Origin of the sequence: Megasphaera sp. SC8-1 (assembly GCF_024436295.1) — a bacterium.
GTDB lineage: Bacteria > Bacillota > Negativicutes > Veillonellales > Megasphaeraceae > Megasphaera > Megasphaera elsdenii.
Genome location: NZ_JANFQH010000031.1, coordinates 57,672 through 115,342, shown reverse-complemented (window position 1 = coordinate 115,342; position 57,671 = coordinate 57,672). Strand labels below are relative to the sequence as shown.

The window sequence follows — 57,671 nt, the reverse complement described above, 5'->3', positions numbered from 1 at the left end:
GATGACGGGACCTGCTGTCACCGTTTCCATGACATACATGCCGAACCTCCTGTCCGCCGGTTGTTTGTATATTTAATACCTTTAAGCAAGTGTAAAATAGGGCTGTGCCCTATCCTTGAAACCCTGCTCTATGTTATACTGATTGTGTACCGACGATCTCTTTTGCAACACAAGGTAGAAAGCGTCTCATTCTTCATGAGTGAGGCGCTTTTCTATTGCCCTCATATTTTGCCGGAACTTTTCCACGGCCCGGCCGCCGCGTGTATCTGGCAAAGCCTGTTCCTCCGCCTTCGGTTTTCCCTTCGGCGCTTCTTGCTTTATGCCATACCAGCAGGACCACAACATAGTCCCTGCAAAATATTTGCAGGCCTTGCAATGGTCCTGGCAAATATCCTGCGCCCTGGCCTTGCAGTAAATCCAGCTGTTCGCCGTTTTGCCGCATAGTGGGCATGTCATCGACTGCCTCATCAAAACTTGATAATCAGCCGTTGGCCGGGATGCAGGTCCTCTGTGCCGGAAATGTTGTTGACTGTCTGTAGTTCATATACGACCTGCCGAATATCATCACTATCGCCGGCAATGCCGGATGCAATGTCCCAAAGGGTTTCCCCCTCTTGGACGTAATGGATGCGCTGTTCTTCTAATTGTTTAGCTTCTTCGCCGGCCGTATGCCCGATGTAGATACCAATGCCACAGGCCATCGCCAGCCCCAAGCAGAAGGTTATCCCTTCACGGATCCGCGACCGCTTCGACTGCATCTCCGTAGTATGATGGCCACGTACTTCTGTCACCTTCATTTTTCTTCACCTACCTTGTATTCCCTCGAATCAAAAATCGTAAAAAATTTCGTCTGGTATTCCGGATGTGCCTTCATCCAGGCCAAAAAGCATGTTTCGATAGCGTTGTCCAGTTCGTCTTGATGGGCTTTTGTGACATTATCCAACCAGCCTAGGCTATAGTCCCCTGCTTCTTCGTATGCCTGGTCCTGTAGCTGATATAATAATTCGTCTGCAATGCTGATGACCGGCTGGAATCGTTGTACTTGTCCAACCCATACGGTCTGCACATCTTCCAGTCTGGCTTCGTGTATGGCTTCATCCAAAGCTTCTTCCTTGCTGTCATAGAAGATATCGTTATAGTCTTCTTCGTCGCCTAATGCGTAAGCCCATTTATCCGTTACTTCCATCATAGCAACCACCTTTCAATCCCTTTTAGGACATCTACGAGTAATGCTCCCGGGCTGTCGTAAGCAACCCGGATGGTAATATGTTCGTAGCTTCTCAAGTTAGTAACTTCGACTTCGCTTTCGTCTTCTGTCAAAATGAAGCTCAAATCTTTTCCGGCATATTCTGCTGCCCGTTGAAGACAGGCCAGTACATCCCGTTTCTGTTCCCATTGACCACTCATGTTTTATCCTCCTTCCCCTGGTCTTCTTCCTTTGCCTTTCGGTATTCTTCCAAAGCCTGGACATTGGCCGGGTCCATATAAAACTCTAAAATGTCTCTATAGAATTCATCCAACATCGTCTTCACCGCCTTTTTTCATTAATTCTTTTATAAAAAACGTTCCATGTCGTCGGCATCGTAAGCGTCTATCGCGCTTATCTTGTCCACGCGTTCCCCTGAGTTGGCGTTGATGACGGCCAAATATACGCCGCCACCAAACTTTTCAACCAGGTAATTATGGATGTCTGCAAACGTAATATTCCCGCCTTTAGGCTTTCTGAATACTTGTACCAACGTTCCAGTACAATCCCTATATGAATCCATGATTAGTTTTTCCATGTTCACGTCCTTATAATACTTTCGAAGTAATTCGCTCAATTATATATCTAGTATACTAGATTTTTAGCTTATAAGTTCAGTCCAATTAATATCCAATGCATTAGAAATTGCTTCTATTGTAGACAATTTAACTTCTACAGTCTCACCATTTTCAATTTTAGATATAGTAGCTCTAGACACACCGGACTTTTTTGACAGTTCTTTTTGGGTCATTTTCTTTGATTTTCTAATTTCAGCAATATTGTATGCCATATCTAGTTTCCCCCTTTCTTATGTCTAGTTTACTGGATTTATATTTTTATGTCAAGTCTATTTGACATATAGTAGGGATGTACTGTAAAATGTAATTGACATTATTATGTTTTGCGGGGGTATTGAAATGAAAATTGGTGAATGGGTAAAAACTTATAGAAAAGAACACGGACTATCAATGCAAGCTTTTGGTGATATGTGTGGGTTAAGTCGAGCGTATATCTCTATCTTAGAAAAGGGAATTAACCCTACTACTAAGAAATCATTTTCTCCAACAATTCAAACCTTACAAAAAATCGCCGAAGTCACTGGCCTAGATTTAAATATATTAGATAAAGATCAATCCGTAATTATTAATGCAGAAAAGAAATCTAACAAATCTATTTCATTAACTGCTGATGAAACAGAACTTCTTGCATTGTATAAACAACTTGATCCCTGTGATAAAGCTGAAATTCGTGGAGAAATAAAAGGCATGTTACGTGCTGAAAAATATCAATCGAAAATTGAAGAAGGAAAGGTAATCTGATATTTATTAAATTTAGAAAAGGGTGAATTATTAAGCTAAAGGAGTAACACTCATAAGCATATGCACTGATTGTAGCACAACAATTTTTAGAACAGCGCTGTAATTTAATCATTGTCAATTTCAAAAGAGGGTGTCATTATGCGTAAATTCTTAATTTCAGTAATGCTTATTTTATCTATGAGCGCCTCGGTATTTGCTATGGACATTAAATTGAATTGTATGAAAATCACTTTACCTCAATCCATAGTTAATAATATTACTATTCTCAATTCTAATTCTATTAGTATCTTGACCCCAAATCATTTGCTTATATATACTACCAATCCTCTGACCTCTACATCAGCTAATAAATATATATCATTCTCTGCTATTCCTCATTTATATCCTAAATCGGGGGAAGATTTTTTAAATACTTGGAGAACCAATCTCATGAACAAAAATTCTGATATTATTTTCTCTGAAATTATTCCCGAAAAGAATGGTGTATTGTCCATTTTAAAAGCAGATAAAGGGCATTACTATATATGGTGTAATTTCATTAGCAATAACTATTGTTATTCTATTACATGTTCAAGTAATTCAGATTTTGATGACACTAAAGAATTGGGAATGAAATTATTTAATACAGTTTCATATTGGCAATTATTTGGAGAATAAACGCCTTTGATTATTATTTAACTTTAATTTATCGAGGGGATGATTTTCTTGAATACAAATACCCTTCCTCAAATTGCTCCACGTTGTCCACATTGCGGTATTACTATGCAAAAGCGTCATGGTACTTTTGGATTCTTTTGGGGTTGCCCTAATTATCCTAAATGTCCTTTTACGCTAAATTATCCTAGTGGTAAATTATCCGCATCACAACAAAAATTTTTAACCGGACTCCGTGATATTGAAAATCTCTGTAAATCTTACTCATCAAAACTAGCTAAAGAATCTGATACAGCAACTATCCAGTCTCTACTGCTTTCATTTGAAGACGAGTTTTCCATATCAAAAAAAGCGCTGACCTCTTATCTTCAAAAGCAAAAATATTTCTACATGAGAGAATATATCAGCACATTAGCTGGCTTAGTATATTATTCTGGAGCAAAAGCCTTATGCTCCAGAGGCGAGTTTACGGAAGCATTGAGAATTAACGGTATTGCCCAGGGGTTAATTCACTCCACTGATGCAAATACAGAAAAGCTCCATACTTTAGATGCTTATATTCGTAACAAAATGAAACACCCTGATTTTATTTTACCTCCACTCAATAAACCAGTTTCTGATGCTCAATCTATTCCTCCGCGCGCCTCTGGTAATGGATACATCAAAGTAGCTGCTACCCCACATTCACGTTCCTTTTCAAAATTCAAATATATTTCACTATGCATAGTAATTTTATTGGCCTTCTTTACACATGGCTTTGGCCTGTTAAGTCCTTCAACATCTAAACAGAAAGCCTCACCGCCAACAAAACAATCCATTCCGCTAAAAAAGGCTCCATCTTCTAAGAAGGATACTTCCCCCATTGTACTTCCTGCAACAACGGGTCCAGGTTCATCTACCAAATCTTTTCAACCAACATTACCTACAAATCAAGATATTCAAAATCCAATTTCCACCACTTATGTAGGAAATGCACGCACAGGAGTTTTTCATCGTTCTGGGTGTCGTGCTGAAAGGCGGATGAGCGAAAGCAACCGCATCTACTTTGATAATCGGGACGAACTTATAAATCGTGGATTTAGGCCTTGCCTAATCTGTAAACCATAAAAAAATCCCGTATCCTTCGAACCAGGATACGGGACGCGCCGGCGGTATCACTAGTACCGTATCGGCATTTGTAAATAACCAAGTAATAGGCTGATTTACGGTATCATTATATCATGAATCAGCCCCATTCGCCTACGAAAGGACTGATTTTTATGTCAACAAATGCTGTTATCTACGCCCGCTTCTCGTCGGACAAACAAAGAGAAGAATCCATCGACGGCCAGATCCGCGAATGTAAAGCCTTCGCCCAGGCCAATCAGTTAAACGTCATCGCTATTTATATTGACCGGGCCATGTCGGCCCGCACGGATCACCGGCCGGACTTTCTGCGGATGATTAAAGATAGCCGGTCCGGTTCCTTCGATTATGTCCTCGTGTATCAGCTCGACCGCTTCTCCCGCAGCCGGTACGACAGTGCTATTTATAAGCATGAGCTGAAGAAAAATGGCGTCAAAGTATTATCAGCCAAAGAAAATATCACCGATTCGCCGACGGGTATCATGCTAGAAGCCATGCTCGAAGGTTATGCTGAATACTATAGCGCCGAGCTGTCGCAGAAGGTCCGCCGCGGCATGACGGAAAACCTGCTGGAACATAAGTGGAACGGTAGCCCTGTCCCCCTGGGATACGCCTTAGACGCAAACCATCGGCTTGTCATAGATCCGGATATGGCACCTCATGTAAAGACCCTTTTCGATATGTTTCTGGCCGGTAAAAGTTACGCCGAACTTGCGCGGTATCTCGATGAAAAGCATATACGGACCGTCACAGGCCGAAAGTATACCGGCCCAACGGTCCATAACTTGATGAGTCGACAACTCTATACTGGCACTTATACCTGGGGTGGCCAGGTAATTGAGGATTTTTGCCCGGCCATCATATCAAAAAGCGATTTTTCCCGCGCCGCCTTGCGCATGGCCAACCGGAAAAGGACTGCCAAAGACGGTATCCCTATGAGCGTGCGCCGCAGTCCAGAGTACGCATTAACAGGCATCATCTACTGTGGCGAGTGCGGCCGTACCATGACCGGTTATTCCGGCCGGGGACAGAATGGTGATCGTTATTACTATTACCGCTGCAACAGCAACAACAACCGCTGTCGTCAGACGGAAAAAATCAAATGTAAGAATCACCCTATTCGCCGCAATCGCCTAGAAGATTTGGTATTACAGACGACGGTCAATATCTTGTCCGACAAAGAAGCTGTGGCGGCCATTGCCGAGCAAGTATCCCGCATCAAATTGGAAAACCCCTATGCCTCTGAGCTGTCCAATATCAAGTCACGGCTTGCGGATCTGAAAAAACGACACGACAATTCTGTAAAAGCCATCGAAGCCGGCGTCATGTCTCAAGCCATCATGGACAATGTCTGCAAGTATGAGGCCGAAATGGACAACTTAAAAGCACGGCAGGAAAAAATCAAGCTTGCCACCCCGTCCCTACAAATCGACCCGGTCGCCGTTGAATATTTTCTGAAAAGCCTATTGCTAAATAAAAAACAACACGATAAATACCGCCTCGATCTCTTCGAAGCTTTCATTCATCGTGTTGTCGTCTATCAGAATAAAGTTGAAATCCAGTACAACTACTTACCTGGACATAAACTCGAAAACCCGATAACGACGCCGCTACCGGGTTGTTCGAATTTGAATAAAGTGGTGGGCCCACTTGGGTTCGAACCAAGGACCAACCGGTTATGAGCCGGTGGCTCTACCACTGAGCTATAGGCCCAAAGGATAAGGCACAAGGCCTTACCAAGTCATTATACGCTAATTGACATATGACGTCAAGGACGGATTTCGGCTTAGAGGAAATCTTTGATTTTTTCCCGTTTGCCCCAGTTGCGGAGTTTGCTCAGGGCTTTGCCTTCGATCTGGCGGATACGTTCACGGGTGACGTTGAAGTGCTGGCCGACTTCTTCCAGGGTACGGGGACGGCCGTCTTTGAGGCCGAAGCGCAGGTAGAGGACCTTGCGTTCCCGGTCAGTCAGACAGGAAAAGACGTCTTCGATCTGTTCTTTCAGCAAGATGAAGGAGGCAGCGTCGTCAGGGGCGACGGCTTCCGAGTCTTCGATGAAGTCGCCGAGGTGGGAATCTTCTTCTTCGCCGATCGGCGTTTCCAGGGATACCGGTTCCTGGGCAATCTTCATGATTTCCCGGACACGTTCTACGGGAATGTCCATCTTTTCGGCGATTTCTTCCGGCAACGGTTCGCGGCCTTTATCCTGCAGGAGCTGACGGGAAATGCGGATCAGCTTGTTGATGGTTTCGACCATATGGACCGGGATGCGGATGGTCCGGGCCTGGTCGGCAATGGCGCGGGTAATGGCCTGGCGGATCCACCATGTCGCATAGGTACTGAATTTATAGCCTTTGCTGTAGTCGAATTTATCGACGGCTTTCAACAGGCCCAGGTTCCCTTCCTGGATGAGGTCCAGGAACAACATGCCCCGGCCGACATAGCGTTTGGCAATGCTGACGACGAGGCGCAGGTTGGCATCGGTCAGTTTTTTCTTGGCAATCGTGCCGGCTTTGATGTCTTCTTCTGTCGCATCGGGAGCATTGCCCTTTTCAATGGCCTTGGCCAGGGTAATTTCTTCTGTCGCCGACAGCAGGGGGACGCGGCCGATTTCTTTCAGGTACATGCGGACCGGGTCATCGATATTGATGCCTTCCGGTACGCTGAGGTCGACATTGTGCAGATCCGGCACTTTTTCTGCATCTTCATCATCTATATCATCGTGTTCATTCATGGAATCATCTTCGCCGATGATGTCGATGCCCTTGTCGGCAAAGACTTCGTACATCTTATCGATCTGGTCCGGCGTCAGTTCGTCTTCTTCCATGAGGTTCATGATTTCTGTATAGGTCAGGCTGCCTTTCTTCTGCCCCATTTGCAAGAGCTGCTTGATGTGCTGCAGGGCCAGGGCCTGGCGTTCTTTTTCACTCAACGGTTTCTTTACGGCTGCATCCTTTTTCTTGGACGTCTTACGGCGCGTCGTTTTCTTCGTCGTTTTTTTCGTTACTTTCGTATCATCTGTCGTTTTATTCACCATGGTGTACAGGCTCCTTTCTGCTCCTCAAGACCATTGTTTCATTTCATCGTTAATTTTTTTACAGGCTGCAAGCTCTTCAGCCAACCTTGCATCGCCATTCCGGCTATAAGTGGCAGCCAGGCGGCTGTGCGCCAGGTACTGCTTTTGTAAATCGGCCAGGCGAAAGCGCTTGACATAATCCATCAGTACATTTTCGTCCATTGGGACATCTTGTAGAACCATAATTCGTGCTACTTCTTCGGCCTCCTCAGGAGTTAATTTTTGCTGGATGTCATGTGGTGTGTACATCCCTTGGTGTGCATACGTATCCAAAATGAGCTGGTAAATATGGCGCCGCCGCTCATCGGCAAAGAGGTCCGGCGAGACTTTGGCCTGGACCCGCCCGCAGGCAGCCGGTTTTTCCAGGAGGAAACGCAGGATATTCTCTTCAGCCACGGCCATGGAGCCGTTCCCGCGGGCTGCGGCATTTTCCTGGGATACGGACTGGGAGATGACGACCTGCTGCTGGCCCGCTTCCGGGTGGGCAGCGACGTATTTATTGAACTCGCTGCGCACGGCGTTTTCCCCGATTTGGAGCTGGCCTGCCAGTTTCTTCAGAAAGGCTTCCAGGAGGACCCGGTTATCGACGGCGGCGACGACGGGAAGGACCATGGCCGTAATGGCCGATTTCCCTTCGAGGGTCGTCACATCGAACTGCTGCAGCGCCCGCATGAGCATGTAATCGAGCACATTCGGCGCTTCATCGACGGCCTGGCGGAATTTTTCCGGTCCGGCGGCGTTGATGTATTCATCAGGATCCTTCCCCTGCGGCAGGGACAAGACGCGGATGCGCATGCCCAGGCCGCGGACGATTTCCATGGCCCGCCGTGTCGCCTGCCGGCCGGCGCCGTCCATATCGTACCCCAGGACGAGTTCTTTGGCCTGGCGCTGCAAGAGCCGCGCCTGTTCCGGCGTAAAAGACGTCCCCAGGGACGCGACGACATTACGGATGCCCCGGTTATGAGCGGATACGACATCCATATAGCCTTCGACCAGGATAGCCTTGCCCTGCTCATAAATCGCTTTATGGGCCAGGTCCATGGCGAAGAGAAGGCGTCGCTTATTGAAAATCGGCGTTTCCGGCGAATTGAGGTACTTCGGCTTGCTGTCGTCGAGGACGCGGCCGCCGAAACCGACGATGCGGCTGCGGCCATCGCGGATGGGAAACATGACCCGCCCGCGGAAGGCATCGTAAAAGTGGCCGTTCTTTTCCTTGGCCAGCCCCAGGAGGACTAATTCCCTGCCGGTGACGCCTTTTTTCATAAAGGCTGTCGTCAGCTTATCCCAGCTTTCCGGGGCAAAGCCCAGTTTGAAAACTTCGATGGTATCGTCCGATACGTGGCGTTTGTGAAAATAAGCCAGCCCGGGCTGGCCGTAATGGGTCCGGGTCAGGCAGTTATGGAAAAAGTTACCTGCCATTTCGTTGATCTGATACAAGCGGTCCCGCTGTTTATCGCGGGCGATTTCTTCGGCCGACCGTTCGACGACAGGCAGGGCGAGGTGTGCCCGTTCGGCCAGTCGTTCGACGGCATCGGAAAAGGAAAGGTTTTCTTTTTTCATAATGAATTGGAAGACATCGCCATGAGCATGGCAGCCGAAACAATAGAAAAAGCCTTTGTCGGCAGCGACGCTGAAGGAGGCGGTCTTTTCATTATGGAAAGGGCAGCAGGCCCAAAAGTTCCGGCCCTGCCGTTTCAGCGACACGTAATCGGAGATGACGCTGACAATGTCATTGGCCTGTCGGACCTGTTCGATAAATTCGCTGGAAAACCGTTTCACTCATATCACCTGTTTCATTTCAATAACGCTGACGTATATATTATTCTCTATCCACCTGTGAAATTCCTTCTTTAGGGAACACTCTTTTCTCGCAAATCATAAAAAATGGATACATAACATTCCTATGATATACTATTTCGACGCGGAGCGTCAAGTTTCCTTTTCCAGAAGATGATTTTTTCTGAAAAACCGCACGCTCAGGCCCTTGCGGGCTAAAATATAGCCCACATGATTTCACGAAATGTATGGATTTATTTATTTTCATTTTGTATAATAGATGTAGACAAAGCCAATATAGGGGAAATGCATATGATTCATTTTACCGTCGGGACGATTACCCGGCCCACATCCTTAGGCGGCGCCTTGAAACACTTCGGCGTCTCATCGACGCTGCGGCGCCGGATCAAACACAACGGCATCTGCACCATCAATGGACAGGCGGCGTCGACGCGCGACTTCGTCCAGGAAGGGGATGAAATCTGTGTCACCCTTCCGGAAAAGAATCCCTTTCCGCCAGAGGATATACCCATTGGCATCGTCTACGAAGACGACTACCTCATGGTCATCGACAAGCCGGCAGGTATCCTGATGCACCCGACATCCGCCGTCCGGGACGGGACCCTGGCCAATGCCGTCGCCTATCACTATGAAAAGACGGGCCAGCACTGTTCGTACCACCCAATGCACCGCCTGGACAAGAATACGTCCGGTCTCTGTATGGTCGCCAAGGAGCCGCAGATCCAATATGCTTTCGATAAGCAGGACCTGGGGTATAAGCGTTTGTACTTAGCCATCTGTGAGGGACGATACCCATCGCGGGTCACAACTGTACACGCCCCCATCGGAAGATGTCCCGATAGCATCATTACCCGCTGTGTCCGCCTCGACGGAAAGCCGGCCTGGTCCGATTTCACCTGCCTCGCAGCTGGTAGGGACTACAGCCTGCTCCAGGTCGTCCTGCACACGGGACGGACCCATCAGATTCGGGTCCACAGCAGTTACCTGGGCTATCCCCTGGCCGGCGACGACCTCTACGGCGGTTCGCGCCGCTTCATCGGCCGCCAGGCCCTGCACGCCTACTGCCTCCAGTTCACCCACCCCATGAGCCATCGCTTCATCACCGTTAATTCCCGGCTGCCTGAAGATATGGACGCCCTCGTCCAACGGGCCGGCTGGAATTATATATACTAAAACATCTTTACGTATTATGTAGGAGGAATGTAAACATGCCATTAATTGGAACTACAGAAATGTTTAAAAAAGCCTATGAAGGCCACTATGCTATCGGCGCATTCAACATCAACAACATGGAAATCGTCCAGGGCGTCACCCAGGCCGCTGCTGAATTGAACTCGCCGATCATCCTTCAGGCTTCGGCCGGTGCCCGCAAATACGCTAAACCGCCGTATTTGAAACATCTCGTAGAAGCAGCTTTGGAAGATCATGATCTCCCCATCGCCCTTCACCTCGACCACGGCGCTGACTTTGAAACCTGCAAAGACTGCATCGACGGCGGTTTCACTTCCGTCATGATCGACGGCTCGAAACATTCTTTCGAAGACAATATCGCCCTCACGAAAAAAGTCGTTGAATATGCACACGCTCACGGCGTCGTCGTCGAAGGCGAACTGGGCCAGCTGGCCGGCATCGAAGATGATGTCAAAGTCGCTGCTCATGAAGCTCACTATACCCGTCCGGAAGAAGTCGAAGAATTTGTATCCCGCACGGGCGTCGATTCCCTGGCCATCGCTATCGGCACCAGCCACGGCGCATTCAAATTCACACCGGAACAGTGCACGCGCAACGCAGACGGCGTCCTCGTACCGCCGACACTTCGCTTCGACATCCTCGAAGAAGTCTCCAAACGCCTGCCGGGCTTCCCGATCGTCCTCCACGGCGCATCTTCGGTCGTACCGGAATATGTCAAGATCATCAATGAAAACGGCGGCAACCTGGCTGACGCTATCGGCATCCCGGAAGATCAGCTCCGCAAAGCGGCTTCCATGGCTGTCTGCAAGATCAATATCGACTCCGACCTCCGTCTCGGCCTGACTGCCGGCATCCGTCAGCACATGGCACAGCACCCGGAACATTTCGACCCGCGCCAGTACCTCGCCGACGGCCGTCAGTTCGTTCATGACATCGTCGCTCACAAGATTAAATGCGTCCTCGGCTCGGAAGGCAAAGCTTAATCGTATGTCTTGTAAAAAAGGTATTGATTTTTTCTGCGCCATATGGTAAAATTTCTTCTAGTGTTCTTGTAAATTAGGGAGGTGAATCCATTGCCGCAGATTAAATCCAATATCAAAACGATGGAAAAAGACGCAGCTCGTCACGCAGCTAACTCTCAGGTTAAATCTTCTGTTCATACCGCTATCCGCCGTACGACCGAAGCTATCGCCGCTGGTGACGCTGAAGCTGTTAAAAAAGCATTCGATAAAGCTAGCAGCGTAATCGACAGCGCCGCACAGAAAGGCGTTCTCCATAAAAACACTGCAGCTCGTAAAAAATCCCGTTTGGCTTCCAAAGTCAATGCTATGGGTAAATAAGCTTGACTGAAAAGGGGGACTGGCGCATGAAGGTTTCGACCATCATGCACGGTCCCTTTTTCGTTTATGTTTGAGGTTTGAAGCTTGAAGAAGGCCTTTAAATTTAAAGCCATCCGCTAACAACTAACTGCTAGCCACTAACAACTTTAAAGGGCTTGTCGTTGTGCGACAAGCCCTTTTTCATACAAGGAGGATGCTATGTTCCCCCATTTATTTCAATTGCGCCATTTCTTGGTCCTGTTCTTTCCCCTGCTCCTGACGCAGATGGCCCAGGTCGGGACGGCCGTTTTCAGTTCGATTTTCAGCGGCCGCGCCGGGACGATCGACCTGGCCGGAGTCGCCGTGGCCGTCAATATCTGGTATCCCGTCTTTGCCGGCCTGTGCGGTATTTTCTTCGGCATCTCGCCGATCATCGCCCAGCTCCGGGGTGCGAAAAGGACCGAAGAAATCCCGCCGTACATCATGCAGAGCCTGTACCTGAGCCTGGGCTTTACAGTCGTCATTTTCCTGGCCGGTGCCGTTCTCATGCCGCCCTTCCTCGACTTCATGGGCCTCGACGCGCCGGTCCGCTACATCGCCTGGGAATACCTCAAGGCCCTGGCCCTGGGGCTGGTCCCCATCTGCCTGCAGGCGACGATGCGCTATATCGTCGACGCCCACGGCAAGACCCACGTTTCCATGACAATCTTAGTCATCAACCTGGTCCTGACGATTCTCCTCTTCCGCCTGCTCATCTTCGGCGCCGGTCCCATTCCGGCCATGGGCGGCATCGGCACGGGCTATGCCATCACCATCGCGTCGTGGCTGTCTTTCCTGCTCTTTGCAGCTGTCCTGCAGTGGATGGAACCGTTCCGGTCCTATCACCTGTGGAGCCGCCTGCGGCCCGTCAGCTGGCATCACATCCATCACCAGCTGGAATTGGGCATTCCCATCTTTATCGCCGTCTTCTGCGAAACGAGCCTGTTCTCCATCGTCGGCCTGTTCATGGCCGAGTTCGGCACGCTGTACCTGGCCGCCAACCAGGCCGCCATCAGTTATTCGACCCTGACGTACACCCTGCCCTGGAGCATCAGCCTGACGGCGACCATCGTCATCGGCTATGAAGTCGGCGCCCGCAATTACGCCGCAGCCCGGCAATACGCCGTGCTCTGCCAGATGACGGCTTTTGTCATCGCCCTCGGGCTCATCGCCATGACCTATCATTTCATCGACCCCATCGCCAGGGTCTTTACCAGCGATGCCGAGACATTCTGGGCCATCCGCATGTTCATCTTCTATGCCGTCGCCTTTTCCTTCTTCGATGCCGCCGGTACGCCGGTCCAGGGCATCCTGCGCGGCTATAAGGACGTCAAGATCATCACTTATGTCGCCTTCGTGACGTACTGGCTCATCAGCATCCCCATGGGCTATGCCATGGCCCACGCTACGTCTTACGGCCCCTATGGCTACTGGATCAGCCTCATCATCGGCCTGGCCATCAATGCCAGCGCCCTGAACTGGCGCCTGTGGAAACATACGGCCTGGAAAGTTCCCATCTCATACCCATCTACTAAGGAGTGATTTTATGCCAACTACTCAGCAATTAACGGCTTATGCCCGCGTCCTCTTACAGAAGGGCCTGAACCTGCAGCAAGGCCAGACCCTGGTCATCAACGCCCCTGTCGAATCGCACGACTTCGTCGCCCTCTTGACAAAAGAGGCCTATACGGCCGGCGCCGCCCAGGTCGTCTGCAACTGGCGATCTGACGCCATGGCCCGCCTGCGCTACGAACACGAAGACCAGCAGTACTTCGAGTCCCTGCCGGACTGGCGCCGCGATTTCAGTCTCTATTATTACCATAAGAAAGCGGCCTTCCTCAGCCTCATCTCGGCCAACCCGTATCTCATGGACGGCATCGACACTAAGAAGATCTTCGCCCAGCAGAAGGCCCAGAACGAAGCCCTCAAGGAATACATCGACGGCATGATGGCTTCGAAGACGACGTGGCTCGTCGCCGCTGTCCCCAGTGCCATCTGGGCCAAGCTCCTCTATCCGGACCTCGACGCCGACGCCGCTTATGAAGCCTTGTGGAAGCAAATCCTCCAGTCATCCCGCGCCGACGGTGCCGATGCCCTGGCCGACTGGGACGCCCATCTGGCAGAGCTGAAGAAGCGCCGGACCTGGATGACGGATCAGCACTTCACCAGCCTCCATTATACCAACAGCCTGGGGACGGACCTGACCCTCGGCCTGCCGGACGGCCATATCTGGCAGGGCGGCATGGAAGAGACGGCAGACCACCTGCTGTTCAACGCCAACATCCCGACGGAAGAAATCTATTCCGCGCCTAAGGCCGACGCCGTCAACGGCACGGTCTACAGCACCAAGCCCCTGGTCTATAACGGCAACCTCATCGACAAGTTCCACCTGACCTTCAAAGACGGCAAAGTCGTCGCCGCAGCCGCCGAAACGGGTGAAGACGTCCTGAAGAAGCTCATCGCCATCGACGAAGGCGCCTGCCGCCTCGGCGAAGTGGCCCTCATCCCCTACCATTCCCCCATTTCCCTGTCGGGCATCCTCTTCTATGAAACGCTCTTCGACGAAAACGCCTCGTGCCACCTGGCCCTGGGCGCATCGTATCCGACCTGCCTGGCTGGCGGCGCCGATATGGACAAAGACGCCATCGCCGCAGCCGGTCTCAACGATTCCATGATCCACGTCGATTTCATGGTCGGTTCGCCGGACCTGACCATTACCGGGACCAAGGCAGACGGCACGACGGTGCCGGTCTTTACCCATGGCGACTGGGCACAATAACGATTTTCCATTGACAAGCCCGGCCATCCGTGCTATTATAAGACGCAACAACCATATACCCTTCATCCAGAGCAGCTGAGGGACTGGCCCGATGACGCTGCGGCAACCCCCTATCGGGAAGGTGCCAATTCCAACGGAACATTCCGACAGATGAAATGAAACCGTATATACGGCCGTCATCTGTATGACGGCCTTTTTTGTTGTTGTTTTTCCCTAGTTACGCCTATTTTAAGGAGTTGATATTGTGATTACACTGAAAAATATTACCAAGACCTACGGCGGCTCGGCTCAGGTCCAGGCCCTGAAAGGCATCAACCTGACCATCGAAGACGGCGAAATCTTCGGTATCATCGGCAAGAGCGGCGCCGGCAAATCGACGCTGGTACGCTGCATCAATATGTTAGAGAAGCCGACGAGCGGCCAGGTCATCATCGACGACAAGGACCTGACCAAGATGAGTGAATCCCAGTTGCGGGCAGAACGCAAGAACATCGGCATGATTTTCCAGCATTTCAATCTGTTATCATCCCGTACGGTTGCCGAAAACATTGCCTTCCCGCTGGAACTGATTGGGGCCTCGAAAGACGTCATCGAAAAGAAAGTCGCATCTCTTCTGGACCTGGTCGGCCTCAGCGACCGGGCCGGCAATTACCCGTCCCAGCTCTCGGGCGGCCAGAAACAGCGTGTCGGCATTGCCCGCGCCCTGGCCAGCGACCCGAAAATCCTGCTCTGCGACGAAGCGACGTCCGCCCTGGACCCGCAGACGACGAAATCCATCCTGGAACTGCTCCAGGACATCAACAAGCGCCTGGGCATCACCATCGTCGTCATCACCCATGAAATGGCCGTCGTCAAGGAAATCTGCCATCGCGTCGCCGTCATCGAAAGCGGCGTCATCAAGGAAATGGGCCGCGTCGTCGACATCTTCACCAATCCTCAGTCCCAGACGATGAAAGACTTCGTCACGTCCATCATCAACATGGAACTGCCGGCAGGCATCAAGAACCTGGGCGTCACCAATCAGCCTGCACCGGACCGCAACATGCTCGTCCGCCTGCGCTTCAAAGGTGCTGCCACCAACGATCCCGTCGTCGCCGACGTCGTCCGCAAGTTCAACGTCGAAGTCAGCGTCCTCTATGGCAACATCGACTATATCCAGGATGAACCCTTCGGCTACCTCATCGTCGTCATCATGGGCGATATGGAAACACAGGCCAAGGCATTCTCGTATATCAAAACATTACCGATTGGAAGTGAGGTTTTAGGTTATGTCCCAAGAAATAATTAAGTTAATGCTCCAAGGCATTCAAGAAACATTCTATATGGTCGCTGTCGCCACGATCATCGGCGGCATCATCGGTATTCCCCTGGGTATCACCCTGGTCACGACCAGCAAAGGCCATATTCTGGAAAACCGCTTCATCAATCAGATTCTTGGAACCATCGTCAACATCATCCGTTCCATTCCGTTCATCATCCTCATGGTCGCCATCATCCCGCTGACGCGCCTCATTGCCGGCACGTCCATCGGTACGACGGCAGCCTGCGTCCCCTTGACCATCGTCGCCATCCCCTTCCTGAGCCGTCTCGTCGAAACGTCCATCCGCGACGTCGATTTCGGCCTCGTCGAAGCGGCCGAATCCATGGGGGCTACGCCCTTCCAGATCATCCGCAAGGTCCTTATCCCGGAAGCCCTGCCGACGATCATCAATAACATCACCGTCCTCATCGTCAACCTCATCGGGGCATCGGCCATGGCCGGCGCCATCGGCGGTGGCGGCCTCGGGGATATCGCCATCCGCTACGGTTACCAGCGATTCCGTCCCGACGTCATGCTGGCGACGATCATCATCCTCATCGTCGTCGTCAACGTCATCCAGGCCGGCGGCGACTTCGCATCGAGAAAAAAGAATAAGAAATGATAGAAAAAGGGCTTGTCGCGTATGCGACAAGCCCTTTTTCTGTAGGGGCCGTCCCGGAGGGCGGCCCGCTCATGCCAATGGGTCACGGGAGTCTTACATATACCCGACGGGTTCGTGAATGGGATTCCCACAACGGGCCGCCCTTTGGGACGGCCCCTACGAACCACGAACCACTAACTACGAATCTCCAATGCCCCTACAATATCCTGGATGTGTTCGATGCCTTCGTCCTTACAATACTGGTCCAGGCCTTCGGCGATGGTTTCTACGGCTCTGGGGTCCACGAAGTTATGGGCCCCGACGGCGACGGCGCTGGCACCGGCCAGCATAAATTCGACGGCGTCCTGCCAGGTCGTGATGCCGCCCAGGCCGAGGATGGGGATGGATACGGCCTGAGCCGTCTGCCATACCATGCGCAGGGCAATGGGTTTCACAGCCGGGCCGGACAGGCCGCCTGTGATGTTGCCCAACAGGGGGCGGCGGCTCTTGATGTCGATGGCCATGCCCGTCAGGGTATTGATGAGCGATACGGCGTCGGCACCAGCCGCTTCGACGGCTTTAGCCATGACCGTAATATCCGTGACGTTCGGCGACAACTTGACGATGACCGGTTTCTTCGTATGGTCCTTGACGCTGCGCGTGACTGCAGCGGCCGCTTCCGGCTGGGTCCCGAAGACGATGCCCCCTTCTTTGACATTGGGGCAGGAAATATTGACTTCCAGGGCGGCCACACCATCGACGTCGAGCTGGGCTGCCAATTCGCCGTACTCTTCGGCAGTACCGGCCGAAATATTGACGATGAGCGGTGTCTGGCAGGCTTCATGGACCTTGGGCAGGATATCCCGCTTGAAAACTTCGACGCCCGGGTTTTCCAGGCCGATGCAGTTGAGCATCCCTGCCGGTGTTTCGGCTACGCGGACGCCAGGATTGCCCGGCCGCGGCAGCGGCGTGATGCCTTTGGAAATGATGGCCCCGACGTGGTCGAGGTCGAGAAAATCACTGTATTCTACGCCGAACCCAAAGGTTCCCGAGGCTCCCATGACCGGTGTCTTCATGGAAATCCCGGCGAATTGGACGGCAATCCGTTCGCTGATCATGCAAAGACCTCCTTCGCGTCAAAAACAGGACCGTCGGCACAGACTTTATAGCGCTTGCCGTCGAGCTGGCTTTCAAAGGTGCAGCCCAGGCAGACGCCGATGCCGCAGGCCATCCGTTTTTCCATAGATACTTCACAGGCGATGCCGGCCTTGGCCGAAGCCTGGGCAATGGTCTTCATCATGACCGTCGGGCCGCAGACCGATACGCGGTCGATGGGCTGATCGGCAAAAATCTGCGGCAGCGCATCGACGGCAAACCCTTTGATGCCCTGCGAGCCGTCGTCAGTCGTCACGTAGATCCGGCCGGCATAGGGTTCAAAGAACTTCGTCCAGAACGTTTCGGCTGCCGTCTTTCCGGCGACGAGCACGATGGGATGGTCCAGGCGCTTGGCCAAGAAGATGAGCGGTGCCAGGCCGACGCCGCCGCCAGCCAGCAGGACCTTGCCCGGTGTCGTCGTAAAGACGCCTTCCCCTAACGGGCCTTCGACGCTGAGTGCATCGCCCTGGCGCAAGGTCTTCATTTCGGCCGTACCGACGCCGACCAGGCGGTAAATAATAGTCACATTGCCCGATTCCGTATCGGCATCGACGATGCCGAAAGGACGGCGTAAAAAGGTCTGTCCCCCATCGCGGTGGACATTGACAAACTGACCGGGCCGCGCTTCTCTTGCGATTTGCGGCGCATGGAATACCATTTTCCAGACTTCGGGAATAATGGCTTCATTCTCGACGATAGTCGCCATTTCCAAGAATTTTTTCACCCTCTGATCATCCTTCCTCTGTTTGCAATAAGTCGTCTTTATTGTACCACAGAACTGCCGATTTTCGTAGCCGCGATTATAACTGCCGCTTCTTGCCGATTTCCTGGCGCATCTTCTTTATATTGTCCCGGAAAAGGCCTTCTTCCTGCATGGCAATCCGCGTATAGAGGACGTCGCCGATGGCCATGTGGATCAGGCGCGATGCCCCGGCTTCCGACGTATACTGGACTTCACGGCCCATGCCGCACAGGCAGACATCGGCTTCCCCGGCCAAAGGCGACTGGCCGTGGCTGGTGATGACGATGACCTTGCCGCCGGCCGCCTTGGCAGCCCGGACGGACTGGAGCAGTTCCTTCGTCGCCCCGCTGTGGGACACGGCCAGGACGACATCTGCTGGCGTCATGAGTGCCGCTGCCGTCACCTGCATATGGGAATCGGCATATTCCCGGATGGCCAGGCCCAGGCGCAGGAACCGCGTGGCCATATCCATGCAGACCGTCGCCGAATTGCCGAAGCCAAAGACATAAATCCGCCGGGCCTTCAAGATGAGCCGGGCCGCTTCATCGACGGCATCATAATCGAGGAGGCTCAGCGTATCCTGCAAACCTTCGGCGATATTGGCAAAAACCTTGGACGCCACCTGGCGGCCCGTATCGCCGGCCTGGATATCGTGGAAGTCCTTCTGCGGCGCTGCCGACAAATCGGCAGCCAGCATGAGCTTCAATTCCTTCAACCCGCTGCAGCCCAATTTCTTGCAAAACCGGGAAATGGTGATTTCCGAACTCTGCGCATGAACGGCCAGGTCCGCTACGGTCTCTTCCATGACCTCGCCGGGATGATCGACAATATAATCGGCAATACGGCGCTCTGACTTGGTCAGACCGCCGTATGCACTGCGCAGGACAGGAAATACCTGGAGCTTCATTTCTTCCATCGTCTTCCCTCCTACTTTCATATTCACTTTTATTTTAGCCTACAAAGAGATTCAAAACAAGTACACCAGCTAAACCCATGACGGCAATGATTGTTTCCAGGGCGCACCACGTGCGGACGGTCTGTTTGACCGTCAGGCCGAAAAATTCCTTGAACAGCCAGAAACCAGGGTCATTCGGCGGGCTGAAGATGAGCGAACCGGCGCCCGTAGCCAGGACCATCAGTTCCGGATTGGCACCGGTGACGGCGCAGATAGGGGCAGCAATACCGCCAGCCGTCAGGGCTGCTACCGTAGCCGAACCGCAGGCCGTGCGGATGACGGCAGCGACCAGCCAGGCCAGGAGCAGCGGCGACAAATCCGAACCGGCGACGAGGTTGCCGATGTACGTGCCGACACCGCTGTCGATGAGGACCTGTTTCAAGGCACCGCCACCGCCGACGATGAGCAAGATCATGGCAATGGTCAGGACGGCATCCTGGACGGTCTTCATGACATCTTCCATGGATTTGCCCCGGCCCAGGCCGAAGGTATAGATAGCGATGGCGACGGAAATGGTCAGGGCAATGTCCGGCTGACCGAAGAAGGTCAGGATATGGCGGGCCGGGACATCGGCACCCATGGTCAATTTGGCAATAGCCGAAGCAGCCATGAGGATGACCGGGACCAGCGCCGTGAAGACGGAAATACCAAAGCCAGGCATTTCGTCGTCCTTAAAGATTTTCGGGTTGTACATGCCCTTGGGGATTTCCGGATTGATGTCCCGCGTCAGCGTGCAGTACAGCGGGCCGGCGACGATGGCCGTCGGGATGGCGATGATGGCACCATAGACCAGGGTCGTGCCGATATCGGCATTATAAATGATGGAAATCGCTGTCGGGCCCGGATGAGGCGGCAGGAAGCCGTGCGTGACCGACAAGGCCGCAGCCATGGGGATACCGACTTCCAGCAGGGGAATCTTGGCTTCCGCCGCAATGGTGAAGACCAAGGGGATGAGCAGGACGAAGCCGATTTCATAGAACAAGGCGATACCGACGATGAAGCCCGTCAGGCAGACGGCCCATTTGACCTTTTCCCGGCCGAAGACGTTGATCAGTGTCGTCGCAATGCGCTGGGCACCGCCGCTTTCAGCCATGAGCTTGCCCAGCATAGCACCGAAGGAAACGACGATGGCCAGGCCGCCGAGGGTCCCGCCCAGCCCTTTTTCAATGGTCGGGATGAGCTTGTCGATAGGCATGCCTTCGGCCAGGCCGACGGCACCGGCGACGAGGAGCAAGGCCAGGAAACTGTTGAGCTTGACTTTGACGATGAGGAAAAATAAGACGAGAATGCCAATAGCGAGTATGACGAGTGGCATAATGAGAAACCTCCTTTATTTTGTATAATGTTCATGCCAATGGTGATGGAAGGTACCGGCTTTATCGACGCGCTGGAACGTATGGGCGCCGAAATAGTCGCGCAGGGCCTGGATGAGGTTGGCTCCGACCTGAGGGCTGCTGTAGGCGTCGAGGTATTGGAGCGAAGCCGAGAAGGCCGGAATGGGAAGGCCGTTGGCAATGGCCAGGCCGATGATCTGCCGCAGGGCGCCCTGGTTGGCATTGATTTTAGCCAGGAAGAAATCGTCGAACAAGAGATTGTCCAGCTCCGGATTCTTGTCATAGGCTTCGGTGATCTTGGTCAGAAATTCGGCCTGGATGATGCAGCCGGCCCGGAAAATGGAAGCGATGGCGCCGTAATCGAGGTGCCAGTCATACGTTTCCGAAGCGCTCTTGTAGAGGGAAAAGCCCTGGGCATAGGCGACGATTTTGGCCGCATACAGGCTCTGGCGGACAGCTTCGACGAAGTCCGGGCCGCTCTGGGTCGTCAGGGCCGGCTTGGCAATGACATCCTGTGCTTTGGCACGGCCTGGTGCGTTGGACATGACGCGGGCATTGCAGGCTGCCGTAATCATGGAAATATCAACACCCTGTTTCATCGATTCGATGCTCGTCCAGCGGCCGGTCCCCTTCTGACCGGCGGCGTCGACGATCTTATCCAGGACCTGTCCGCCTGCTTCGTCGTCTTCGGCGAAAATATCCGCGGCGATACCGATGAGGAAGCTCTTCAGTTCGCCCTGGTTCCATTCATGGAAAATCTTAGAAATGGCGGCGTTATCGTAACCGCCGACGTGTTTGAGCAATAAATAAGCTTCGGCGATGAGCTGCATATCGGCGTATTCGATGCCGTTGTGGACCATCTTGACGTAATGGCCGGCGCCGTCTTCGCCGATGTAAGTGCAGCACGGCTTGCCATCAGCCGCTTTGGCCGCAATGGCTTCGTAAATGGGCTGGATTTCAGGATACGTTTCCTTATTGCCGCCCGGCATGATGGCCGGACCGCGGCGGGCGCCCGTTTCCCCGCCCGAAATGCCCATGCCATAGAAATGGATGCCGTCTTCTTTGCAGCGGTCGTAGCGGCGGCGCGTATCGCCGAAATAGGAGTTGCCGCCGTCGATGATGATGTCACCTGTATCCAGGAGGGGCAGCAGCTGGTCGAGCATGCTGTCCACAGGCGCACCGGCCATGATCATGAGCATGATTTTGCGCGGCCGCTTCAGGGAAGCCAGGAAATCCTTCAGCTCGAAGTAGCCCGTAATCTTGTCATGGGGCCGTTCCTTGAGGAACTGTTCCGTCAGATCCGGCGTATAGTTGTAGACCGAAACGTCGTAGCCGTGGTCGGCCATGTTCAGGGCCAGGTTACTGCCCATGACGGCCATGCCGACGACGCCAATATCGTGAAGTGCCATAGGTATCTCTCCTTTTCACTGGAAATTATAATTTCTGCTGGTATGCCGTAATGTCGGCAAATTCTCCCTGCAAGTTATGGTAGAGCCGGACGAAGATGTCGTAGAGCTGCTGGTAGACGGCTACGTTTTCTTCGATAGGCGTATAGATTTTCTTGGCGTGGACCAAGTCGGCCGTATCGGCGATGCTCTTCAATTTGCCGCTGGAAATGAATCCCAGCACGGCCGCCCCGAAAGCAGCGCCTTCACTGTTGTCCGGCAGGGTGATGGGCTGATTGAGGACGTCCGATAAAATCTGGAGCCACAGTTTCGACTTGGTGAAGCTGCCGCTGACGCGGATGTCCTTGATGTCGCCAAATTCCTTGAGAGCTGCCATGACGCTGTTCAGGCTGTAGCAGATGCCTTCCATGACGGCGCGGATCATGTGGGACCGGCTGTGATTGAGGGAAAAGCCGAAGAACATGCCCCGCAGTTCCGAGTTCCAGTACGGCGCCCGTTCGCCCGTAAAATACGGCAGGCAGATGAGACCATCGGCGCCGGCATCGACGTGTTCTGCCTTCATGGTCATCAAGTCATAGGGGTCGATGTCCAGCGTTTCCAGAGCACTGCCGCCGTAATGGCAGATTTTGTCGCGGACCCAGCGCAGGATCATGCCGCCGTTGTTGATGGCTCCGCCGGCGACCCACATGTCGTCGGTCAGGTTATAGCACCACGTGCGCATCTGCGGGTCCGTCTTGGGCTGGCGGGTCAGCATGCGCAGGGCGCCGCTGGTCCCGATGGTCCCGCTGAGCTGGCCCGGTTCGACGGCACCGATGCCGACGTTGACCAGGACGCCATCCGTAGCGCCGATGACGACGGGAAGGCCGGCCGGCAGGCGCAAAATCTTGGCAGCGTCTTCACACAAACCCTGGCTGTACGTCGTCGATACGACAGGCGGCAGCTGGTCTTTAGTGACACCGGCATAGGCCAGGATTTCATCATCCCAATCCAAGGTCCGTTCGTTGTACATGCCGCTCGTGCTGGCTGCGGACTTGTCGATGACCCATTGGCCCGTCAAGTGATAGAACAAATAATCTTTCAATGATCCGACATAGCGCATCTGGCGGAAGAGTTCCGGCTGGTTCTGGCGCAGCCAGATGATCTTGGCCAGGGGATAGCAGGCGTGGATGGGGCAGCCCGTCCGTTCATAGAAAGACCGGCACAAGCCTTCGTCTTTCTTCATTTCCCGGACAATAGACGCGCTGCGGCTGTCAGCCCAGGTCTGCATGTCCATGAGGGGGTCTTTGCCTTCGTCGAGGCCGGCGAAACTGTGCATGACCGTGCTCAGGGCGATGCCGGCCAGCTCCTTGTTCTTATAGCGAAGCTGAGCGGCCGTCTTGCTGATGACTTCCTGGACGGCTTCCAGGATCTGGAGCGGGCTTTCTTCGGCCCAGTCCGGATGGGGTGTCAACAAAGGATAAAAAGCTTCCGACGAGCAGACATTGGTCCCGTCTTCCGTATAAGCAATGGCCCGGACGCCAGTCGTACCGACGTCGACGCCGATCCACACTTCCTGGTTCGCCGAATCCATAGGCGTAATGGTATTCATGAGTCATACTCCCTTTCACGTATTTGGCTAAGGAATCTTCTTGATGACTTTATGATACCATTTCCATGGACTATATGCAATAAAAATATCATTTTAAATTTTATATTTTGATACTTTTATGTCATAAAAATAGGCTACGCTATGCGTATAAGGAAAAATCAGCCGTTAGCGGTTAGCGGCTGGTTTTGCGAACCACGAACAGCGGCCTGCGTATTTGCTTTTTTGCCCTTTCTGTGCTATAGTATTTTTGCAAAAGATTATTGTATGAAGGCTTCTGTCATCATACATTTTTCTTTATTTTTAGTGTTTGAAGTTTGACGTAAGGGCCTTTAAATTCCATCTACATCAAACATCAAACTTTTAACTTCAAACTGATAATAGCTGTCTTATTAGTTATGACAACCATTATCATGTAATCATGATATTTACAGGAGGGATTCCCATGAAAGTTATCTTATTGAATGGCAGCCGCCGCGAAAAAGGCTGCACCTATACAGCACTGTCTGTCGTCGCCGATACGCTCAAAGAAAACGGCATCGATGCAGAAATCGTCCATGCCCTTCCCGATGACGCCATCGTCGACGCTGTCGCCGAAAAAATGAAGACCGCCGACGGCCTGGTCATCGGCTCGCCGGTCTACTGGGCTTCGCCGTCTGGTGAAATCATCTCCTTCATGGATAAACTGGCTGGTAAAGCCGGTGCTGCCCTGACCCATAAAGTCGGCGCTACCGTCACCTCGGCCCGCCGTGCCGGAACGACAGCCACGCTGGACGTCCTCAACAAATACTTGTCCTACCATCAGATGGTCAGCGTCGCTTCCAACTACTGGCCCATGGTCCACGGCAATACGCCGGAGGACGTCAAGAAAGATGAAGAAGGCCTGCAGATCATGCGGACCCTCGGCCGCAACATGGCCTGGATCCTGAAATGCATCGAAGCCGGCAAAAAAGCAGGCATCGAAGCCCCGGCAACAGAAGCGAAGATCATGACCAACTTCATCCGCTAAGGACTCGTAGGGATAAGAAATCGTAGGGGCCGTCCCAAAGGGCGGCCTGCTCTCGTAACCCACTGGCTCTCCTCATAGGAGAGCTGTCAGCGATGCTGACTGAGAGGTTGCTTTTCATAGTTGTTGGCATGAAGTTACTACAAACTGCAAACTTAATACTCGAAAAAGAGGCTGTCACACAAAGACAGCCTCTTTTTCACTCAGAAATTTGTTGTATTTACTACAGCTTTTTCCTCTTATAATGGTATAATAGAAGGCGTACAACTTTGAAAGGGAGTTCCGTTTATGTATCCTATTAACCTCGATCTTACCGGTCAGGCCTGTCTGGTCCTCGGCGGCGGCAGCGTCGCCGAACGCAAGGTCCGGCGTCTCCTCGATGAAGGGGCCGTCGTAACGGTCATTGCACCGGCCTTGACACCAGCTTTGCAGATTCTGGCCGAAGAACATCAACTGTCCTGGCAAAGGCGGACCTATCAGCCTGGCGATGAAACCACCTTCTTCCTCATCATCTGCGCCACCGATGACGAGGCCGTCAGCCAAGCCGTTTCAGCTGCTGCCAAAGCCCAGGGGAAACTGCTCAATGTCTGTGACGTCCCGGACCTGTGCAACTTCACCCTGCCCTCCATCGTCCGCCAGGGCGACCTGCAGCTCACCATCTCCACCAACGGCAAGGCGCCGGCCTTTTCGCGCTGGCTCCGGAAGCACTTGGAACAGCACTTCGACGAACGCTATGGCCGCTGGATGGCTGAACTGGCCGCTATCCGCAAAGAGGGCCAGGCCCTCCTCGCGACCAGCCGGGACCGCCAGGCCTTCTGGCGCCAGGCCCTGACCGATGACGTCATGGACCTGGTAGAAAACAACGAAATCGACGCCGCCAGCTCCCTCCTCCGGAAGCGGCTGGCCGCCTGGGAAAGGAAAAACCATGAAACGTAATCTGACTATCGGTACGCGGCGCAGCCAGCTGGCCCTGTGGCAGGCCAACTACGTCGCCGAAGCCCTGCGCCGGCACGACCCGGAACTGACCGTCCAGCTCCAGCACATCGTCACGCAAGGCGACAAAATCCTCGATGTCCCTTTGGCCCGCATCGGCGGCAAAGGTCTGTTCACGACAGAACTGGAACAACGCCTCCTGGACGGCACCATCGACCTGGCCGTCCACAGTCTGAAGGACCTGCCGGCGGACGTCCCGGACGGCCTCTGCCTGGCAGCCATTACGGCCCGCCACCATGTCCACGACGCCTTCGTTTCCAATACCTATGCGTCCCTGGAAGCCCTGCCGGCCGGTGCCCGTATCGGCACGTCGAGCCTGCGCCGCAAGGCCCAGCTCCTCCACACCCGGCCTGACCTGTTCGTCGCCGATCTGCGGGGCAACGTCGACACGCGCCTGAAGAAGCTCGACGACGGCCAATACGACGCCATCATCCTGGCCGAAGCCGGTCTGCAGCGCCTGGGCCGGGCCGACCGCATCACACAGCTCCTGCCCGTCGATACGATGATTCCCGCCGTCGGCCAGGGCGCCCTGGCCATCGAAACCCGCGCAGACGACGAATCGTTGAAACAGGCCCTGGCCTTCCTCAATGACGAAGGCACCGCCGCTGCGACGACGGCCGAACGGACCTTTCTGGCCGCCATCAACGGCAGCTGCCAGGTCCCGGTCGGCGTCTACGGCACCGTCCAGGACGGCATCCTGACGCTGCAGAGCATCATCGCCGCTCCCGACGGCAGCCAGGTCTGCCGCACGACGACACGCGGCTCCGCGGCGGACAGCGCCGCCATCGGCCACGAGGCCGCCTGCACACTCCTCGACGACGGCGGCCGCCGCATCCTCACTGATTTGGGCATCATCCCGACCTATTAAGGAGGTTCTCTCTATGAACGGTATCGTTTATCTCACTGGCGCCGGTCCCGGCGACTACCGCCTGCTCACCCTGCGGGGCCGGGAGGTCCTGGAACGGGCCGATGTCGTCATCTACGACTATCTGGCCGATCCGCGCCTTCTAGAATTTGCTCCGCCAACAGCGGAAAAAATATATGTCGGCAAAAAAGCGGCCGACCACACCTTGTCCCAAGACAAAATCATCGACCTGCTCATTGCCAAAGCCAAAGAAGGCAAGATTGTCGTCCGTCTCAAAGGCGGCGACCCCTTCGTCTTCGGCCGCGGCGGCGAAGAAAGCCGGGCGCTCCACGACGCGGGCCTGCCCTTTGAAATCATCCCAGGCGTCACGTCGGCCATCGGCGCCCCGGCCTATGCCGGTATCCCCGTGACCGACCGGACGGCGGCTTCGTCCTTTGCCGTCGTCACAGGTCACGAAGACCCGACCAAAGGCCAGTCATCGATTCACTGGGACAAACTGGCAACGGCCGTCGATACGCTGGTCTTCCTCATGGGCGTCCACAACCTGCCATCCATCACCCAGCAGCTCGTCGCCCACGGCCGTCCTGCGACGACGCCGGCAGCCCTGGTCCGCTGGGGCACCAAGGCCGACCAGGAAACGCTGGTGGCTACGGTCGGAGATATCGCCGAAAAAGCGGCGGCCTGCCATTTCAAGGCACCGGCCGTCTTCATCGTCGGCGACGTCGTCGCCCTGCGGCCGTCCATGCAGTGGTTCGACACGAAGCCCCTCTTCGGCCTGACCATCGCCGTCACCCGGACCCACGCCCAGGCGCCGGACCTGACACATCGCCTGGAAGAACTGGGTGCCCGCTGCCTGGAAGTGCCGACCATCCGCATCACGCCGCCGACAGACGGCTACCAGGCGCTGGATACTGCCATAGCGGACCTGGAACATTACGACTGGGTCATCTTCACCAGCACCAACGGCGTCGATGCCTTTTTCCGCCGTCTCCAGCATCACGGCCGCGACAGCCGTGCCCTGGGCCGGGCCAAACTGGCCGCTATCGGCAGTGCCACGGCCAAGGCCCTGACAGCTTACGGCCTCCAGGCTGACGTCGTCCCCGGCGCCTACTGTGCCGAAGACCTGGCCGCCGCCCTGGAGCCGCACCTTTCCGGCAAAGAACGCATCCTCATCCCCAGGGCCAAAGAAGCCCGGTCGGTCCTGCCCGACACACTGCGCCGCTGGGGCGCCGTCGTCGATGTCTGCCAGGCCTATTGCACCGTCGAAGCCAGCGAAAACGGCGCCGTCCTGAAAGACCTCCTGGCCCGCCAGACCATCGACGTCGTGACCGTCACCAGCTCGTCAGCCGTCCGCAGTTTCCTCTCCCTGAGCCAGGCCCAGGCCAGCGACCTGGATGATATCACCTTCGCCTGCATCGGCCCCATCACGGCCCGTACCTGTCAGGAAGCGGGCCTGAAAAAAATAGTGACAGCCCAGACCTACACCATTGCCGGCCTGGCTGAATGTATTACAGATTGGAGAATCAAACAGTCATGAAATTGAATACCTTACGCCCCCGCCGCCTGCGCCTTTCCGCTCCCCTGCGCGCTATGGTCCGGGAAAACCATGTATGCCTCAACGATTTGATTTACCCTATCTTCGTCGTCCCCGGCACGAATGTCAAAGAAGAAATCCCCAGCATGCCCGGCTGTTATCACCTGTCCGTAGACAACGCCGTCCGCCTGGCCGAAGACATCTATGCCTTAGGGCTGCGGGCCATCGAAGTCTTCGGCCTGCCGGCTTACAAAGACGAAATCGGTTCCAGCGCCTGGGACCCGCAAAGCCCGGTCCAGTGCGCCATCCGGGCCATCAAGAAAGCCCTGCCGGACATGGTCATCGTCGGTGACGTCTGCCTCTGCCAGTACACCGACCACGGTCACTGCGGCCAGATCAAAGACCACTACGTCGATAACGACGCCACGCTGAAACTGCTCAACAAAGTCGCCGTCAGTCAGGCCGAAGCCGGTGCCGACATCGTCGCCCCGTCGGACATGATGGACGGCCGCATCGCCTCCATCCGCCAGGCCTTGGATGAAGAAGGCTTCATCAACACCATCATCATGTCCTATGCCGCCAAATATGCCTCCGGCTTCTACGGTCCCTTCCGCGACGCCGCCGATTCGGCACCGCACTTCGGCGACCGCCGCCAGTATCAGATGGACCCGGCCAACGGCCGCGAAGCCATGAAGGAAATCGACCTCGACCTGGAAGAAGGCGCCGACATCATCATGGTCAAGCCGGCCCTGTCCTACCTGGACATCGTCTACCAGGCCCGCCAGCGCTGCCAGCGGCCCATTGCCACGTACAACGTCAGCGGCGAATACGCCATGGTCAAAGCGGCTGCCCGCAATGGCTGGATCGACGAAAAGCGCATCGTCATGGAAGAATTGACCAGCATGAAGCGCGCCGGTGCGGACATCATCATCACCTACCACGCCGTCGACGTCGCTAAGTGGCTGAAGAACGACGAAGTCGAGGCCTAACGATGGACCTCGTCATCCTTGGCCTCAACCATAAGACCGTCCCCGTCGCCATCCGGGAACGCTTCACTATGACGCCGGACGCCATCCACCAGGGCCTGCAGCACCTCGACGATTACGGCGGCCTGCGCGAAGCCGTCGTCCTGTCGACATGTAACCGGTCCGAAGTCTACGCTGTCGTCGACGACATCCGGGACAACGAACAGGCCCTGCGCGACTTCTTCCTCGACCTGGCCGGCCGCCCGGCTTATGACCCGGCGTATTTCTACAGCTATACGGGGAAAGCCTGCATCCACCACCTGTTCACCGTCGCCGCCAGCCTGGACTCACTGGTCCTCGGCGAAGGTCAGATACTCAGTCAGGTCAAACAGGCCTACGTCATGGCCCATGAAAACGGTGCGACCAGTGCCATCCTCAACATGCTCTTCCAGCAGGCCATCGCCACAGGCAAACGGGTCCGGACGGAAACGCACATTGCCTACAATGCCGTATCCGTCAGCTATACCGCTGTCCAGATGGCCGAAAAAAGCCTGGGCTCCCTCTCTGGCCGGAACCTCCTGCTCTACGGCGCCGGCCAGATGGCCCGCCTGACAGCCCAGAATTTCTTAGGCAAAGGTGCCGGGAAACTGTACATCGTCAACCGCCATCTGGATCGGGCCCAGGAACTGGCGGCGGACGTCGGCGGCCAGGCCGTCCACTATAAAGAAGTCCAGTCCGTCGTTTCCGATGTCGACATCATCATCGCCTCGACTGGCGCACCGCACTATGTCATCACCGTCCCGCGGCTGCAGCGTTTCCAGGAACTGCGCCAAGGGCGGCCCCTGCTGATCATCGACATCGCCGTCCCGCGCGACGCCGACCCGGCAATCACCCAGATTCCCGGCGTGACCTTATATAACATCGACGACCTGCAGGAAGTCGTCCACGATAACGAAGCGACGCGTCAGCGCGAAGCCATTGCCGCCAGCTATATCGTCGACGAAGCCGTGGACACCATGATTGAACGCTATCAATACCTGTCCGTCCGCCCCGTCGTCCTTAGCCTGTCCCAGCAGGCCGAACGGACGCGGCGCCATTTCGTCAAGCGGGCGCGCAACAAACTGCCCGAACTGACAGACGACCAGTTCCGCGTCGTCGAGAACTTATCCCACATCCTGGTCCGCAAAATCCTGCGCGCTCCCCTGCGGCGCACCGTCGAAGCGGCCAACACGCCCGATGAAGACCGGGTCGTCCGTGAACTGCGGAATGTATTCAACTTAGACATCAAAGAATGAGGAGGCCTTCCCATGCTCCATTTAGAAAAATCAGCTGCGGCTTTTGCCGAAGCGCAGACCCTCATGCCGGGCGGCGTCAACAGCCCGGTCCGCTCGTATAACCGTATCGGCTGTCCGCCGCCGTTCATCGCCTGGGCCAAAGGCAGTACCATCTGTGACATCGACGGCAATCAGTACATCGACTACGTCGGTTCCTGGGGTCCCATAATCGTCGGCCATGCCCACCCCCGCGTCGTCAAGGCCCTGCAGGAAGCGGCCACGCGCGGCACGAGCTATGGCGCCCCGACGCTGATTGAATCGCAGCTGGCCAAACTGGTCAAAGAAATCTACCCGTCCATCGAAAAACTGCGCATGGTCAATTCCGGCACGGAAGCGACGATGAGCGCCATCCGCGCCGCCCGCGGCTATACGGGACGCGATAAAATCGTGAAATTCATCGGCTGCTATCACGGCCACGGCGACAGCCTGCTGGTCAAAGCCGGTTCCGGTGCCGCCACCTTCGGCCAGCCCGACAGCCCAGGCGTCACAGCCGGCACGGCCAAAGACACGCTGACCGTCGCCTATAATGATGCCGACGCCTTCCGGGAACTCATGGACCGCTGCGGCGACGACATTGCCGCCGTCATCGTCGAACCCATTGCCGGCAACATGGGCCTGGTCCTGCCGGAAGAAGGCTATTTACAGCTCTTGCGTGACGAAACACAGAAGCATGGCACGGTCCTCATCTTCGACGAAGTCATGTGCGGCTTCCGCACGGCCCTGCACGGCGCCCAGAGTATCTATCACATCGTCCCGGACATGACGACCCTGGGCAAGATCATTGGCGGCGGCCTGCCCGTCGCAGCCTATGGCGGCCGTAAAGACATCATGGACTGCGTCTCGCCGGCCGGCCAGGTCTACCAGGCCGGTACCCTCAGCGGCAACCCCCTGGCCATGGCAGCCGGACTGGAAACGCTGCGCCTCATCACAGAAGACCCGGATTACATCGAAAAAGCCTGTGCCAAAACGAAAATCCTGACAGACGGCCTCAAAGACGCCGCTGCCCAGGCCGGTGCTGCCGTCCAGGTCCATCGGGCCGGCACCATGTTCAGCGTCTTCTTCAGCGCCGTCCCGGTCACCAACTACGCCACGTCCGAAGCCAGCGACCAGGACGCCTTCCGCCGCTACTTCCTGTCCATGCTGGAACAAGGCATCTACCTGGCACCGTCCCAATTTGAAACCAACTTCGTCTCCGGCGCCCACAGCGATGAGGATATCGCACGCACCGTCAAAGCCGCGGAAACAGCATTCCGGGCGGCCCGGGGATAAGGCCCTGCGGGCCGTGGTTCGTGGTTCGTGAGTCGTAGACCGTGGATTGCTGGAGATTGTGCAGACACCCTTTCGGTGTAGGGGCGCCCGAGCGAATCCTGTGCACAGCCTCAGCCTGCATTTCTACGAATTTTCGGCAAACGAATCACGCCAAACGAACCACAAAAAAAGCTGCCGCTTATGCGACAGCTTTTTTTTACGCTTTTTACAATATCTTCGACAGGAAGAGTTTCGTCCGTTCTTCTTTCGGGTGGAAGAAGATGTCGTCCGGTTTGCCCTGTTCGAGGATTTTCCCTTCATCGATGAACAGGACGCGATCGGCGACTTCCCGGGCAAAGCCCATTTCATGAGTAACGATGGCCATGGACATGCCGTCTTTGGCCAAATCCTTGATGACGTCCAATACTTCGCGGACCATTTCCGGATCCAGTGCCGATGTCGGTTCATCGAAAAGCATGAACTTCGGTTTCATAGCCAACGCGCGGGCAATGGCCACACGCTGCTGCTGGCCGCCGGACAAGGTTTCCGGATAGGCATCTTTCTTATCGGCCAAGCCGACTTTTTCCAACAGCTGGATAGCCGTCTTTGTCGCTTCTTCCTTGCTTTCGCCGCGGGTCTTCATAGGCGACAAGATGATGTTCTGCAAGACCGTCATGTGCGGGAAGAGATTGAAGCGCTGGAAGACCATGCCGACTTCCTTGCGGATATTGTTGATGCTCTTGGCATCGCTCATGCTGATGCCGTCGACGATGATTTCCCCAGCCGTCGGCTGTTCCAGATAATTGATGCAGCGCAGGATCGTACTCTTACCAGAACCGGACGGGCCGATGATGACGACGACTTCTTTATCCTGAATGGTCAAGTCGATGCCCTTGAGGACGTCGTGCTTGCCAAAACTTTTTTTCAAACCTTTAATTTCTATCATCCGTTGCGAACCTCCGTTCCAAATAGCTTACGAGACGGGCAATGGTCAAGGTCATGACCAGGTAAATGGCAGCGACCGTAAGCCAGATTTCAAAAGAACCATAGGTCTTGGCGATGATGAGCTGGCCGCGGCGGGTCAATTCTTCAAAGCCAATGACCGAAACCAGGGACGTTTCCTTGGTCATGGAAATAAATTCGTTGCCTAACGGCGGGATGACGTGTTTGAAAGCCTGGGGCAAGATGACGTAGCGCATGGTCTGCATCCACGATAAGCCCAGGGACCGGCCGGCTTCCATCTGGCCTTTATCGACAGACTGGATCCCGGCGCGGAAAATTTCCGAAACATAAGCCCCACTATTGATCGAGCAGGCAGCGACGGCAGCGACGAAAGGATTGATACGTTCACCGATAACCATGGGCAGGGCAAAATAAATCAGGAAAATCTGGACCAGCATAGGCGTACCACGGATAATATTGACGTAGCAGACGGCAATGACCTGCAGGACCTTGACGCCTGACAGACGGCAGACACTGGTAATCAGGCCGAAAATGAAACCCAGGCCGACAGCAATCGCCGTGATTTCAATGGTAACACCGGCACCGGCTAACAGCAGGGGCAATGAGTTCCAGATCAGACTAAAATCAAACGACATGATAACACTCCTCTAAATGACACTCTGTAACATATGATAATATATACGCTACTCTATTATACGTGCATATTTATAAGATGTCAACGCATTGAAGGGGATTATCGCACGAAGGCTGCCGTCGTCATGCATAACCCCTTTTTCACGTCGTTTACCGTGGGGCGTGGTTCGTTTGCCGTAATAAACAAACGCAGTCGGCTGGCCGCAGGCCGCGGTGTAGGGGCCTCCATAAGCGGAGGCCCGCGCGAATCCTGTGGGTGTCCCAAACCTGTATTTGTGAGAGCTTTCACAAAAAAAGAGGCTGTGCACAAGGAGCATTTCCTTTATGCACAGCCACGGCAAACGAATCACGTTGCACGCCAAACGGCGCCGCAGGCGCCTTATCTCCCTAAGAGATGGACCAGGCTCAACAGATTTTCGTCGATGGGATAGCGCAGGGCTTCGGCTTCCGAATACGGCGTCGCTACGACGCGGTTATCGATGAGGCCGACGACACAGTTGTACGTGCCAGCCAGCAGGCTGTCGACGGCTTTCTGGGCAAAACGGCCGGCCATGATGGCGTCATAAGCCGACGGAGCGCCGCCGCGCTGGACATAGCCGAGGACGGTCAAGTTCGGCGAAAGGTAGGTGTGTTCTTTGATGTAGTCGACGACATCAGCCCCTTTGGCAGCACCTTCGGCGACGATGACGATGCTGCTCAATTTCTTCATGCGGTGCGATTCTTCCAGGTGACGGCAAAGCGCAGCCAGATCGACGGGATGTTCCGGGACCAGGACCGCTTCGGCACCGGAAGCCATGCCGGCATTGAGGGCGATGAAACCGGCTTCGCGGCCCATGACTTCGATGACGGCGACGCGGTCATGGGAGAACGCCGTGTCGCGGATCTTATTGACCGATTCCAGGACCGTATTGACAGCCGTATCGAACCCCAGGGTATACTGCGTCCCCATCATATCGTTGTCGATGGTGCCGGGAATGGTAATCGTCGGGATGCCCCAGCGGCTCAAAGCCTGGGCACCGCGCATGGAGCCGTCGCCACCGACGACGACGAGCGCATCTATTTCCAGTTCACGCAGATAGGCAGCTGCTTTTTTCTGCGTTTCTTTTTCCTTGAATTCCAGGCAACGGGCTGTCCGAAGCATGGTGCCGCCACGATGGATGATGGCACCGACGTCACGGCGGCCCAAGGGGCGCGTTTCATGGCTAAGCAGGCCTTCATAACCGCGGATGATGCCTTCGACAGTGAGACCCTTCTGGATGGCATACCGCGTGACGCCGCGGATAGCCGCATTCATACCAGGAGCGTCGCCGCCACTGGTCAATACTCCGATTTTGTTGATCATTTTACATCATTCTCCTTCTTTTCCCGGGCAATGAATTGCACATGCCTTTCGTTGATTTTATGGACAATGGATTCGACGATCTGTGACGCTCCCCCGCGCGTCGTATCAATGACGCAGTCGCAGTACGGATAGACCTCTTCCCACTGTTTCATCATCGTGTGGACGAAATCATGAAGATTCTCATAATCGACAGTCGGCCGCTTGCCTATATGACGGCTGACCCGTTCTTCCACGCGGAACGGTTCGGACAATAAAGCGACGATAAACCCATGACGATGCAGGATTCGATAAGTACCAACATTCATGGGAAAGTTGCCGCCAAAGGAAATGACAGCTTCATGATAGCGGCTGACTTGCTGCAGGACATTGATTTCCCGTTCACGAAAAACTTTTTCTCCGGCACTGGCATAGAACTCGGCAATGGTCATGCCCACAGCCCGTTCAATACGCCGGTCCGTATCGACAAATTGCCAGCCGAGGCGCTGGGCCAGCTTGCGGCCAATATGACTTTTGCCGCTCCCCATCATGCCGACGAGAACGATATTCCGCTTCATCATTATCGGCGCACCTCCTCTATTAGTATACTCTGCATATGTACCCCCTTATTCTATCATAATTTTTTCTCCTTGACACAAAAATTTTTGTGCTTTTTCTTCATAGAACTATAAATGGAGTGAATTTCCCTTCATAACAAGATGTTTCCGCCCCTATTCAAGCCCCAAGGCCTGCCTTATAATAGAAACATATTCTATGGACGCGAGGCGAAATTATATTATGAAAATCACACAGCTTATGTATATCAATGAAATAACAGGCCTGTCGTGCCGCGGCAATGAATATTTCTTGCCATATGGCGAAATGCTCTGCCTGGCAGGGCGGCCCGTTCCGACAGCGCGATTATGGGACAAACTGCAAAAAGACGGGTACATCGAATTTCCGGACAAGACGGGCTGCATGGATGGCACGTGCCGCCTGACGCAACAATCCTTCACGCCGCGCAAATCCGTTTACGACCTGAGCCGGACCGATTCGGCAGGCACCGTAAAAGTCGCTACGATTACGGTAGAACAGTTCCCGCGGCCGACGGCCATCGAAGGCCACAAAGTCCGGGGCCTCATGGCAGTGACTCAGCCCCGTATGCCGTCGAATACGGCAGAAGCGTTGACCTTGGCAGGCGTTCTGGATACGGCCGGCCAAATCGCCCTGGCCTTGGGTGTCATCCGCCTGGTCTACGACGACACACTGCCCGTCGCCGACGACGATGCTGCCCGTCTCCGCGACGAGCTGGCCCAGACCCAGGCCTATTACCAGACCTTGCAGGAAAATTACGACGGCTACGTCCAGACGCTGGAACAATCCCTGCGCGAATGGGAAACGCGCTGTCCCCAGGAAGACGTCGAAAAAAGGGCCTTTCCCCTGTCCGACGACTATACGTCGCGCCTGGAAAAGGCCCTGGAAGGCTTCCGCGTCTGTCTGGCCGGAGGCAGCGCCCTGTGGCATGACAAAGTCCGCACGCACTTCCCCCATTGGATGATTTTAGAAAACAAGCACTTCGACGTCCAAAAACTGCAAGGCGCCGACGTGCTCATCATCAACACCAACCACACGGGCCACGCCCTGGTCCGCAAAGCCTGCCAGCAGGCCGCGTCCCAAGGGACCCTGGTGTGCTACACCAGCCGCTACAACCTAAACGCCGTCGCAGCCGACGTACTCTATGCCCTAGGCGAATAAGCCTTACGGCTTGACATCTTTCAATTCCGCTTTGAATTCCTGGGCCAGCCGGTTCAAGCTATCGTCGCTATTCAAGGCCGAATTGGTCGTGGCCCCGTTGGCCATGGCCGTGTACAATACCGACGCGAAATCATCACGCGTCATCATAGGACTCTTCAACACAGCCGGACGCTTGAATCCCTTGAGCGCGCCGGCTTTTTCCAACTTGGCCACATAAGCATAGGCCCAGTGATTGTCAGGCACATCGGGGAAAATATCGTCGCCGTGAGCCGCTGCCGGACGGGCAGCCTGAGACTGGTTCTGAGCCAGTTTTTCCAGAATAGCCGTCTGCCGTGCCAAAATCTGAGTCAAGGCTGCCATATCGCCAGACGGAGCGGCTGTCATAGCCGTTGTCGTCACAGCCGGAGCCGGCGTTGCCGGAACGACCGCTTTCACCGGAACTGGCGTAGTGACAGGAGCCGGAGTGACAACGGGTGCCGGAGTAGCAACAGGCGCCGGACGGGCCGGAGCGGCCTGCTGTACGACAGGAGCTGCCTGGACCGGATGCGTAACCACAGGCTGAGCTGCCCGTTGTTCATGACCGCTGCGTCCCATCTTCCAGGTGATGCCGGCGTTGACCATATTTTCACCGCCACCCATACTGCCGCCAATAGACAGAATCGTCGTATCATTGGGATGATAATAAGCCCCGATAGCCACGGCATTGGCGTCATGATAGCAGCCGTAGTTGTGCTTCAGAGATAGCCGCTGCCAGCTGACTTTCTGTTGCAACCTTAGTCGAGCCTTTATAACCGCCCACGGAAACATCCTGCGTCGCTTTTGCAACTTCCCATGTTGTATTGGACAGGCCGGATACTGTCTTATTTGCGCCATCTATCGTCACGCCACCGACTGTTGCCATGCCCTTTGCACTGTCCATGAGGATTTTGTTCGCATCCGCATCTTCCCCCAGCTGAATAACACCGTTTGACATTTTGCTGGATCCGACTTGTACAGAACCGTCTTCCGACAAGTTCAGCGTCTTATTGAGTCGGATACGCAGCACACCGCCTTCATTCGATGTCTTGATGTTGCCATCCTGCGAACCTTCACCGTCACCTTTAATTTGGATGGTCTTGCGAAGATCCTGCATAATGGAGTCCCCAGTATCTGCTTGCAAGCCGAAACCACCAGTACCACCACCCGACGTAGTGATATTCTCAATGGCTTGTTTAAGTTCTCCTTCTATAGCTGCCATACTGTTGTTTTCCGATATGGTCGCGCGATCCCATTTTGTATTGGAAAGGCCTGTAATATAGTTACCGTCTGCAGTGTTGGCACCAGAACCTGCCTGCTTGCCAATCAAGAGGCCGCCCAACCAGTTCCCATTATTCAAAGTACCGCCAAAGTGGATGGTATTCATTCCGGTTAAATCGGTCTGCAGGCCATAGGTGAAGGAAGCTCCATTCTGGACAAGGGATAGGTTGTTTCCGGCATTGAATATTACCGTATCTCCGGCTGAAATCTGTTTATCCGCAACGTTGGCCGTTTCATCCGTCTGGCTACCGCTACCGGATTTTCCGGAAGCCGCGGTCCAGTAAGTCTGGTTGATGGTTTCCGCCACGTTCTTGGCGGTAACCAAACCATCATCTGCCATATTGATGGACGAAACTTTGCCATCCGCAGCCGTCAGTGCCTTGGTCTTCAGTCCATAGGTCACATTCGCTGCATCAGTTCCGGCAGATTCTGTGTTAGCGGTCAGATACTGGCTGCCCGTCTTGAAGGACACCTTCTTGCCAGCGCCGATGTCAGCAACCTTCTGCCCGTCATTACCGGCAAGCTGCCAACCACTGCCGACCTGAGCCTGGACTTCTTTCAGCTGGGACACATTGACTGCATCTGTATCAGCTGTACCAGCGCCAACACCACTGAGGACGTTACCGCCATTACTCAACCCCTTATTAGACAAGATAACAGCTGTCTTGCCGTCTTCTGGAGTCTTCGGTGTCAAGGTAATGCCCTGCCCATTCTGAATATAGGTATTGCCCGCTGCATCCGTGGTCGTAATGCCTTCTGCCGTCTGAACCGTAGAGCCTTTCGTCGTATCGGATGTCGTGACTTTAGAGATACTGATTTCTTGTTTCAGGCCGTAAGTGAAAGTTGCTTCGCCTGACGTATTATCCCCCTGAACCAAAGTCAGATTTCCATCATTGGCAAAGTGAACAGTATTTCCTGCTTTCACTGCTTTCTTACTACCCGATGTATTATCAGCCACTACATTGATAGATGCGCTGTTGATAGCATTCGCTACATCCTGGGTCGTTGCCAGTCCATTGGCTGTGGAAGTAACCGTACCAGCCTTATCACCGGTACCAGAACCAAATGTGCCGGTGGTCACATCCACCTTCACCGTGGCATTGCCAGTGCTGTCATCCTTCGTGACTACAGACTTGGTATAGTTGCCGTTATCATAGGTCACGGTCTTGCCCTTACCGATATTGGCGCTCACATCTGCATTCGCCGGATCTTTGCCTTTGATTGTCCAACCTGCGTTCACATCGGACTGAATGGCTTTGAGCTGCGATACATTGACCGCATCCGTATCGTTACTGCCATTGGCAACACCACTGATGACCCTGTTTCCCGCGTCGATACCGCTGGCGGCAATCTTCGACCCGCCGGAAATGGTGAGACCCTCTGTATCCAGTGTGCTATTGCCGGTAGTGACTTTCTTCAGGGAAATCTCCTGATTCAGGTTGTAGGAAACAGCACCGCTCTCTTCTACAGAAGCAGTTGTATTAGTGCCGTCATTGAAGGTCAGGCCGTTTTTCAGCGTCACCGATTTCGCAGCTTCTTTGTTGGCTTTCACTGCCAGATTGTCCACATTCACCGTATAGGTATGGTGTCCATCAGCATCTGTATCAGCCAAAGTGATATTCGTGCCCTGGGTCAGCAATGTACGGACAGACTGCAGCTGCTTAACATTAACCGCATCTGCATCATCCGTACCTGCCGTCACATTATGGATTTTCTGGCTGGCTGCATCAATGCCGCTGCTGGTAAATTTCGGGTCATTGGCAATCGTAAGGCCTGTGGTATCCAGGGTAGTCTTTACGGTTCCATCAGCACCAGCCAATGTCATCTGGCCGCCGTTGGTCCCTGTGCCGTCGAGCTTGATGGTTTCTTTATAGCTTTCCCCACTGCCAGAGCCCAACTGAGCGGTGTTCAGGTCCTTGAGGTTGCTGGCCAGCTGTACATGGAGGGCATTCTTGTCCGCATCTGCAACAACAGCAATGTTATTGCCGGTGAGCTTGGCAGTATCCACCGTGTTGGTGGTCTTGCCATCGACGTTGGACGAAGTGACAGCATCGCTGCCGCCGGTGATGGAAATAGCCTCGTTGGAGCCACGGGCCACGACGTTCTGATCGTCTGCCGCAGTGGTACCGAAGCTGGAATTGTCACCGCCGAAGCGGATCTGGCGGGTCAGAGCATAGAGTTGGGAGCCGTTGACGGCGTCGGTGCTCGTAGGACCGACAAGACCAGCAGATACGTTCTGGATGCGGCGGGTAGCGTCTTTACTGCCTACTGTAACAATACCATCAGCCTGACTGCCCGCATAGTTGTAGCTACTATCATTGCCATAGGTGTAATCTGTGTCGTAGTTGGTCACGCCGGCAGAGATACCGTCCTTGTCCATTGCCGCGATATTGGCCGCATGGATATACTTGGCTTCATATTTCTGCTTGATGGCATTTTTGGCTTCGTCTGTGGCAGCGTTCTTGTATTCATCCGAAGCAAGTGCTTCTGTATCGCCCTGGTCTTTGGCCAACTGGATGGCTTCCGCCGTTGCCGACTTAGACGCCGTGGCGGAAGATTTTGTGCCGAGATAGACGGAATTGCCGAGAGTAGCTGTCACATCGTTGCCGAGGATCTGGAGATTGGATACGGGTGTCGACTGCTTTGTTACATCGACGGCGTTGTATTGGCTTTGAAATACTTGTACAGATTGGACACATAGGTGATATTCCCGCTGTTGTCCGTTATTTTTTCCACACCCAGGGCATTGACGGCTGAATCCAAAGCCAGCAGATTGTAGGCAGTGGATTGCCCGTTATAAATATAGAAACCGTTTTCAGGAGGCCGCAGTTCCGTATACAAGGTTCCGCCAATGAGCAGTTCTTCGTTTCCATCAGCAATGGTCCCAATACCCAGGGCTTCACCCCAGAGTTTGGCATTGTCTTCCTGCTTTTTCTTTTTGGCTTCATCGGTGGTTTCACTGGAAGTATCAATTTTCGTACCGATGTTGGACGCATCCACATTGGCCTTGGAAGCTAGGCTGTTGTCGCCAGTAGTCAGTTTGGTTTCCAAGTCACTGATAGCCTTAGTCCGAGCTGTGGTTTCATTGCTGATGGCCCCTGTATTAGCGGCAATATTGCTCGTATTCGTGGCAATGCTTGCAGTGTTTTTGTCTATTGCCGTCTTATTCGCAGTAATATTGTTTGTATTGGTAGTTGTCGTGGTTTTATTGGCAGCAATATCCTGTGCATTCTTGACTACCTGCTTGTCCAGAGCCTGGATATTCTGGACTTCTGTATTGGTATCAGAGATATAGGTAGTATCCCCACTCCCCGTATTCCCACTTCCCTCTTCTGCCTGCACGGCCACCCCCACGGGCATAGCCAGGCTCATGGACAAGACGGTCATCACGATGCCTCGGGCCAGGCTCCCGTGTTTGCTGAAAACGGTTTTCAGCATTTCTGGGGTTTCTGATTTGGTACGGCCTTTGGCAAGTTCGGATACGACTTGATACATGCATCGCGTCCGGTTGTAAATGACTTTATACGTCTTGTTCATGATAAAACCTCCTGCACGCCTCATGATGTCACAATGAGTTCAAGTAATTCAGTCTATTTCATCAAATATATGCTTATAATAGTGACAAAATATAGCATTTTATATGCGAATTGTATACATTATTCATTATATGCCTCTGATAAGTATTTTTCAATAAACCCGCCATACGTTTGTAAAATAAGACAGGTTTGTCCATTTCTCGTGCAATTTTTCACGGTATATTGACGGTTGCCTCGGCGACGCGCTATAGTAAAATGAAGAAGGAGGTGTTATCGTGAAAATTTGGAAACAGGCTATCCTGGCCGCCTTGTTCTGCACCTGCACGACCTTGTCCGGACGGGCTGCCGACGAAGCTGCCAAAACGGTCCCAGCCGAGCCAGCCGCACAGGTCCAGGCCGCTAATCCGGCTAATACAGCCAAGGCCAGTGTACCGACGGACCCTTTGGCCGGCCATACGGGCAAGATCATCGACAAATACTACCTGACCAAAGGGTCGACCTATAAAGACGTGACGACGCTACTCCAGACCATCGACTCCCATCGGACCAGCTTGGACGCCAAGGACAGGCCCTATTATTTCCGCGTCGACAAAGACCTGACGGATAAGTATTTCCGCCGCGTCCGGGCATATGACGAAAAGACGACGGAACAAATCGGGGACTACCTGGTCGCCAAAGACAAAAGTTCCGTCTGGCGCATGGACGCGCCCCATGAAGGCTTGATTTACGGCAGCGCCGAAAAAATGATGAAAAAGAGCCGCGTCATCATCTATCCGCGCTATCTGGCCTTGGGCAGCAAGGGCCTCGTCGCCTTGCAGACACCCGGCAATGTCCCCTATGACCTAACGGCTAAGAGCCTCAATGAATCGGTCGCCAAAATCGGAGAAGACAACACGATCATCCCCGTAAAGACAGGCCAAGTCGACATCTTGGCGGACGTCACCGTCGGCGACATCAAAGAAACGGCATCGCGCCGCATCTCCGTCGTCACCCAGGCCGACCTGGAACGCATGGCCTACAACGCCTACCTGACCCAACTGTATATGGATACCTATTGGAACTGGGGCGGCCCCTTCTACAACGATTGGGGCTGGCACCGTCCACCCCCGCCGCACCATGGCCACCGGCCACCACCGCGGAGATGAAAAAAGGGCTTGTCACACATGCGACAAGCCTTTTTAAGTGGTTAGTGGCTAGCAGTTAGTGGTCAGTAGATGGTATTAAATTTAAAAGTCATCTTCTGCAAACTACAGACTCTGTACTACAAACTATAAAGCAAAAATTCCTAACGGGTCGCCCACGTGCGACCCCTACGAACTCGGTACTACTCTTAGCACTGTACGAGCTCCTACGAGCCACTAAACTCACACCAAATGTCTGGGAGCAGCCGAGACGGCTCCTTCCAGGCTTTCTTTTTCTGTTTTGTAGATGCGTTCGGCGATTTCGTCGACTTTGTGGGTCAGCCACATATAAGCCGTTGTACCCTCGCGGTAATCGGCTTCAGCATACATATCGATGCGGCCATCTTCCCGCAATTGTTCGACTTGGCGGAAGGCCTTGCTGTTTCCTTTAGGGTAAATGGCAAAGGTCGATCCGCCAAATTTTTTGACTACCGAAAAGGCCGGCACATCGCTGGGCCCGTCGGCAATATAAATCATATTGGGAAAAGCGACGCGCCGCAGAGCATCGGACATCCTGGCATTGACGTCGATTTCCGGATGCTGGGGCACGCCCTTATTGATTTCAAACAGCGCCCGTGTCTTAGTCGTATTGTCGATAGTGTAGCCCACTTCGCTGATGATCTTATGCTTTTCTCCATCAAGCCCTTCAATGAGGTCACAGCCCCAGATAGCTTCGACATAAGGCATGACCGCCGACCCTTTGATGATAGCCGACATACCCGTACTGACGATGTAATGCTCTACCTTGATGTTGTACTCGCGGTACTTGGGATTCTCTTCGACGACACGCTGGAGATTCTTGAAGATTTCCGGGACACCGTGATAATACTTCTGTTTCTGGCCAAAAGTTTTCAGCTTTTCATTATTGAGGCCTTTGAAAATCCCATTCTGTGCGTCCTTGATGAACTGATTCAAGTAAATCGTGTCCGCATTGACCTTGACGCCCTCCTTGGCATAGCGCGCTGGCAAGGCATTGACATGCTGCCAGAATTTGGCCTTATCAATATGATATTCCTCAAAAATAGGGTCCTGCATATTCCCATCAATCAACGTCTTATCGAAATCCCAAATCACAGCAATGATGTTCTGCATAAAGCCCACCCCCGCTTTCAGGCAATCAGAAGGAAAAGGTATCTTTCAGCCCCAACCACTGCTGGTCTTTATCGCTCAGATTCAACGGGGTCCCATCTTCGAGATGATAACCGGCGGCATTGGGCGAACCTTTATATTCACCCACGAGCTGAGGCCACTGGATGCCGATTTCCGGGTCGTTCCAAGCCATGCCGCCTTCATCATTGGGATGCCAGAAATCGTTGACTTTATAGCAAAATTCAGCGACATCGCTGAGGACTAGGAAGCCATGGGCAAAGCCTTCCGGAATGAGGAACTGCTTCTTATTTTCTTCCGTCAATTCGACGCCATACCACTTGCCATAGGTCTTGGAATCGCGGCGCAAATCGACAGCCACATCAAAGACACTGCCGCGGACGGCACGGACGAGTTTGCATTGAGGGAAATGCTTCTGGAAATGAAGTCCCCGAAGCACACCTTTGGTGCTCATGCTCTGATTATCCTGAACAAAATGGATATGGAATCCCGCTTCTTCCATATCCTTCTGATTATACGTTTCCATGAAATATCCACGGCCATCGCCATGGACCGTCGGCATAATGACACAAAGCCCGTCAATACCGCCCACATTCTTTTCAACCTGTATCTGACCCATTAATAGTTATCTCCCTTCATGCATGTTTCCTTTATTATAACATATTTAGTTAAACGCAAGCCGCAAATCGGAGTCTTGTATTTTTTACGGTCCACAGGACCGCAGGCGGCCCGCCACGACTCCTGGGAATTGACAGTCCCCAACAACTGTATGGGCGACCACGTGGGGCGACCGTTCGGAAGAACGAGGCATAATTTCCACCTGTTCACAGCGGGCCGCCCTTTGGGACGGCCCCTACAGATGCGGCTGCAGCCGCATAATTTTTTTATCGCCTGCATGCGATTTCGTAGGGGACGTCCTGATAAGGCGTCCCGCGTGAATCCTGGACATGGCCAGAATTTATGACGAGTAGCACACGGTCGTAATACAATTATGAAATGTTGCCGCGCAACGGCATCCGTAGGGGACGTCCTGTAAGCCTTTTTGGCCCGTCAAGTGACGACCAACGGGAGGCACAGGACGGCTGCCAAAACGGACAGCAGAGGCTGGCGGCCCGCTACGCGCTGAGGGTTATCCCGAAGCGTCGTTGTCACTTTGAATCCATCGCCGCATAGCGGCATCTGAGTCCATAACGAGCCACGAACCACTAGCCACGAGACACTAAATTTTCCAAATACCGCTTCAAGGCATCTTTCCAATCGGGCAAAGGCCGGAAGCCCTTGGCAACGAGTTTGCTTTTATCCAATCGGGAATTGAAAGGCCGTTTGGCTTTGGACAGGCCGTATTCTTCCGTCGTGACAGGAATGACTTTCGTCGTATAGCCGGCTTGGCGATAGATTTCACAGGTAAAATCATACCAAGAAATATACCCGCCTTCATTGGTCGCATGGTAATAACCATATTTATCGCTTTCCATCATATCCACCAACAGCCGGGCCAAATCAAAAGTATACGTCGGCGTCCCAATCTGGTCATTGACGACGCGGACCGTATCATGAGTCTTGCCGACATTGAGCATGGTCTTGACGAAATTCTTGCCATTCTGACCGAATACCCAGGCAATGCGGACGATGAAATATTTTTTCAGCGTCTGTGATACAGCCAATTCCCCTTCCAACTTCGTCTGACCATAGACATTGAGGGGCTGGTAATCCTTACAATCTGGCTGCCACGGCTCCGTCCCCTGACCGTTGAACACATAATCCGTACTGAGATAGAGCATCTTGCAGTCCAGTTCTTTGCAGACATCGGCAATATGCTGCGTCCCGCCGGCATTGACGGCCCGGACCTGATCCACTTTGTCATCATCTTCGGCCAAATCGACAGCCGTCCAAGCCGCACAGTGAATGACCGCATCGGGCTGCACATCCGTTATGACCCGCCGTACGGCATCAGCGTCGGTAATATCCAAAGACACATACGGCGCCGTCGTCACTGCCGTCCCATCATCCATCCCACTGTACACCGCCTTTGAACCACTGCCCACGGCTATATGCCCGCGGCGGATCAATTCATTCATCACATCATGACCCAACTGGCCATTCACACCCGTTACAAAGATTTTCATAGGATGGATTCCCCTTTCATACTTTCTTATTACACCATCGTTATCAGGTAAACGCAGACCACAGACCGCCTGCAAACTGCGTTCATTTCACATCGCCTCTACGCAATTTCTATGAATTGACAATCCCAACAACTGTAGGGGCGACCACGCGGGGCGCCCGTTCGGAATAGCGGGGCATAACAACATACTGCGTGCCATGTTGACCGTCCGGATATATATCCAACGGTTCACAGCGGGCCGCCCTTTGGGACGGCCCCTACAGCTGCGACTTGCAGCCGCATAATTTTTTATCGCCTGCATGCGATTTCGTAGGGGACGTCCTGCTAAGGCGTCCCGCGTGAATCCTAGGCATGGCCAAAATTTATGACGAACGATTCATGGTCGTAATACAATCATGAATTGTCGCGGCAACGCCGCATCTGAATCCGAGGCGGCCTGCGAACTGCGCCGGGGTTTCAGCCTCGGCTTCCATACATCTTCTGGTAATACTGCTGGTATTCGCCGGAAATAATGGGCTGCCACCAGTCTTCATGGTCCAAGTACCACTGGATGGTCTTTTTGATGCCGTCGGCAAATTTCGTTTCCGGCAGCCAGCCCAATTCTTCATGGATTTTCGTCGGGTCGATAGCGTAGCGCCGGTCATGACCTTTGCGGTCGGTAACATGATGGATGAGGCTTTCCGGCTTGCCCAATGCTTTGCAAATCAATTTGACGATGTCGATGTTCTTCATTTCATTGTGGCCGCCGACATTATAGACTTCGCCGACGCGGCCCTTCTGGAGGATGAGGTCGATAGCCCGACAATGGTCTTCGACATAGAGCCAATCGCGAACGTTGAGTCCATCGCCGTAAACGGGCAACGGCTTGTCATGCAGGGCATTGATAATCATGAGGGGAATCAATTTTTCCGGAAAATGATAGGGCCCATAATTATTGGAGCAGCGGCTGATGGTCACCGGCAGGCCATAGGTCCGATGATAGGCCAGGACCAAGAGATCAGCCGACGCCTTGGAGGAACTGTACGGGCTGGATGTATGAATCGGCGTCGTTTCCGTAAAGAACAAATCCGGCCGGTCCAAGGGCAAATCCCCATAGACTTCATCGGTCGATACCTGATGATACCGCTGGATGCCGTACTTGCGGCAAGCATCCATGAGAACCGCCGTCCCCATGATATTCGTTTCCAAGAAAATCGCCGGATTCTCAATGGATCGGTCGACATGGGATTCCGCCGCAAAATTGACGACCACATCGGGATGTTCTTCTTCGAATAACGAATACACCGCACCGCGGTCGCAAATATCGGCCTTGACAAAACGGAAATTATCCTGCCCCATAACCGGTGCCAACGTCGACAAATTCCCGGCATACGTCAACTTATCCAAACAAATCACCCGGTCCTGCGGATGCTCCCTCAACATATGAAACACAAAATTCGACCCAATGAAACCGGCACCGCCGGTGATGATGATAGTCATGCTCCGTTCTCCTCTTTCGATATAATACTTTTATCACCTAAATAATAGCAGTTTGATGTTTGATGTATGATGTTAAACCAGGTTAGTTTTTAAGCTTTTTATCAGACCGCCGAGCAGTCCATCGATTTCAGTGCATAATTTCATAACCTTTTGAATCTCTTCTTTTTTCAAATATTCAAAATCCAAGCACAATAAAAATTGTGTCATCAATTCTGAATTAGAACCTTTAGCAATATGCAAAAACTGAATAAATTCTTTTTTAGTATTTCTCGATTGACCTTCTGCAATATTAGAAGGAATAGATACAGCAGCCCTTCTCATTTGATCAGACAAAGCATAGCGTTCCTCCATAGGTAACAACTTGACCAAGCAATAAGTCTCTCGTGCCAATCGCATTGCTTTTTGCCAAACGATTAAATCACGAAACGATCGTAAAGGCACACCAAGCACTCCTTTCTCACAAATTTCGCACCATTCACATCAAACATCAAACCTCAAACATTCCTTACAAATCTTTCAAAAATCTCCCTTCTGCGACTTTTTTCAAATATTGTCCATATGGGCTCTTGCCGTATTTTATGGCGCTTTCCATGAGGGTTTCTTTATCGATCCAGCCGTGGCCATAGGCGATGTCTTCTAAGGCGGCAATCTGGATGCCGGCCCTCGTTTCTACAGCCTTGACGAAGTTCGAAGCTTCGCTCAGGCTGTTGACTGTTCCCGTGTCGAGCCAGGCGTAACCCCGTCCCAGGGTGACGACGTTGAGATTCCCCTTTTCCAAATACATCTGATTCAAGTCCGTGATTTCCAGTTCGCCCCGCGCCGACGGCTTGACTTGTTTAGCATATTCACAAACATGCTTATCATAAAAATACAGGCCCGTAACAGCGTAATTCGTCTTTGGCTGTGCCGGTTTTTCTTCAATAGAAATGGCTTTGCCCTTTTCATCGAATTCAATGACGCCGAACCGTTCCGGATCATCGACATAATAGCCAAACACCGTAGCCCCTTCCGTATTGGCTGCAGCCTGCTGCAAATGACGGGTCAGCCCAGCACCGTAGAAAATATTATCGCCCAAAACCATAGCACACGGTTCCCCGGCAATGAATTCTTCACCGAGAATAAAAGCCTGAGCCAATCCATCTGGTGACGGCTGCACCTTATAACTCAAATGAATACCATAGCGGGACCCATCTCCCAGGAGCCGTTCAAAATTCGGCAAATCCGTCGGCGTCGAAATAATCAAAATATCCCGAATCCCAGCCAACATCAACGTCGACAACGGATAATAAATCATGGGCTTATCATACACCGGCAACAACTGCTTAGACGTCACCATCGTCAGCGGATACAACCGCGTCCCACTACCACCAGCTAATACAATCCCTTTCAAAAAAATCACTCCTCACCGTAAATTTTAACACTTAATTATACCAAAAAAGAACCTGCCATACAAAGTCATGAAGAACTTTGACGGTGTCAACATATTATGGGAATTTTTTTGAGTGAGAAAAAGGACCTTGGTATAAGCGTTACATAATATGCTGATAACCACCATTTTCTATGAGTCGCATCCATTACCGTTCAAAGTTGATTCACGCCCCGGCATATGAGCTGCTTCATCGGGAACGTACGTACAATACGGCAATTTTCGGCGACTCCATTCTTTCTTCAATATTTCTTGATTAACTTCGGGTTTTCTCGTCTGCCTATGAGCCGTGAATTGTTTCCGCGCATAGGCTTCCAGTTTACGAATAGACTGTAAGACACTTTGCCCACTCAAGCTGGCCGGAGGCGTAAGCGCAACGGACTTACGATAACTGACATCTGCAGAACGTGTGACTAAACGAGCTCGGCACAATGGCTCAATATGCGTAGACTTATCCAATCCCAGCTATTCATTCAACAGGTAATTATGTTTTCTTTAATGCATTAAAGTTTCCCCACAATTATTTTACACCATCAACTTTCCGGGTGAAAATGTTGATTCATAAAATCATCGCCCTTAGTCTGTTACGAATGTAGCCACTATTCTGAGCGGGACGCCCTTTGGCCGTCCCCTACGATAGCCTCCGGCAAGGGGCATTACGATACGGCTGAGGATTACGCGAGTCGTCGTTATTGGTTTGTGTTTGTCGCGGCGGGACGCCGCATCCGTACAACTGCCCCTGACGGGCCAAAAAGGGCCTATCAGGGGAGGCTTAAGGCTCCCTTTGTAGGGGAGCTGGCAGCTCTGCTGACTGAGAGGTTGCTTATTTAGCGTTCCAGCCATTCTTTGAATTCGTTTTCGCTGATGATGGGTGTGCCCAGTTTCTTGGCTTTTTCGTATTTGCTGCCCGGGTCGGTTCCGACGACGACGAGGGTGGTCTTCTTGGTGACAGAGGACGTGCATTTACCGCCTCGCGCTTCGACGGCCTGTTCGGCTTCTTTGCGGCTGAACATCTGTAATTTCCCTGTGAGGACGACGATTTCGCCGTCAAAGGTCGTGTTGATGAGGGTCTTCTTTTCCGCCGTCATGTCGACGCCGTGGGCGCGCAATTTTTCGATGAGAGCCTGGTTCTTGGCATCGCGGAAATAAGCTACGATGCTGTCGGCAATGCGCGGGCCGATGTCATCGATGGCCGTCAGGTCTTCCGTGCTGGCTTTCATGAGGGCGTCGACAGAGCCGAAGGATTCGGCCAGGACGCGGCCAGCTTTGGCTCCGACGAAGCGGATGCCCAAGGCAAAGAGGACCCGGGCCAGGCCGACGGACTTGCTCGTTTCGATGGCTTTGAGCAGGTTATCGGCTGATTTTTCGCCGAAGCCTTCGAGGTCGACTAGTTCTTCTTTAGTCAAGCCGTAGATGTCGGCTACGTCGTGAATGAGCCCCTGAGCCAGGAGCTGCTGGACGATGGCGTCACCCAGGCCGTCGATGTTCATGGCATCGCGGGAAACGAAGTGGGCGATTTTTTCACCGATGACTGCCGGGCAATCCGGGTTAGTGCAGCGCCAAGCCGCTTCCCCGTCGCGGCGAACGACAGGACTGCCGCAGGCCGGGCAGGTCGTCGGCATGGTGAAGACTGTTTCCGAACCGTCACGCCGTTCCGGCAAGGAGCGGACGACTTCCGGGATAATTTCACCGGCTTTCTGGATGACGACGGTATCACCGATGCGGATATCTTTTTCTTTGATGTAATCTTCGTTGTGCAGCGTCGCCCGCTTGACCGTCGTCCCAGCCAGATGGACTGGTTCGAGATCGGCAGCCGGCGTCAGGACGCCTGTCCGGCCGAGGCTGACGGAAATGCCGAGTACTTTCGTCTTGGCCTGTTCAGGCGGGAATTTATAGGCAATAGCCCAGCGGGGAATTTTGACGGTGTTCCCTAAGCGGGCCTGCTGGGCAAAGGAATTGACCTTGACGACCATGCCGTCTGTCGCATAAGGCAGGCTGTCGCGGCGGTCGTCCCAGCTGTGGATGAAGGTAATGACGTCTTCGATGTCCGTAAACTTGCGGTATTCCGGATTGACTTGGAAATGGAACTGCGCCAAGTCCTGGAGCAATTCTTCTTGGCTCTTGATTTCAATGCCGCTGTTGCCTCCCAAGGCATAGGCAAAGAAGGCCAGTTTACGCTGGGCTGTAATGCGCGGGTCGAGCTGGCGCAGGGAGCCGGCAGCGGCGTTGCGGGGATTGGCAAAGGGTTCCAGTTCGTCGTCGCGGCGCTGCTGGTTCAAGGCTTCAAATGACGTGATGGGCATGTAGACTTCGCCGCGGATTTCGATGTGCGGCGAATCGCTGGCGATATGTAAGGGTATGGTGCGGATGGTGCGCACGTTGTTGGTAATGTCTTCGCCGACGACGCCGTCGCCGCGGGTGACGCCGCGGATGAACTGCCCCTGTTCGTAAATGAGGTTGACTGCCAGGCCATCGATTTTCAGTTCGACGACGTATTCCAAGGATTCACCGCCTAAATCGCTGCGGACGCGCTGGTCGAATTCCCGTAATTCATCGTCGCTGAAAACGTCGCCCAAGCTGAGCATGGGCCGGTCGTGAGTGTATTTTTCAAAGCCGCCGGAAATCTTAGAACCTACGCGCTGTGTCGGCGAATCGGGCGTGACCCAGTCGGGATGGGCTTTTTCGATGTTTTCCAGTTCCCGGTACATCATATCGTATTCATAATCAGTCACCGTCGGTTTGTCGAGGGTGTAATACTGATAACTCAATTCATCTATTTTTTTGCGCAGCTCCAAGAGACGCGCTTTTTCAGTATCCATAGGTTCCTCCTTTATTCCTGAAAATCAGTTCCACTTATCTGCAAAGACATACTCACAACATCTGTGGCGGGACGCCCTTTGGCCGTCCCCTACGAAGGCCCCGATTGGGGGTATTTTTACGAGCCGAGAGCTTCCCGAGGCGGCCTGCAAAAGCACAAGCAACCTCTCCGGCCCGTTGGGCCACCTCCAGCTCGGCTCTCTGTTTTGGCAACCGTCCTGCGCTTCCCTATGGTCAGCACCTGACGGGCCAAAAAGAGCCTATGAGGGGAGGCTTAGGCTCCCTTTGTAGGGGAGCTGGCAGCTCTGCTGACTGAGAGGTTGCTTTTTACGAGCTGAGGGTTACTCAAGGCGTCGTTGTCAGTTTGAGTCTGTCGCGGCGCAGCGCCGCATCCGTAGGGGCCGTCCTGTGAAGGCGGCCCGCTACGCGCTGAGGGTTTCCCGAGGCGTCGTTGTCAGTTTGAGTCTGCCGCCGCACAGCGGCATCTGATTCCGAGGCGGCCCCTATTATATTTTCTCTAAGGGGGCGTATTTTACGACGACTTGGCGGACGCCTTTTGTTGGGAATTGGATTTTCATCTGCATGTTCGTGCCTTCACCGATGACGTCGAGGACAGTACCGATGCCCCAGATTTTGTGGCGGACTTTGTCGCCTTTGGCAAAGGTGTCGGTCACGGCGTGTTTTTTCGGCAGGCTCGACGCGACGGGCTTGGTCAAGATGGAGACGCGTTGTTTCCCAGGCACGGCCGTCGTCCGGCTCTGGGGCATGGCGCTCTTGCGATGGTAGTCTTCCATGAGCTGCGGTGGAATTTCCGCCAAGAAGCGGCTGGGCATATACGCCGAGATGCGGCCGTACATGGTCCGCGTAATGGCATTGGTCACGTAGAGCTGCCGTTCTGCCCGGGTAATGCCGACGTAGGCCAGGCGCCGTTCTTCTTCGACTTGCGCCGGGTCCAGCAGGGTCCGGCTGTGCGGGAACAGGCCTTCGTCGAGGCCGGTCAGGAAGACGACAGGGAATTCCAACCCCTTGGCGGCGTGGAGAGTCATGAGGGTCACTTTGGAATCACTGCTTTCAAAATCATCGACATCGCTGACCAGGGCGACGTTTTCCAAAAAGTCCTGGAGGTTGCCGTCGGGATTGCTGTCCATGTAATCTTTGGCGACAGACAGGAATTCGCCGACATTTTCCTTGCGGCTTTCGCCTTGCGGGTCATGTTCCGCTTCTTTATCGAGCATATCACCGTAGCCCGTCTCTTTGATGACCGTTTCGATGAGACTCAAGACATCTTTGCCTTCGATGTCGTTGAGGAGGTCGAAAATCATGGCGGCGAAGTTTTCCAACGACGTCCGGGCTCGTTTGGTGACGGGAATCTCGTCCGTCGACGACAAGGCTTCAAACAAGGATATGCCCTGTTCTTCCGCATAGGCTGCGACGTGTTCCATCGTCGTGGCGCCGATGTTCCGTTTCGGCACGTTGATGATACGCGTCAGGCTCAAGCTGTCTTCCGGGTTGTAGAGCAATCGCAAATAGGCCAGGACGTCTTTGATTTCCTTGCGGTCGTAGAACTTGGTGCCGCCGACCATGGTATAGGGAATGGCATAGCGCATGAGTTTCTCTTCGAGGACACGGGACTGGGCGTTAGTCCTAAAGAGGATGGCCATATCGCCATACGGTTCGTGGCTGATTTCGTGGCGGTTATAGATGACGCCGGCGATATAGTCGGCTTCATCGTGTTCCGTCTGGGCCTGGTAATGGATAATCTTGTTCCCTGCCGGGTTTTCCGTCCACAATGTCTTCTTGGGCCGGCTTTCGTTGTTGTCGATGACGGCATTGGCGGCGTGGAGGATGGTCTTTGTCGAGCGGTAGTTCTGTTCCAATTTAATCGATGCCGCATCGGGATAGTCCCGGGTAAAGTCGATGATATTGCGGATATCGGCACCGCGCCAGGCGTAAATGCTCTGGTCCGCATCGCCGACAACGCAGATGTTGCGCCAGCGGGCAGCCAGGATCTTGGTCAAGGCGTATTGGGCATGGTTCGTATCCTGGTATTCGTCGACCAAGATATATTGGAAACGGGACTGGTACTTTTCCCGAACATCTTCCTTTTCCTGCAAAAGGCGCACGGCCAGGAACAAGAGGTCGTCGAAGTCGACAGCATTGTTTTCCCGCAGCTTTTCTTGGTACAAGGCGTAGACGTCGGCTACTTTCTGTTCGTAGAAATCGGAGGCTTTCGCCGCAAAGGCCTTAGCGTCCATGAGGACGTTCTTAGCCGACGAAATGGTCCCCAAGACGGACCGCGGCATGAACTGCTTGTCATCGAGGTTGAGCTTTTTCAAGCAGTCCTTGACCAGGACCAACTGGTCTGACGAGTCGTAAATGGTGAAATTCCGCGTATAGCCGTGGAAGCCGTCGACTTCAAAGCGCAGCAGCTTGGCACAGAACGAATGGAACGTGCTCAGCCAGATGCTGTCCGCCTGGGCGCCGACGAGGTTGGTCACGCGTTCCTTCATTTCCTTGGCAGCCTTATTGGTGAAGGTAATGGCCAGGATGCGGTACGGCGCGACGCCCAGTTCCAGGAGGTGGGCAATGCGGCAGGTCAGGACCTTGGTCTTGCCCGAACCGGCGCCAGCCGTAATCAGCAGCGGCCCTTCGGTATGCTTGACGGCTTCACACTGGCGGTCGTTGAGGGTATCAAAAATAGGATTCATGCATTATTCCCCTTTTACAGATAAAAAGGCCCACACCGTGTCGATGGGGCCTCTGAAAATCATCACTTATTTCATTGCCGAAAGGATAGGCGGAATGACCTGTTTCTTACGGCTCATGACCTTGGGCAGGTAGACTTCCTTGTCGAGGACGTCTTTGCCGAAGGCACTGCTGACGACGTCGTCCATATTGCCGGCGAAGATGAGGTTCGTCGATTCGTCGATGATGCTGGTGATCATCAAGAAGGAAGCGGCGTAATCGTGTTCAGCGCGCAATTTTTCCAAGGCGTTGAGCAGGACCTGTTTCTGGTCGAGGAGGTCTGTCGTATCCATGACCTGGACCTGAGCCACTGTGAAGGTCGTATTGCCGCTGGAAAATTCTTTCATGTCGTTGTGGACAATCTGGTCCGGCGTCAAATCGGAGACGTTAGCACCGGCTTTGAGCATTTCCATGCCGTATTTTTCCATGTCTACGCCAGCGATGTTAGCCAATTTTTCGGCAGCTTCGCGGTCAGCCGGCGTGCAGGTCGGCGAACGGAAGAGGACCGTATCGGAAATGACAGCCGACAAGAGCAGGCCGGCAATGTCTTTCGGGATGTCGATCTTAGCCTGTTCATACAAGCCCGTGACGATGGTAGCCGTGCAACCGACGGGTTTGAAGAGGATGGAAATAGGGCCAGCCGTTTCCAAGGTGCCGCCGATGCGGTGATGGTCGATGACGCCGACGATGGATGCTTCGTCGATGCCGTCGATGATCTGTTTCTTTTCGTTGTGGTCGACGAGGATGACCGGCTGTTTTTCAGCAGCAGCGACGCAGTCTGCACAGATCATGCCGACGTATTTACCATTTTCGACGACAGCATATTTGCCATCAGCCGGGATGTCGTGACCGTTGTCGGTCGGTTTGAAGAACAATTCCGGATCATGAGCCAGGCCTTTGACGGTGCTCAATTCTTCGCCCATAACGGTCTTGATGAATTCATCAGCAAGCTGGCTCTTTTCGATGACGCCGACGAACTGACCGTTGTCGGCAACGGGAGCGACGTCGCTTTCATGGGATGCGAACCATTTGGCAGCATCTTTCAGGCTAGCGCTGACCGGAAGGGCTTCTACTTCCGTGTGGACGGCTTCGCTGACTTTGACGTAGAAATCCTTGACCAACGGCTGGGGAGCGACGTGGAAATAATCAAGGGCAAAGGCCGTTTCCTTATTCGGTTCGCCTGCGCGGATCGGCGTAGCGTCGATGCCCTGTAACTGTTTCAATTTTGCATAAGCAATAGAAGAACAAATGGAGTCCGTGTCCGGGCTCTTATGACCGGTAACAAAAATCTGTTTTGCCACGATAATCACCTCATTGAAAATTTATCTGAATGTATTTATTTATCCTTTGTATTATACCATAGACAAGAATGAGTGGCTAGGGGGATGGCGTATCGTTCGTCGTAGGTCGTTCATCGTTCGTCGAGGGAAATGGCGCCTGGCGGCGCCGCAGGCCGGAAAAGCATGTGCTGTTCGTCATGGATACGGCTGTGGATTTTTTTATAATCGCCCAAAAGCGATCGTTACATAATTACGCAGCATCGCCCGTATCGTAGGGGCGACCGCGTGGGGCGCCCGCTATGCACCGCAGGGGATACCCGAGGACGCATTATCAGTTTGAGTCGAAAGGCGCGCAGCGCCATCTGAGTCCGAGGCGATGAACGACGAACGAACTACGATCAACGATCATCTCGGTCCGCACATGCTGTTTTCGCCCAAGTCCTGGTTACTGAGGCCCAGACGCTTTAGCATGGCCATGTCTTCGACGATGGTCGAACCCGATGTGGTCAGCATGTTGCCCGTAATGGAAGCCGACGCGCCGCTGAGGAGAGCCGTAGCGCCGTTTTCCGGCAGGAGTTTGCGGCCTGCTGCCAGGCGGATGTTGGCTTCCGGGTTGATGAAGCGGAAGAAAGCAATCGTACGCAAGATGTCGCGGCTGTCGAGTTGGATCCGATGTTCCAAGGGCGTGCCGGGAATAGGCATGAGGGCGTTGATGGGAATGGATTGGATGCCCAGTTCGGCCAGGCTGATGGCCATATCCAGGCGGTCTTCCCAGGTTTCCCCCATGCCGATGATGCCGCCAGAGCAGACGCAGAGCCCTTCTTTCTGAGCGGCCTTGATGGTGCGGATGCGGTCGTCATAAGTGTGGGTCGTACAGATGTGCGGGAAGAAACGCCGCGACGTTTCGATGTTGTGATGGTAACTGGTGACGCCCGTTTCATGGAGGCGGTGCAGCTGTTCCGGCGTGAGCAGGCCGTGAGAAGCACAGAGGTCGATGTGCAGGATCTGTTTCATCGTGCGGTATGCATCCAGGGCCTTTTCAAAATCAGCACCGGTCAGCGCCCGGCCGGACGTGACGATGGCAAAGCGGTTGGCGCCGGCATCCTGATTGGCCTTGGCGTTGGCGATGATTTCTTCTTTCGGCAAGAAACCGTATTCGTCACAGCCCGTATGATGGCAGGCCGCCTGAGCACAGTATTTGCAGTCTTCCCCACAACGGCCGCTGCGGCCATTGATGATGGTACAGAAATCGACATGGTTGCCACAAAAATGGCGCTGTAAGGCACCGGCCCCCTTCTGCAGCTCCTCTAAAGGTGCTTCCAGGAAAATCGATAAATCATCACCGCGTTGGATGCGGTATCCTTTTATAATGCTATCTGTCAGTGCAGCTATTGTGTTCATTGTCAACCCACTCCTTGCTTTGTTTTTGTAAACTATGGGATTATTATACTCGCTGCATCGATTGCAGTCAACTCAATTTCATTTATATCATGGTTAACAATATGAGTGCACGATATCCTGAATCGCAGGATGGCCCATTTGTTTAAGACCAACCTCTCCGGCCCTTCGGGCCACCTCTAGCTCAGCTCTCCGTTTTGGCAACCGTCTTGCACTTCCCTGCGGTCAGCACCTGACGGACCAAAAAGGGCCTATGAGGAGAGGCTTTGGCTCCCTTTGTAGGGGAGCTGTCAGCGCAGCTGACTGAGAGGTTGGGCACGGCGGGCCGCCCTTTGGGACGGCCCCTACGATGGAGCCATGAAAAAAGAGGCTGGCCCGCGAAGCCATCTTCGCAGGTCAACCTCTTTTTCAAGTGTTCTTGCCAATGAATTACCGACGTTCGCGGATACGGGCAGCTTTGCCTGTAAGACCACGGAGGTAGTGCAATTTTGCACGACGGACGATACCGTGGCGAACGACTTCGATTTTAGCGAGGCGCGGGGAATGTACTAAGAAAGTACGTTCAACACCAACACCGTAGGAAACGCGGCGGACAGTGAAAGTTTCGCGGACACCGCCGTTCTGACGGCCGATAACGACACCTTCAAAAACCTGTACACGTTCGCGATTGCCTTCGACAACCTTTACGTGAACTTTGACTGTATCACCAGGGCGGAATGCCGGGATATCGTCACGAAGCTGTTCCTGTTCAAGTACGCTGATAATGTTCATTTCTTTTTTCCTCCTATAAGACATTCGTGCCCCCGTTGCCGCCACCTTTCACGACAATCGTGTTACCGGACAGAGGACTGCCTAAATTAACAAGGGAATTATACCATAAAGACACTGTCCTGTAAAGGGGTTTTCCCCATATTATCCATTACATTTGTACGTTCGGCATGAAACTGCGGGACATGTGGGCGATGATGGCCTGGTACTTATCTTTCTTGCTGGTCGGATAGGTGACGGAGAAGGCCGTATAGGTCTTGTTCTTGTCGTTGATGT

53 protein-coding genes, 1 tRNA gene and 1 riboswitch (2 of these 55 cut by a window edge) are annotated in these 57,671 nt (G+C 53.6%); of the genes, 20 read left to right on the top strand and 34 right to left on the bottom strand.

Features of this window, described 5'->3' with window-relative positions; translation table 11 throughout:
- The 6 genes from NOS26_RS09620 to NOS26_RS09595 all read right to left on the bottom strand — a co-directional run.
- On the bottom strand, positions 1-39 hold the 5' end (the start) of the coding sequence (locus tag NOS26_RS09620) for a hypothetical protein (RefSeq protein WP_255917636.1). It extends 786 nt beyond the left edge of the window; the window shows 39 of its 825 coding nt (coding positions 1-39); its start codon is at positions 37-39; its stop codon lies off the left edge, out of view.
- 428 nt (positions 40-467) lie between these two features.
- The gene (locus tag NOS26_RS09615; RefSeq protein WP_255917635.1) at positions 468-791 is read right to left on the bottom strand and encodes a LysM domain-containing protein; all 324 of its coding nucleotides are present in this window, start codon (positions 789-791) and stop codon (positions 468-470) included.
- Between the two features lie 2 nt (positions 792-793).
- Entirely contained in the window at positions 794-1,189 is a 396-nt protein-coding gene (locus NOS26_RS09610) for a hypothetical protein (RefSeq protein ID WP_255917634.1), read from the bottom strand.
- On the bottom strand, positions 1,186-1,407 hold the full coding sequence (locus tag NOS26_RS09605) for a hypothetical protein (protein ID WP_255917633.1): 222 nt from the start codon (positions 1,405-1,407) through the stop codon (positions 1,186-1,188). The genes NOS26_RS09610 and NOS26_RS09605 overlap by 4 nt, the downstream gene beginning before the upstream one ends.
- 146 nt (positions 1,408-1,553) lie before the next feature.
- A complete protein-coding gene (locus NOS26_RS09600) occupies positions 1,554-1,784 on the bottom strand; it encodes a hypothetical protein (RefSeq protein WP_255917632.1) in 231 nt (76 codons plus the stop codon).
- Between the two features lie 63 nt (positions 1,785-1,847).
- Positions 1,848-2,036 carry a helix-turn-helix domain-containing protein gene (locus tag NOS26_RS09595; protein ID WP_255917631.1) on the bottom strand — a complete coding sequence of 63 codons (189 nt, stop codon included), beginning with the start codon at positions 2,034-2,036 and terminating at the stop codon, positions 1,848-1,850.
- A gap of 127 nt (positions 2,037-2,163) precedes the next feature.
- On the opposite strand from NOS26_RS09595, the gene NOS26_RS09590 reads away from it, so the two are divergent.
- The 4 genes from NOS26_RS09590 to NOS26_RS11730 all read left to right on the top strand — a co-directional run bounded on the left by NOS26_RS09590 (position 2,164) and on the right by NOS26_RS11730 (position 6,026).
- Positions 2,164-2,565: a helix-turn-helix domain-containing protein gene (locus NOS26_RS09590; RefSeq protein WP_255917630.1), complete on the top strand. Its 402-nt coding sequence runs from the start codon at positions 2,164-2,166 to the stop codon at positions 2,563-2,565.
- A gap of 138 nt (positions 2,566-2,703) precedes the next feature.
- Positions 2,704-3,222, top strand: a complete 519-nt coding sequence (locus NOS26_RS09585) for a hypothetical protein (protein WP_255917629.1) — start codon at positions 2,704-2,706, stop codon at positions 3,220-3,222.
- A gap of 48 nt (positions 3,223-3,270) precedes the next feature.
- The gene (locus NOS26_RS09580; RefSeq protein ID WP_255917628.1) at positions 3,271-4,326 is read left to right on the top strand and encodes a topoisomerase DNA-binding C4 zinc finger domain-containing protein; all 1,056 of its coding nucleotides are present in this window, start codon (positions 3,271-3,273) and stop codon (positions 4,324-4,326) included.
- A gap of 113 nt (positions 4,327-4,439) precedes the next feature.
- Positions 4,440-6,026, top strand: a complete 1,587-nt coding sequence (locus tag NOS26_RS11730) for a recombinase family protein (RefSeq protein WP_370687628.1) — start codon at positions 4,440-4,442, stop codon at positions 6,024-6,026.
- On the opposite strand, the gene NOS26_RS09575 is transcribed toward NOS26_RS11730, so the two are convergent.
- From NOS26_RS09575 to dnaG, 3 genes are all read right to left on the bottom strand, one after another.
- Positions 5,983-6,057: transfer RNA gene (locus NOS26_RS09575), tRNA-Ile, on the bottom strand. The genes NOS26_RS11730 and NOS26_RS09575 overlap by 44 nt on opposite strands.
- 73 nt (positions 6,058-6,130) lie before the next feature.
- Positions 6,131-7,381, bottom strand: a complete 1,251-nt coding sequence (rpoD, locus tag NOS26_RS09570) for an RNA polymerase sigma factor RpoD (RefSeq protein ID WP_014016796.1) — start codon at positions 7,379-7,381, stop codon at positions 6,131-6,133.
- A 24-nt stretch (positions 7,382-7,405) separates the two neighbouring features.
- The gene (dnaG, locus tag NOS26_RS09565) at positions 7,406-9,199 is read right to left on the bottom strand and encodes a DNA primase (protein WP_255917627.1); all 1,794 of its coding nucleotides are present in this window, start codon (positions 9,197-9,199) and stop codon (positions 7,406-7,408) included.
- Positions 9,200-9,508: 309 nt separating this feature from the next.
- Here dnaG and NOS26_RS09560 point away from each other — a divergent pair, with 309 nt between their 5' ends.
- The 7 genes from NOS26_RS09560 (at position 9,509) to NOS26_RS09530 (ending at position 16,467) form a co-directional block, all read left to right on the top strand.
- Positions 9,509-10,390 (top strand): RluA family pseudouridine synthase, encoded by an 882-nt coding sequence (locus NOS26_RS09560; RefSeq protein WP_052048700.1) that lies wholly within the window; start codon positions 9,509-9,511, stop codon positions 10,388-10,390.
- A gap of 35 nt (positions 10,391-10,425) precedes the next feature.
- A complete protein-coding gene (gene fba, locus NOS26_RS09555) occupies positions 10,426-11,391 on the top strand; it encodes a class II fructose-1,6-bisphosphate aldolase (RefSeq protein ID WP_014016799.1) in 966 nt (321 codons plus the stop codon).
- A gap of 90 nt (positions 11,392-11,481) precedes the next feature.
- A complete protein-coding gene (gene rpsT / locus NOS26_RS09550) occupies positions 11,482-11,748 on the top strand; it encodes a 30S ribosomal protein S20 (protein WP_014016800.1) in 267 nt (88 codons plus the stop codon).
- A 198-nt stretch (positions 11,749-11,946) separates the two neighbouring features.
- Positions 11,947-13,308 carry an MATE family efflux transporter gene (locus NOS26_RS09545; protein WP_054336509.1) on the top strand — a complete coding sequence of 454 codons (1,362 nt, stop codon included), beginning with the start codon at positions 11,947-11,949 and terminating at the stop codon, positions 13,306-13,308.
- A gap of 4 nt (positions 13,309-13,312) precedes the next feature.
- Positions 13,313-14,545, top strand: coding sequence for an aminopeptidase (locus NOS26_RS09540; RefSeq protein WP_027895626.1), 1,233 nt, complete (start codon positions 13,313-13,315; stop codon positions 14,543-14,545).
- A 59-nt stretch (positions 14,546-14,604) separates the two neighbouring features.
- Positions 14,605-14,702, top strand: a riboswitch (SAM riboswitch).
- Positions 14,703-14,789: 87 nt separating this feature from the next.
- Complete coding sequence (locus NOS26_RS09535) at positions 14,790-15,833, top strand: methionine ABC transporter ATP-binding protein (protein ID WP_014016803.1); 1,044 nt, start codon at positions 14,790-14,792, stop codon at positions 15,831-15,833.
- Positions 15,814-16,467, top strand: a complete 654-nt coding sequence (locus NOS26_RS09530; RefSeq protein WP_014016804.1) for a methionine ABC transporter permease — start codon at positions 15,814-15,816, stop codon at positions 16,465-16,467. Before NOS26_RS09535 ends, NOS26_RS09530 begins: the two co-directional genes overlap by 20 nt.
- 173 nt (positions 16,468-16,640) lie before the next feature.
- On the opposite strand, the gene NOS26_RS09525 is transcribed toward NOS26_RS09530, so the two are convergent.
- The 6 genes from NOS26_RS09525 to NOS26_RS09500 all read right to left on the bottom strand — a co-directional run bounded on the left by NOS26_RS09525 (position 16,641) and on the right by NOS26_RS09500 (position 23,626).
- On the bottom strand, positions 16,641-17,564 hold the full coding sequence (locus tag NOS26_RS09525) for a dihydroorotate dehydrogenase (protein ID WP_255917626.1): 924 nt from the start codon (positions 17,562-17,564) through the stop codon (positions 16,641-16,643).
- A complete protein-coding gene (locus NOS26_RS09520; RefSeq protein ID WP_255917625.1) occupies positions 17,561-18,325 on the bottom strand; it encodes a dihydroorotate dehydrogenase electron transfer subunit in 765 nt (254 codons plus the stop codon). The genes NOS26_RS09525 and NOS26_RS09520 overlap by 4 nt, the downstream gene beginning before the upstream one ends.
- 76 nt (positions 18,326-18,401) lie before the next feature.
- Entirely contained in the window at positions 18,402-19,259 is an 858-nt protein-coding gene (locus tag NOS26_RS09515) for a MurR/RpiR family transcriptional regulator (protein WP_014016807.1), read from the bottom strand.
- Between the two features lie 34 nt (positions 19,260-19,293).
- Complete coding sequence (locus NOS26_RS09510; RefSeq protein WP_014016808.1) at positions 19,294-20,613, bottom strand: gluconate:H+ symporter; 1,320 nt, start codon at positions 20,611-20,613, stop codon at positions 19,294-19,296.
- A 15-nt stretch (positions 20,614-20,628) separates the two neighbouring features.
- Positions 20,629-22,041 (bottom strand): decarboxylating NADP(+)-dependent phosphogluconate dehydrogenase, encoded by a 1,413-nt coding sequence (gene gnd / locus NOS26_RS09505; RefSeq protein WP_022497215.1) that lies wholly within the window; start codon positions 22,039-22,041, stop codon positions 20,629-20,631.
- Between the two features lie 25 nt (positions 22,042-22,066).
- A complete protein-coding gene (locus tag NOS26_RS09500) occupies positions 22,067-23,626 on the bottom strand; it encodes a gluconokinase (RefSeq protein WP_170101856.1) in 1,560 nt (519 codons plus the stop codon).
- 442 nt (positions 23,627-24,068) lie between these two features.
- On the opposite strand from NOS26_RS09500, the gene NOS26_RS09495 reads away from it, so the two are divergent.
- The 7 genes from NOS26_RS09495 (at position 24,069) to hemL (ending at position 31,589) form a co-directional block, all read left to right on the top strand.
- A complete protein-coding gene (locus tag NOS26_RS09495; RefSeq protein ID WP_014016811.1) occupies positions 24,069-24,632 on the top strand; it encodes a flavodoxin family protein in 564 nt (187 codons plus the stop codon).
- Positions 24,633-24,917: 285 nt separating this feature from the next.
- Positions 24,918-25,565 carry a bifunctional precorrin-2 dehydrogenase/sirohydrochlorin ferrochelatase gene (locus tag NOS26_RS09490; protein ID WP_014016812.1) on the top strand — a complete coding sequence of 216 codons (648 nt, stop codon included), beginning with the start codon at positions 24,918-24,920 and terminating at the stop codon, positions 25,563-25,565.
- Positions 25,555-26,490 carry a hydroxymethylbilane synthase gene (gene hemC / locus NOS26_RS09485; protein ID WP_014016813.1) on the top strand — a complete coding sequence of 312 codons (936 nt, stop codon included), beginning with the start codon at positions 25,555-25,557 and terminating at the stop codon, positions 26,488-26,490. Before NOS26_RS09490 ends, hemC begins: the two co-directional genes overlap by 11 nt.
- A 13-nt stretch (positions 26,491-26,503) precedes the next feature.
- Complete coding sequence (gene cobA, locus NOS26_RS09480; RefSeq protein ID WP_014016814.1) at positions 26,504-28,024, top strand: uroporphyrinogen-III C-methyltransferase; 1,521 nt, start codon at positions 26,504-26,506, stop codon at positions 28,022-28,024.
- Positions 28,021-29,010, top strand: a complete 990-nt coding sequence (hemB, locus tag NOS26_RS09475) for a porphobilinogen synthase (RefSeq protein WP_255917624.1) — start codon at positions 28,021-28,023, stop codon at positions 29,008-29,010. Before cobA ends, hemB begins: the two co-directional genes overlap by 4 nt.
- 2 nt (positions 29,011-29,012) lie before the next feature.
- Positions 29,013-30,281 (top strand): glutamyl-tRNA reductase, encoded by a 1,269-nt coding sequence (hemA, locus tag NOS26_RS09470; RefSeq protein ID WP_014016816.1) that lies wholly within the window; start codon positions 29,013-29,015, stop codon positions 30,279-30,281.
- A gap of 12 nt (positions 30,282-30,293) precedes the next feature.
- Positions 30,294-31,589 (top strand): glutamate-1-semialdehyde 2,1-aminomutase, encoded by a 1,296-nt coding sequence (gene hemL, locus NOS26_RS09465; RefSeq protein WP_014016817.1) that lies wholly within the window; start codon positions 30,294-30,296, stop codon positions 31,587-31,589.
- Between the two features lie 205 nt (positions 31,590-31,794).
- Here the strand turns inward: hemL and NOS26_RS09460 are convergent, their stop codons facing one another.
- From NOS26_RS09460 to NOS26_RS09445, 4 genes are all read right to left on the bottom strand, one after another.
- A complete protein-coding gene (locus NOS26_RS09460; protein WP_014016818.1) occupies positions 31,795-32,514 on the bottom strand; it encodes an amino acid ABC transporter ATP-binding protein in 720 nt (239 codons plus the stop codon).
- The gene (locus tag NOS26_RS09455) at positions 32,501-33,166 is read right to left on the bottom strand and encodes an amino acid ABC transporter permease (RefSeq protein WP_014016819.1); all 666 of its coding nucleotides are present in this window, start codon (positions 33,164-33,166) and stop codon (positions 32,501-32,503) included. Before NOS26_RS09455 ends, NOS26_RS09460 begins: the two co-directional genes overlap by 14 nt.
- Positions 33,167-33,543: 377 nt before the next feature.
- Positions 33,544-34,506 carry a 6-phosphofructokinase gene (gene pfkA, locus NOS26_RS09450; RefSeq protein ID WP_036204186.1) on the bottom strand — a complete coding sequence of 321 codons (963 nt, stop codon included), beginning with the start codon at positions 34,504-34,506 and terminating at the stop codon, positions 33,544-33,546.
- Positions 34,503-35,063, bottom strand: a complete 561-nt coding sequence (locus NOS26_RS09445) for a shikimate kinase (RefSeq protein ID WP_022497790.1) — start codon at positions 35,061-35,063, stop codon at positions 34,503-34,505. The genes pfkA and NOS26_RS09445 overlap by 4 nt, the downstream gene beginning before the upstream one ends.
- A 217-nt stretch (positions 35,064-35,280) precedes the next feature.
- Between NOS26_RS09445 and NOS26_RS09440 the strand changes: the two genes are divergently transcribed.
- Positions 35,281-36,237 carry a C-Myc-binding protein gene (locus NOS26_RS09440; protein ID WP_255917623.1) on the top strand — a complete coding sequence of 319 codons (957 nt, stop codon included), beginning with the start codon at positions 35,281-35,283 and terminating at the stop codon, positions 36,235-36,237.
- Positions 36,238-36,240: 3 nt separating this feature from the next.
- Here NOS26_RS09440 and NOS26_RS09435 read toward each other — a convergent pair whose 3' ends face one another.
- From NOS26_RS09435 to NOS26_RS09425, 3 genes are read right to left on the bottom strand one after another with little or no spacing between them, the layout of a single operon-like run.
- The gene (locus NOS26_RS09435) at positions 36,241-37,008 is read right to left on the bottom strand and encodes a YadA-like family protein (RefSeq protein WP_255917622.1); all 768 of its coding nucleotides are present in this window, start codon (positions 37,006-37,008) and stop codon (positions 36,241-36,243) included.
- Positions 36,947-40,132, bottom strand: coding sequence for a hypothetical protein (locus NOS26_RS09430; protein WP_255917621.1), 3,186 nt, complete (start codon positions 40,130-40,132; stop codon positions 36,947-36,949). The genes NOS26_RS09435 and NOS26_RS09430 overlap by 62 nt, the downstream gene beginning before the upstream one ends.
- 47 nt (positions 40,133-40,179) lie before the next feature.
- Complete coding sequence (locus NOS26_RS09425) at positions 40,180-41,070, bottom strand: ESPR domain-containing protein (protein ID WP_255917620.1); 891 nt, start codon at positions 41,068-41,070, stop codon at positions 40,180-40,182.
- 274 nt (positions 41,071-41,344) lie between these two features.
- Between NOS26_RS09425 and NOS26_RS09420 the strand changes: the two genes are divergently transcribed.
- On the top strand, positions 41,345-42,214 hold the full coding sequence (locus tag NOS26_RS09420) for a hypothetical protein (RefSeq protein WP_255917619.1): 870 nt from the start codon (positions 41,345-41,347) through the stop codon (positions 42,212-42,214).
- Between the two features lie 219 nt (positions 42,215-42,433).
- Here the strand turns inward: NOS26_RS09420 and NOS26_RS09415 are convergent, their stop codons facing one another.
- From NOS26_RS09415 to NOS26_RS09360, 12 genes are all read right to left on the bottom strand, one after another.
- A complete protein-coding gene (locus NOS26_RS09415; protein WP_255917618.1) occupies positions 42,434-43,342 on the bottom strand; it encodes an HAD family hydrolase in 909 nt (302 codons plus the stop codon).
- Between the two features lie 25 nt (positions 43,343-43,367).
- Positions 43,368-43,976 (bottom strand): dTDP-4-dehydrorhamnose 3,5-epimerase, encoded by a 609-nt coding sequence (gene rfbC, locus NOS26_RS09410; RefSeq protein WP_255917617.1) that lies wholly within the window; start codon positions 43,974-43,976, stop codon positions 43,368-43,370.
- Between the two features lie 586 nt (positions 43,977-44,562).
- On the bottom strand, positions 44,563-45,483 hold the full coding sequence (gene rfbD, locus NOS26_RS09405) for a dTDP-4-dehydrorhamnose reductase (protein WP_255917616.1): 921 nt from the start codon (positions 45,481-45,483) through the stop codon (positions 44,563-44,565).
- Positions 45,484-45,938: 455 nt separating this feature from the next.
- Positions 45,939-46,961, bottom strand: coding sequence for a dTDP-glucose 4,6-dehydratase (rfbB, locus tag NOS26_RS09400; RefSeq protein ID WP_014016830.1), 1,023 nt, complete (start codon positions 46,959-46,961; stop codon positions 45,939-45,941).
- Between the two features lie 72 nt (positions 46,962-47,033).
- Complete coding sequence (locus NOS26_RS09395; RefSeq protein WP_014016831.1) at positions 47,034-47,402, bottom strand: four helix bundle protein; 369 nt, start codon at positions 47,400-47,402, stop codon at positions 47,034-47,036.
- Between the two features lie 64 nt (positions 47,403-47,466).
- A complete protein-coding gene (gene rfbA / locus NOS26_RS09390; RefSeq protein WP_014016832.1) occupies positions 47,467-48,351 on the bottom strand; it encodes a glucose-1-phosphate thymidylyltransferase RfbA in 885 nt (294 codons plus the stop codon).
- Between the two features lie 863 nt (positions 48,352-49,214).
- Positions 49,215-51,206 (bottom strand): NAD-dependent DNA ligase LigA, encoded by a 1,992-nt coding sequence (gene ligA, locus NOS26_RS09385; protein WP_014016833.1) that lies wholly within the window; start codon positions 51,204-51,206, stop codon positions 49,215-49,217.
- Positions 51,207-51,710: 504 nt separating this feature from the next.
- Positions 51,711-53,912: a DNA helicase PcrA gene (pcrA, locus tag NOS26_RS09380; RefSeq protein ID WP_014016834.1), complete on the bottom strand. Its 2,202-nt coding sequence runs from the start codon at positions 53,910-53,912 to the stop codon at positions 51,711-51,713.
- Positions 53,913-53,978: 66 nt separating this feature from the next.
- Complete coding sequence (locus NOS26_RS09375) at positions 53,979-55,250, bottom strand: manganese-dependent inorganic pyrophosphatase (RefSeq protein WP_014016835.1); 1,272 nt, start codon at positions 55,248-55,250, stop codon at positions 53,979-53,981.
- Between the two features lie 384 nt (positions 55,251-55,634).
- The gene (bioB, locus tag NOS26_RS09370; protein ID WP_014016836.1) at positions 55,635-56,630 is read right to left on the bottom strand and encodes a biotin synthase BioB; all 996 of its coding nucleotides are present in this window, start codon (positions 56,628-56,630) and stop codon (positions 55,635-55,637) included.
- 426 nt (positions 56,631-57,056) lie between these two features.
- Positions 57,057-57,398: a 50S ribosomal protein L19 gene (gene rplS / locus NOS26_RS09365; RefSeq protein ID WP_014016837.1), complete on the bottom strand. Its 342-nt coding sequence runs from the start codon at positions 57,396-57,398 to the stop codon at positions 57,057-57,059.
- Positions 57,399-57,546: 148 nt separating this feature from the next.
- Positions 57,547-57,671: the 3' end of a hypothetical protein gene (locus NOS26_RS09360; RefSeq protein WP_014016838.1), read on the bottom strand. 436 nt of this gene lie beyond the right edge of the window; 125 of the gene's 561 nt are visible here — the last part of the coding sequence; the start codon falls outside the window, past its right edge; it ends in the stop codon at positions 57,547-57,549.

Bases quoted from the DNA above. Each gene is read 5' to 3' on its own strand.
- NOS26_RS09610 (WP_255917634.1), bottom strand. From the start codon at position 1,189: ATGATGGAAGTAACGGATAAATGGGCTTACGCATTAGGCGACGAAGAA.
- NOS26_RS09605 (WP_255917633.1), bottom strand. From the start codon at position 1,407: ATGAGTGGTCAATGGGAACAGAAACGGGATGTACTGGCCTGTCTTCAA.
- NOS26_RS09600 (WP_255917632.1), bottom strand. From the start codon at position 1,784: ATGGAAAAACTAATCATGGATTCATATAGGGATTGTACTGGAACGTTG.
- NOS26_RS09595 (WP_255917631.1), bottom strand. From the start codon at position 2,036: ATGGCATACAATATTGCTGAAATTAGAAAATCAAAGAAAATGACCCAA.
- NOS26_RS09590 (WP_255917630.1), top strand. From the start codon at position 2,164: ATGAAAATTGGTGAATGGGTAAAAACTTATAGAAAAGAACACGGACTA.
- NOS26_RS09585 (WP_255917629.1), top strand. From the start codon at position 2,704: ATGCGTAAATTCTTAATTTCAGTAATGCTTATTTTATCTATGAGCGCC.
- NOS26_RS11730 (WP_370687628.1), top strand. From the start codon at position 4,440: ATGAATCAGCCCCATTCGCCTACGAAAGGACTGATTTTTATGTCAACA.
- rpoD (WP_014016796.1), bottom strand. From the start codon at position 7,381: ATGGTGAATAAAACGACAGATGATACGAAAGTAACGAAAAAAACGACG.
- NOS26_RS09560 (WP_052048700.1), top strand. From the start codon at position 9,509: ATGATTCATTTTACCGTCGGGACGATTACCCGGCCCACATCCTTAGGC.
- fba (WP_014016799.1), top strand. From the start codon at position 10,426: ATGCCATTAATTGGAACTACAGAAATGTTTAAAAAAGCCTATGAAGGC.
- NOS26_RS09545 (WP_054336509.1), top strand. From the start codon at position 11,947: ATGTTCCCCCATTTATTTCAATTGCGCCATTTCTTGGTCCTGTTCTTT.
- NOS26_RS09540 (WP_027895626.1), top strand. From the start codon at position 13,313: ATGCCAACTACTCAGCAATTAACGGCTTATGCCCGCGTCCTCTTACAG.
- NOS26_RS09530 (WP_014016804.1), top strand. From the start codon at position 15,814: ATGTCCCAAGAAATAATTAAGTTAATGCTCCAAGGCATTCAAGAAACA.
- NOS26_RS09525 (WP_255917626.1), bottom strand. From the start codon at position 17,564: ATGATCAGCGAACGGATTGCCGTCCAATTCGCCGGGATTTCCATGAAG.
- NOS26_RS09515 (WP_014016807.1), bottom strand. From the start codon at position 19,259: ATGGAAGAAATGAAGCTCCAGGTATTTCCTGTCCTGCGCAGTGCATAC.
- NOS26_RS09510 (WP_014016808.1), bottom strand. From the start codon at position 20,613: ATGCCACTCGTCATACTCGCTATTGGCATTCTCGTCTTATTTTTCCTC.
- gnd (WP_022497215.1), bottom strand. From the start codon at position 22,041: ATGGCACTTCACGATATTGGCGTCGTCGGCATGGCCGTCATGGGCAGT.
- NOS26_RS09500 (WP_170101856.1), bottom strand. From the start codon at position 23,626: ATGAATACCATTACGCCTATGGATTCGGCGAACCAGGAAGTGTGGATC.
- NOS26_RS09495 (WP_014016811.1), top strand. From the start codon at position 24,069: ATGAAAGTTATCTTATTGAATGGCAGCCGCCGCGAAAAAGGCTGCACC.
- NOS26_RS09490 (WP_014016812.1), top strand. From the start codon at position 24,918: ATGTATCCTATTAACCTCGATCTTACCGGTCAGGCCTGTCTGGTCCTC.
- hemC (WP_014016813.1), top strand. From the start codon at position 25,555: ATGAAACGTAATCTGACTATCGGTACGCGGCGCAGCCAGCTGGCCCTG.
- cobA (WP_014016814.1), top strand. From the start codon at position 26,504: ATGAACGGTATCGTTTATCTCACTGGCGCCGGTCCCGGCGACTACCGC.
- hemB (WP_255917624.1), top strand. From the start codon at position 28,021: ATGAAATTGAATACCTTACGCCCCCGCCGCCTGCGCCTTTCCGCTCCC.
- hemA (WP_014016816.1), top strand. From the start codon at position 29,013: ATGGACCTCGTCATCCTTGGCCTCAACCATAAGACCGTCCCCGTCGCC.
- hemL (WP_014016817.1), top strand. From the start codon at position 30,294: ATGCTCCATTTAGAAAAATCAGCTGCGGCTTTTGCCGAAGCGCAGACC.
- NOS26_RS09460 (WP_014016818.1), bottom strand. From the start codon at position 32,514: ATGATAGAAATTAAAGGTTTGAAAAAAAGTTTTGGCAAGCACGACGTC.
- NOS26_RS09455 (WP_014016819.1), bottom strand. From the start codon at position 33,166: ATGTCGTTTGATTTTAGTCTGATCTGGAACTCATTGCCCCTGCTGTTA.
- pfkA (WP_036204186.1), bottom strand. From the start codon at position 34,506: ATGATCAACAAAATCGGAGTATTGACCAGTGGCGGCGACGCTCCTGGT.
- NOS26_RS09445 (WP_022497790.1), bottom strand. From the start codon at position 35,063: ATGATGAAGCGGAATATCGTTCTCGTCGGCATGATGGGGAGCGGCAAA.
- NOS26_RS09440 (WP_255917623.1), top strand. From the start codon at position 35,281: ATGAAAATCACACAGCTTATGTATATCAATGAAATAACAGGCCTGTCG.
- NOS26_RS09425 (WP_255917620.1), bottom strand. From the start codon at position 41,070: ATGAACAAGACGTATAAAGTCATTTACAACCGGACGCGATGCATGTAT.
- NOS26_RS09415 (WP_255917618.1), bottom strand. From the start codon at position 43,342: ATGCAGAACATCATTGCTGTGATTTGGGATTTCGATAAGACGTTGATT.
- rfbC (WP_255917617.1), bottom strand. From the start codon at position 43,976: ATGGGTCAGATACAGGTTGAAAAGAATGTGGGCGGTATTGACGGGCTT.
- rfbD (WP_255917616.1), bottom strand. From the start codon at position 45,483: ATGAAAATCTTTGTAACGGGTGTGAATGGCCAGTTGGGTCATGATGTG.
- rfbB (WP_014016830.1), bottom strand. From the start codon at position 46,961: ATGACTATCATCATCACCGGCGGTGCCGGTTTCATTGGGTCGAATTTT.
- ligA (WP_014016833.1), bottom strand. From the start codon at position 51,206: ATGGATACTGAAAAAGCGCGTCTCTTGGAGCTGCGCAAAAAAATAGAT.
- pcrA (WP_014016834.1), bottom strand. From the start codon at position 53,912: ATGAATCCTATTTTTGATACCCTCAACGACCGCCAGTGTGAAGCCGTC.
- bioB (WP_014016836.1), bottom strand. From the start codon at position 56,630: ATGAACACAATAGCTGCACTGACAGATAGCATTATAAAAGGATACCGC.
- rplS (WP_014016837.1), bottom strand. From the start codon at position 57,398: ATGAACATTATCAGCGTACTTGAACAGGAACAGCTTCGTGACGATATC.